Origin of the sequence: Isoptericola sp. NPDC019482 (assembly GCF_040632295.1) — a bacterium.
Classification (GTDB): domain Bacteria; phylum Actinomycetota; class Actinomycetes; order Actinomycetales; family Cellulomonadaceae; genus Isoptericola.
On sequence record NZ_JBEYBQ010000001.1, the window covers coordinates 281,347 to 339,017 of the forward strand.

The 57,671-nt window shown below is 72.7% G+C and carries 43 protein-coding genes (2 of these 43 only partly in view); 20 read left to right on the forward strand and 23 right to left on the reverse strand.

Annotated features, from left to right (window positions below; genetic code table 11):
• Both ABZ493_RS01290 and ABZ493_RS01295 read left to right on the forward strand, forming a co-directional pair.
• A protein-coding gene (locus ABZ493_RS01290) for a sensor histidine kinase (RefSeq protein ID WP_430580362.1) crosses the window boundary here: on the forward strand, positions 1-524 show its 3' end. It extends 679 nt beyond the left edge of the window; 524 of the gene's 1,203 nt are visible here — the last part of the coding sequence; its start codon lies off the left edge, out of view; it ends in the stop codon at positions 522-524.
• Entirely contained in the window at positions 521-1,156 is a 636-nt protein-coding gene (locus ABZ493_RS01295; RefSeq protein ID WP_430580363.1) for a response regulator transcription factor, read from the forward strand. The genes ABZ493_RS01290 and ABZ493_RS01295 overlap by 4 nt, the downstream gene beginning before the upstream one ends.
• A gap of 100 nt (positions 1,157-1,256) precedes the next feature.
• On the opposite strand, the gene ABZ493_RS01300 is transcribed toward ABZ493_RS01295, so the two are convergent.
• From ABZ493_RS01300 to ABZ493_RS01310, 3 genes are all read right to left on the reverse strand, one after another.
• Positions 1,257-1,436: a hypothetical protein gene (locus ABZ493_RS01300; RefSeq protein WP_430580364.1), complete on the reverse strand. Its 180-nt coding sequence runs from the start codon at positions 1,434-1,436 to the stop codon at positions 1,257-1,259.
• Between the two features lie 68 nt (positions 1,437-1,504).
• Positions 1,505-2,170: a hypothetical protein gene (locus tag ABZ493_RS01305; protein WP_430580365.1), complete on the reverse strand. Its 666-nt coding sequence runs from the start codon at positions 2,168-2,170 to the stop codon at positions 1,505-1,507.
• Between the two features lie 94 nt (positions 2,171-2,264).
• The gene (locus tag ABZ493_RS01310) at positions 2,265-2,573 is read right to left on the reverse strand and encodes a helix-turn-helix domain-containing protein (protein WP_430580366.1); all 309 of its coding nucleotides are present in this window, start codon (positions 2,571-2,573) and stop codon (positions 2,265-2,267) included.
• Positions 2,574-3,002: 429 nt separating this feature from the next.
• On the opposite strand from ABZ493_RS01310, the gene ABZ493_RS01315 reads away from it, so the two are divergent.
• Entirely contained in the window at positions 3,003-3,149 is a 147-nt protein-coding gene (locus tag ABZ493_RS01315) for a hypothetical protein (RefSeq protein WP_430580367.1), read from the forward strand.
• A 235-nt stretch (positions 3,150-3,384) separates the two neighbouring features.
• On the opposite strand, the gene ABZ493_RS01320 is transcribed toward ABZ493_RS01315, so the two are convergent.
• From ABZ493_RS01320 to ABZ493_RS01355, 8 genes are all read right to left on the reverse strand, one after another.
• Positions 3,385-4,380 carry a hypothetical protein gene (locus ABZ493_RS01320; protein WP_430580368.1) on the reverse strand — a complete coding sequence of 332 codons (996 nt, stop codon included), beginning with the start codon at positions 4,378-4,380 and terminating at the stop codon, positions 3,385-3,387.
• Positions 4,377-4,670: a hypothetical protein gene (locus tag ABZ493_RS01325; RefSeq protein WP_430580369.1), complete on the reverse strand. Its 294-nt coding sequence runs from the start codon at positions 4,668-4,670 to the stop codon at positions 4,377-4,379. Before ABZ493_RS01325 ends, ABZ493_RS01320 begins: the two co-directional genes overlap by 4 nt.
• Positions 4,667-5,017 (reverse strand): hypothetical protein, encoded by a 351-nt coding sequence (locus ABZ493_RS01330; protein ID WP_430580370.1) that lies wholly within the window; start codon positions 5,015-5,017, stop codon positions 4,667-4,669. Before ABZ493_RS01330 ends, ABZ493_RS01325 begins: the two co-directional genes overlap by 4 nt.
• Before the next feature lie 463 nt (positions 5,018-5,480).
• Positions 5,481-8,345 carry a hypothetical protein gene (locus ABZ493_RS01335; protein ID WP_430580371.1) on the reverse strand — a complete coding sequence of 955 codons (2,865 nt, stop codon included), beginning with the start codon at positions 8,343-8,345 and terminating at the stop codon, positions 5,481-5,483.
• 349 nt (positions 8,346-8,694) lie between these two features.
• Entirely contained in the window at positions 8,695-8,886 is a 192-nt protein-coding gene (locus ABZ493_RS01340) for a hypothetical protein (RefSeq protein ID WP_430580372.1), read from the reverse strand.
• Positions 8,886-9,110, reverse strand: a complete 225-nt coding sequence (locus ABZ493_RS01345; RefSeq protein ID WP_430580373.1) for a helix-turn-helix domain-containing protein — start codon at positions 9,108-9,110, stop codon at positions 8,886-8,888. The genes ABZ493_RS01340 and ABZ493_RS01345 overlap by 1 nt, the downstream gene beginning before the upstream one ends.
• 217 nt (positions 9,111-9,327) lie before the next feature.
• Complete coding sequence (locus ABZ493_RS01350) at positions 9,328-10,737, reverse strand: recombinase family protein (RefSeq protein WP_430580374.1); 1,410 nt, start codon at positions 10,735-10,737, stop codon at positions 9,328-9,330.
• Positions 10,623-11,996, reverse strand: coding sequence for a DUF222 domain-containing protein (locus ABZ493_RS01355; RefSeq protein ID WP_430580493.1), 1,374 nt, complete (start codon positions 11,994-11,996; stop codon positions 10,623-10,625). Before ABZ493_RS01355 ends, ABZ493_RS01350 begins: the two co-directional genes overlap by 115 nt.
• Positions 11,997-12,171: 175 nt before the next feature.
• Between ABZ493_RS01355 and ABZ493_RS01360 the strand changes: the two genes are divergently transcribed.
• Both ABZ493_RS01360 and ABZ493_RS01365 read left to right on the forward strand, forming a co-directional pair.
• Entirely contained in the window at positions 12,172-13,212 is a 1,041-nt protein-coding gene (locus ABZ493_RS01360; protein WP_430580375.1) for a S66 peptidase family protein, read from the forward strand.
• A 30-nt stretch (positions 13,213-13,242) separates the two neighbouring features.
• A complete protein-coding gene (locus ABZ493_RS01365; RefSeq protein ID WP_430580376.1) occupies positions 13,243-13,899 on the forward strand; it encodes a hypothetical protein in 657 nt (218 codons plus the stop codon).
• Between the two features lie 9 nt (positions 13,900-13,908).
• Here the strand turns inward: ABZ493_RS01365 and ABZ493_RS01370 are convergent, their stop codons facing one another.
• Entirely contained in the window at positions 13,909-14,715 is an 807-nt protein-coding gene (locus ABZ493_RS01370) for an isocitrate lyase/phosphoenolpyruvate mutase family protein (RefSeq protein WP_430580377.1), read from the reverse strand.
• A 99-nt stretch (positions 14,716-14,814) separates the two neighbouring features.
• Here ABZ493_RS01370 and ABZ493_RS01375 point away from each other — a divergent pair, with 99 nt between their 5' ends.
• The 3 genes from ABZ493_RS01375 to ABZ493_RS01385 are packed head-to-tail and all read left to right on the forward strand — an operon-like array spanning position 14,815 to position 16,222.
• The gene (locus ABZ493_RS01375; RefSeq protein ID WP_430580378.1) at positions 14,815-15,177 is read left to right on the forward strand and encodes a DUF202 domain-containing protein; all 363 of its coding nucleotides are present in this window, start codon (positions 14,815-14,817) and stop codon (positions 15,175-15,177) included.
• Between the two features lie 15 nt (positions 15,178-15,192).
• Positions 15,193-15,546: a DUF202 domain-containing protein gene (locus ABZ493_RS01380; RefSeq protein ID WP_430580379.1), complete on the forward strand. Its 354-nt coding sequence runs from the start codon at positions 15,193-15,195 to the stop codon at positions 15,544-15,546.
• Positions 15,547-15,583: 37 nt separating this feature from the next.
• On the forward strand, positions 15,584-16,222 hold the full coding sequence (locus ABZ493_RS01385) for a Pr6Pr family membrane protein (protein WP_430580380.1): 639 nt from the start codon (positions 15,584-15,586) through the stop codon (positions 16,220-16,222).
• Here the strand turns inward: ABZ493_RS01385 and ABZ493_RS01390 are convergent.
• The 3 genes from ABZ493_RS01390 to ABZ493_RS01400 all read right to left on the reverse strand — a co-directional run bounded on the left by ABZ493_RS01390 (position 16,212) and on the right by ABZ493_RS01400 (position 21,840).
• Positions 16,212-18,098 (reverse strand): alkyl sulfatase dimerization domain-containing protein, encoded by a 1,887-nt coding sequence (locus ABZ493_RS01390; protein ID WP_430580381.1) that lies wholly within the window; start codon positions 18,096-18,098, stop codon positions 16,212-16,214. The genes ABZ493_RS01385 and ABZ493_RS01390 overlap by 11 nt on opposite strands.
• 97 nt (positions 18,099-18,195) lie before the next feature.
• The gene (locus ABZ493_RS01395) at positions 18,196-20,082 is read right to left on the reverse strand and encodes an alkyl sulfatase dimerization domain-containing protein (protein WP_430580382.1); all 1,887 of its coding nucleotides are present in this window, start codon (positions 20,080-20,082) and stop codon (positions 18,196-18,198) included.
• A gap of 45 nt (positions 20,083-20,127) precedes the next feature.
• Positions 20,128-21,840, reverse strand: a complete 1,713-nt coding sequence (locus ABZ493_RS01400) for a solute carrier family 23 protein (protein ID WP_430580383.1) — start codon at positions 21,838-21,840, stop codon at positions 20,128-20,130.
• Between the two features lie 198 nt (positions 21,841-22,038).
• On the opposite strand from ABZ493_RS01400, the gene ABZ493_RS01405 reads away from it, so the two are divergent.
• Genes ABZ493_RS01405 through ABZ493_RS01415 form a run of 3 tightly spaced genes read left to right on the forward strand, consistent with a single transcriptional unit; the run spans position 22,039 to position 26,851 of the window.
• Positions 22,039-23,649, forward strand: a complete 1,611-nt coding sequence (locus ABZ493_RS01405; RefSeq protein WP_430580384.1) for an MFS transporter — start codon at positions 22,039-22,041, stop codon at positions 23,647-23,649.
• A 32-nt stretch (positions 23,650-23,681) separates the two neighbouring features.
• Positions 23,682-25,307, forward strand: a complete 1,626-nt coding sequence (locus ABZ493_RS01410; protein WP_430580385.1) for an amidohydrolase — start codon at positions 23,682-23,684, stop codon at positions 25,305-25,307.
• On the forward strand, positions 25,304-26,851 hold the full coding sequence (locus ABZ493_RS01415) for an MFS transporter (protein ID WP_430580386.1): 1,548 nt from the start codon (positions 25,304-25,306) through the stop codon (positions 26,849-26,851). Before ABZ493_RS01410 ends, ABZ493_RS01415 begins: the two co-directional genes overlap by 4 nt.
• Before the next feature lie 402 nt (positions 26,852-27,253).
• On the opposite strand, the gene ABZ493_RS01420 is transcribed toward ABZ493_RS01415, so the two are convergent.
• Entirely contained in the window at positions 27,254-28,528 is a 1,275-nt protein-coding gene (locus tag ABZ493_RS01420) for a DUF234 domain-containing protein (RefSeq protein ID WP_430580387.1), read from the reverse strand.
• Positions 28,529-28,673: 145 nt separating this feature from the next.
• Here ABZ493_RS01420 and ABZ493_RS01425 point away from each other — a divergent pair, with 145 nt between their 5' ends.
• Positions 28,674-29,927 carry a DUF4143 domain-containing protein gene (locus ABZ493_RS01425; protein ID WP_430580388.1) on the forward strand — a complete coding sequence of 418 codons (1,254 nt, stop codon included), beginning with the start codon at positions 28,674-28,676 and terminating at the stop codon, positions 29,925-29,927.
• Positions 29,928-29,942: 15 nt separating this feature from the next.
• Here ABZ493_RS01425 and ABZ493_RS01430 read toward each other — a convergent pair whose 3' ends face one another.
• Positions 29,943-30,350: a hypothetical protein gene (locus ABZ493_RS01430; protein WP_430580389.1), complete on the reverse strand. Its 408-nt coding sequence runs from the start codon at positions 30,348-30,350 to the stop codon at positions 29,943-29,945.
• A gap of 343 nt (positions 30,351-30,693) precedes the next feature.
• Between ABZ493_RS01430 and ABZ493_RS01435 the strand changes: the two genes are divergently transcribed.
• Both ABZ493_RS01435 and ABZ493_RS01440 read left to right on the forward strand, forming a co-directional pair.
• Positions 30,694-39,264 carry a DUF5979 domain-containing protein gene (locus tag ABZ493_RS01435; RefSeq protein ID WP_430580390.1) on the forward strand — a complete coding sequence of 2,857 codons (8,571 nt, stop codon included), beginning with the start codon at positions 30,694-30,696 and terminating at the stop codon, positions 39,262-39,264.
• Positions 39,265-39,406: 142 nt separating this feature from the next.
• Entirely contained in the window at positions 39,407-39,682 is a 276-nt protein-coding gene (locus ABZ493_RS01440) for a GlsB/YeaQ/YmgE family stress response membrane protein (RefSeq protein WP_430580391.1), read from the forward strand.
• Positions 39,683-39,689: 7 nt separating this feature from the next.
• Here ABZ493_RS01440 and ABZ493_RS01445 read toward each other — a convergent pair whose 3' ends face one another.
• Together ABZ493_RS01445 and ABZ493_RS01450 are read right to left on the reverse strand one after the other, a co-directional pair.
• Positions 39,690-40,760, reverse strand: a complete 1,071-nt coding sequence (locus tag ABZ493_RS01445) for an AI-2E family transporter (RefSeq protein WP_430580392.1) — start codon at positions 40,758-40,760, stop codon at positions 39,690-39,692.
• A gap of 75 nt (positions 40,761-40,835) precedes the next feature.
• The gene (locus ABZ493_RS01450; RefSeq protein ID WP_430580393.1) at positions 40,836-41,255 is read right to left on the reverse strand and encodes a transferase; all 420 of its coding nucleotides are present in this window, start codon (positions 41,253-41,255) and stop codon (positions 40,836-40,838) included.
• A gap of 136 nt (positions 41,256-41,391) precedes the next feature.
• On the opposite strand from ABZ493_RS01450, the gene ABZ493_RS01455 reads away from it, so the two are divergent.
• The 4 genes from ABZ493_RS01455 to ABZ493_RS01470 all read left to right on the forward strand — a co-directional run bounded on the left by ABZ493_RS01455 (position 41,392) and on the right by ABZ493_RS01470 (position 49,083).
• Complete coding sequence (locus ABZ493_RS01455; RefSeq protein WP_430580394.1) at positions 41,392-42,084, forward strand: TetR/AcrR family transcriptional regulator; 693 nt, start codon at positions 41,392-41,394, stop codon at positions 42,082-42,084.
• Positions 42,077-44,731, forward strand: coding sequence for an MMPL family transporter (locus ABZ493_RS01460; RefSeq protein ID WP_430580395.1), 2,655 nt, complete (start codon positions 42,077-42,079; stop codon positions 44,729-44,731). The genes ABZ493_RS01455 and ABZ493_RS01460 overlap by 8 nt, the downstream gene beginning before the upstream one ends.
• 204 nt (positions 44,732-44,935) lie before the next feature.
• Positions 44,936-45,943 carry a LacI family DNA-binding transcriptional regulator gene (locus ABZ493_RS01465; protein ID WP_430580396.1) on the forward strand — a complete coding sequence of 336 codons (1,008 nt, stop codon included), beginning with the start codon at positions 44,936-44,938 and terminating at the stop codon, positions 45,941-45,943.
• Positions 45,944-46,092: 149 nt separating this feature from the next.
• Positions 46,093-49,083: a fibronectin type III domain-containing protein gene (locus ABZ493_RS01470; protein ID WP_430580397.1), complete on the forward strand. Its 2,991-nt coding sequence runs from the start codon at positions 46,093-46,095 to the stop codon at positions 49,081-49,083.
• Positions 49,084-49,113: 30 nt separating this feature from the next.
• On the opposite strand, the gene ABZ493_RS01475 is transcribed toward ABZ493_RS01470, so the two are convergent.
• From ABZ493_RS01475 to ABZ493_RS01485, 3 genes are read right to left on the reverse strand one after another with little or no spacing between them, the layout of a single operon-like run.
• Complete coding sequence (locus ABZ493_RS01475) at positions 49,114-51,267, reverse strand: hypothetical protein (protein ID WP_430580398.1); 2,154 nt, start codon at positions 51,265-51,267, stop codon at positions 49,114-49,116.
• 11 nt (positions 51,268-51,278) lie between these two features.
• Positions 51,279-53,282 carry a DUF6807 family protein gene (locus ABZ493_RS01480; protein WP_430580399.1) on the reverse strand — a complete coding sequence of 668 codons (2,004 nt, stop codon included), beginning with the start codon at positions 53,280-53,282 and terminating at the stop codon, positions 51,279-51,281.
• Positions 53,279-54,574, reverse strand: a complete 1,296-nt coding sequence (locus ABZ493_RS01485; protein ID WP_430580400.1) for a sugar ABC transporter substrate-binding protein — start codon at positions 54,572-54,574, stop codon at positions 53,279-53,281. Before ABZ493_RS01485 ends, ABZ493_RS01480 begins: the two co-directional genes overlap by 4 nt.
• Positions 54,575-54,781: 207 nt before the next feature.
• Here ABZ493_RS01485 and ABZ493_RS01490 point away from each other — a divergent pair, with 207 nt between their 5' ends.
• Both ABZ493_RS01490 and ABZ493_RS01495 read left to right on the forward strand, forming a co-directional pair.
• Positions 54,782-55,726, forward strand: coding sequence for a sugar ABC transporter permease (locus ABZ493_RS01490; protein WP_430580401.1), 945 nt, complete (start codon positions 54,782-54,784; stop codon positions 55,724-55,726).
• Positions 55,719-56,630, forward strand: coding sequence for a carbohydrate ABC transporter permease (locus ABZ493_RS01495; protein WP_430580402.1), 912 nt, complete (start codon positions 55,719-55,721; stop codon positions 56,628-56,630). Before ABZ493_RS01490 ends, ABZ493_RS01495 begins: the two co-directional genes overlap by 8 nt.
• On the opposite strand, the gene ABZ493_RS01500 is transcribed toward ABZ493_RS01495, so the two are convergent.
• Positions 56,623-57,671, reverse strand: the 3' portion of a protein-coding gene (locus tag ABZ493_RS01500; protein ID WP_430580403.1) for a helix-turn-helix domain-containing protein. It continues 142 nt past the right edge of the window; 1,049 of the gene's 1,191 nt are visible here — the last part of the coding sequence; its start codon lies off the right edge, out of view — the gene reads right to left on this strand; it ends in the stop codon at positions 56,623-56,625. The genes ABZ493_RS01495 and ABZ493_RS01500 overlap by 8 nt on opposite strands.

Sequence of the window (57,671 nt, forward strand, 5' to 3'; positions counted from 1 at the left end):
ACGCCGTCGGCACCGACGACGAGAAGGCCCGCGACCTCGTCGGCCAGGCGCGCGGCGCCGCCCGCGACAGCCTCGCCGAGGCGCGTCGCGTCGTGCAGGACCTCACGCCCCCGGACCTCGACCGCACCACCCTCGTCGCGGCGCTGCGCCGTGTGGCCGAACGGCAGCCGCTGGACGTGGCGGTGCACACCGCCGGCGACGTGCGGCCCCTGCCCGTGCCCGTCGAGACCGCGCTGCTGCGCGTCGCGCAGTCGGCGCTCGCCAACGTGGCGGAGCACTCGGGCGCCGACCATGCCCGGCTGACGCTCACCTACGAGCGGGACACCGTCACCCTCGACGTCGTCGACGACGGGCACGGGTTCGACCCCGCGGTCGTCGGGGCCGCCGCGCGGGCGTCCGGGCGCGGCTTCGGGCTGCCGTCCGTCCGGTCGCGCGCGGCCGAGCTGGGTGGCACCGTCGCGCTCGAGACGTCGCCGGGTGCGGGCACCGCGCTGGCGGTGACGCTGCCGGTGGAGGAGCCATGATCGACGTCGTGCTCGCCGACGACCACCCCGTCGTGCGCGCCGGGCTGCGGGCCGTGGTCGACGGGCAGCCGGACATGCGGGTCGTGCACGAGACCGGCACCGCCGAGGACCTGCTCGCCTGGCTCGACGACGGCGGCCGCGCCGACGTCGTGCTGCTCGACCTGCGGTTCGGCGGCGCCGGCCGGGGACGACCCCGGCTCGGGGGCGCCGAGGCGACCGGCACCGTGGTGCACCGGCACGCGACGCCGGTGCTCGTCGTCACCACCTACGGCACGGACGCCGACATCCTCGCCGCCGTGGAGGCGGGGGCCACCGGCTACCTGCTCAAGGACGCGCCCACGGAGGAGCTGGCCCGCGCCATCCGCTCCGCCGCCGCTGGCGAGGTCACCCTCGGGGCCGACGTGCAGCGTCGGCTCCTCGGCCGCATGCGGTCGCCGGGGGAGACGCTCAGCGCCCGCGAGCTCGAGGTGCTGCGCCTCGTCACGGCCGGTCGGTCCAACGATGCCATCGCGCGCGAGCTCTTCGTCTCCGTCGCCACCGTGAAGTCCCACCTGGCGCACATCAACACCAAGCTGGGCACCCAGTCGCGCACCGAGGCCGCCGCCGTCGCCCGCGAGCGCGGGATGCTCTAGCGGGCACCCGAGCATGCGGCGAGAGGTCTCGACGCGTCCCGGGGCTCGGCATCCAGGGGCTCAGCATCCAGGGGCTGGGCCGGGCACTGCGGGATGCGGCTCAGAAGGGTGGATCGCCGGGGTCGGGCACCGGATCCGGCGGATCCGGTGGGACGAGGTCGCGACCGGTGAGGTCGACGGCGTCGGCGACGGGGTCGCGGGACACCCGGCCGGTGGGTGACGTCCACACGAGGGTGCCGTCAGCCTCCTGCGCTGCCGACCACCCCGTCTCGTGCTTCATCACGTGATGCGGCGTGCGCGTCTTATAGCACTAGTGCGCGTGGGGTCCGTCACGGTGTCCGCGTGGGCTCAGGACTGTGAGGCTGCCGGTTCGTCCTTCTCGGCTGTGTCGTCTGTGGTGTAGCCCGGCCAGTCGTCCGGGTCGCCGTTGTCGAACGTGTCGTTCAGACGCTCTGTCTCGGTCGGGTAGCCCTGCTCATCGAGCACCCACAACACCCCATCAGCGTCGCGCACTGAGAGCCGGAAGTTCCGCAGCGGGTACACGTCTACGGGGTTGGACAAGAACACTCGTTCCTGTCCCTTGCCCAGCGCCCCAGACCCCTGTGAGGGCACTTGAAGCCAGGTCTTCGGAAACGGGTGGTGCGCGTACGCCCGGCCATGCAGGTAGACGTTGCGTAGCGGTGCGTCGGAATCGTTGCGGGCGACCCACGTCCGCGTGTTGTCCAGCCGGTCGGGGGTGTCCCAGGTGGTTTCGCGCCAACTGATGCCCCTGATCTGGGAGCGGCGTCGTTCGGCCTTCAGTTCGGCCTCGGCCCTCAGTCGGGCGCGACGGTCAACGGCCCAGAACGCCAGCGGGACGAGGGCGCCGAGCCCAGCGACCCACTCGCCCACCGTCCCCCAGCGCACGGCATCCCAGGGCACGACGAGGAACAAGATCGCGGCCACGGTGACGGCGGCGGCGTCCACGATGGCCCCGACGATCAACCACGTTCGCCGGGGCTTGGCGAGCCTCATACGGACAGACCGTAGACGCCACACCACCCGCTTGGTTGCCCGGGAGTCGGAGTTCACCCCACCCCGGCCCTGATCCGTGGCCATCGGCCTGGGCTCAGGCGGGCGCGCTACAGACTCGGTGGACCGTGCCAACCGAGCACCCCACCTCGGTGGCAATGGCGCGCATCGATAGCCCCTCGTCTCGGAGTTCTCGGATGCGCTGGTCACGCGCCGTCGTGTCGAATCTCCGCGATGGCCGCACCTTGCCGTCCAGCCCCATGACGCGCCCGACGGCAATGCGCCCTTCGGCATCAGGCTGGTAGCCGGGCAGGCTGGCCAGGTCTCGGTGCGCGGTGCTGGGGCTGACCCCCGTGACCGCCGCAATCGCTCGGACACTCATTGCCGTTCCCTCGTCGCGCCCCATGCGTTCAACTGTACGAATCTGGACAGTTGAACGCTCGGAGGTCGCCCTGGCGCGCCGCGCTGTTCAACTGCACCAACCCAGACAGTTGCAGCGCTCTGGCCCGGCTCCGATCCTTGGCCATCGGCCTGCCCCTGGGCGCCCCGGCCGGGCTCGGCCCGAACGCTTGACTCTTCAACCTTTGCACACAGAAGTTTCGTGGCACGGGGCTGCCCGACCGGCCGCGCTCAAAAAATGTGGGGGGCTGACCTGCGGAAACGTTCGGCTCGGCGCGTCGGCGCGGTTCACGAACGCTGACGATTGCGACGACGACGCTTCACGGCCGCTGCATCGGCTTCACGATGGTTCAGCGCGTCCACGCTTGTGGTCGTGACCACCTCATGGTCGTGACCACCTCGTGCTCGGCCTCGTGCTCGGCGCTGCGGCTGAGCCATGAGCCTCGGTCTCGCTGGGCCTGGTGGCTCGGCCCTCGTGGTGCGGCTGGTCGTGCTGCTGCTCATCCCCGACCACGACGTGCACGCGCGCGTCTGTGCGGGCCTGGAGGTCTGGCCCCGCTACCCCTGGGCCTGGAGGGGCTGAGGGGGCGCCACAGGGGCCGGGGCGTACCGCAGGCGGGGGCCTGTGGGCCAGGGGGTCCCTTGCTCAGGGGTGGGGGGTGTCTGCTGCCAGGCAGGGGGGTGCCCTCGTGGCCGAGGTGGGGGTGGTGCTCATGACGAGGGGTGGGGCACGGCGTCCCCGCCAAGCCCACCACCTGGCCCGAGCGCTGGGATGGGTGCGGTGTGCAGGCGGGGACGCCGTGGTCTGTGGGGCGGGGCTACTCCAGCCCGCGCCGGGACGCCTCGGCCATGGCCTCGGTGTAGCGGCACCAGGCGGACAGGTCCCGCCCGGCCGTCATCTGGTAGACCTCCAGCGCCTGGCGCTGGCGGGCCAGCACCTCGTGGTCGGTCACCCCGTCCCAGGGGCCGACGACGACGGGCGACGAGGGTGGGGGCGGCGGGCTGAGCCTGGCGGCCATGCGGTCGGTGGGCTCGAACGCGGCGGCCTCGGCAAGCACCTGGCGGCGGCGCTCGGCGGCGCGGTCGGCCAGGGCTTGCTGGTGCTCGGCGTGGGCGTCGTGGGCGAACCGCTGACGGCTGCCCACGGGGCCTCGGATGGCTTCCTCGGCCTCGGCCAGCACCTGGGCGCGCCTGGCCCTCAGGGCGGCCTGGGCGGGGTCCTCATCGCTCAGCCGCAGCACGCGCGCCCCGTCCAGCGCGGCGCGGTTGACCAGGCTCACCTCCCGCAGCGGGACGCCCACGCGCCGCACCGAGGCCAGGGTGTTGCGCGTCCCGGTCGGGGGCGGGCTCCACTCGTCGTCCTCGGAGCCGATGAAGCCCACCGACACCTCTTGAGTGAGCCCGTCAGCCACGTAGGCGCGCACCCGTTCCTTGTCCTGCCTGGAGCCGGACAACTTGCCGTAGGCGTACAGGCCATCGGGCCGGGACTCCCAGCGGGTCAGCACCCCTGCCAGGTGGGTGACGTCGTGGTGCAGCGCCAGCCGTAGCGGCCTCGTGGGCACGCGCACGCTGCGGTCGTCCCAGACCTCCCGGAAGACCGTGACGGCCCCGTCCGGCCCCCGGTCCGCCACGGTGAACGTGCCCCAGGGCACGGCCAGCAGTTCCACGTAGTCGCCGGACGTCTCGACGCGCCGGGCCGAGGCGTCCGTGGTGACCGTGGTGGGGCGGGGGGTGGCCTTGGCCGTCGTCGCGGGCGCGGCGGCCAGCACGGTGCGCCGCTGCGGGGGCTGGCCAGCGTCAGGTGCGCCGCTCATCGGTCGATCTTCCGCACGTCCACCTGGCCGCGCACCGTGCCCGGCATCAGGCGCCCTACGACCTCGGTGCGCACCAGCCCGGCGGCGGTGCGCTCGCGCACGGCTGGAAACGGCTCATCGGTGCGGCTGGACCGGATGGCTTCCCCATGGGCGGCGCGGCGGGCTCGGGCGCGCACCTTGTGGTCGGGCTCGTCGGCCCGCAGTCGATAGGCGGCCTCGGCCTCGGTGAGCGGGCCGTCGTCGGGCTCAGGGGTCGTTGCCCTCGTGCGGGGCTTCCTCGTGGTGGTCACGGTGTCACCTCCAGTTCGGGGTGCTCGGCTGCGAGCACCACGGGACAGGTGGGGTCGGTGTGGTGGTGCTCCAGGGCCTCCACGCGCCCGGACGGGCGCCGCAGCACCAACAGGGCCGACTCAGGGCAGGTGCAGATGCTGAGCACGGCACCGAACGCTCGGTGTGCGGCACGCTCGGCGCCGTCGTCGTCCGGCAGGGGCGCATGAGCAACGTGGACCGTCACGGCCCGCACGGCCAGCGCCTCGGCTTCCTCGGGACTGAGGCCGAACGCCTCGCCAGGATGGCCTGGGTGATGGCCTGGCCGCTCGTGGTGCTCGTCGTGGTGGTGCTTGTCGGCGGTGCTCACGGTGCGGCCTCCCTGGCGGTGACCCGGCCCCCGTCGTCGGGGCGGGCGGTGTCCTGGTGTTCTCCCCATTCTCGCGTTACCCGAGCGGAATTGGAAGGAATCCGGGCGGCCTTGTCGGCGCGGGTAATTCGACCCCCCGAGGGGACTAATTGCTCAGCCGTCGGCCGTCCTCTCGGCCGAGGCCGACGTGGCCGACGACGGCGACGGCGACGAGGCCTGTGCCGACGTGCTCGGGGTGTGCGGAGAGAATCCGGGCGGGGTCGGCCGTCGGTGCGCTGTAGGGGTGGACAGGGGTGGACGTGTCCACCCCTAGGGTGTCTCGCACGCGCTCAGAGGGGGGCAAGAACCATTGAAATATCAATAAAAAATCACTCGCAGGTGCGGCCACAGGTACACCTAGGGGTGGACGCCCACCCGTCGGCGTCCACCCCTGTCCACCCCTAGACCGTTTCGGGGCCGAGCGTCAGGTGGCGGTCAGCCACTCGGTGGAGCGGCCCTGTCCCTCGCGTTCCTCGGAGCGCACCAGCCCGGCGTGGATCAGCCTCGGCAACACGACGTCGAACACCTCGCGGTCGCTGCTGCGGAACCGCTTGCGCAGGGCGCCCCTGGCCATGCCCTGGGCGCCTGCCGCGCGCAGCAACTCCAACGCCTTGCCCGACACGCGGGCCTCGTCCACGTTGGCGGCGGCCTCAGCGGCGACGGCCAGGCGCTCGCCCTCGGCCTCGCCGCGCGCCACGTTGGCCGCGCGGGCGTTGGTCGCCAGCACGCCCAGCAGCCACCCGCGCGTGGCATCCGAGACGGCCATGACGTGGCCCGCCAGGTCCCACGCCTCCAGCGTGACCGCCTCGGCCTCGGGGTCCTCCAGCAGCGTCAGCACGGCGGCGACCTTCTCCCGCAGGAACACCCGGTGCCCGTCAATCTCCGCGACGGCCCCGGCCGCCTTGGCTTCCTCGTGGGCATCGACCGCCTCCACCACCTCGGGCGGCACCGCCAGCACCCGCCGCCGAGCCTCGGGCACGATCCAACTGATCGGGGGTGGCAGGTCCGGCCGGTCAGCCGGTGCGGGGCGCTGGGCGTCCGTCGTGGGGACCCACAGGAACCGCCCCGGTAGCCCGCCCGCCGTGAGCGCGGTCAACCACCCGGCGAGGGACGGTTGCACGCCCATGAGGAACGCCAGCCGGTAGGCGTGGCCCTCCACGGGCACGAACCGCGAGGGGTCCACGGTTGCGTGCCCCAGATGCTCGCCCATGAACGCCTTGCACAGTTCGGCGGCCAGGGTCCCCCCGCCCGTGCGCGAGAGGATCGCCGCCATGCTCTCCGACTCGCGCGCGTCCAACAGCACCGAGTCGGCACGCCGCACGACGCGCGACGGATCGCCCTTCTTGGGCTTGTCCCGGTAGGCGAACAGGTGCGCGATGCCCTCGCCGCTGCCCGGCTGCACGGTGGCGAACGTGTCGCTCGTGCCGGTGCTGGTGCAGATGCGCAGCACGTCCCGCCCGGCGTTGCCCGCCGCACCCTTGCCACCCGAGGTCTGGCCGACCAGGGCCACGAACAAGTTGAGCGAGCCCTCCCCGCCGACGAGGGGCGGCAGCACGGTGCCGTAGTCGGTGCCCGCCGCCACCCGTGCGAGCACGACGCCTAGCGTTGCCCACGGCGAGGCCCGGCGCGCCTGGGCGAACTGCCGCACGCGGGCGAGGCTGCCATGGCTCCAGAACCACGCTTCCCGCTCGGCGTCCACCAGCACACCCGGCGCCACGGTTACCAGTGCCCCGTCACCCCCGCCCGTGGGAGCGTTGTCGGCCATCAGCTTGGCCATCAACGCCTCGTCCTCCGGGTCAGGGGCGTGGGGCAGGTGCTTGCCCAGTTCCCCGGCCGCCTCGTCCTCGGTCTTCTCCGAGGCTTTGCGCACGGCGTAGTCGGCCGCCCCGGCCACCTCCCCGAGCGCCGGGGCGCGCCGGGGCTCGGTGTTCGCCAGCAGCCACTCGAACCGGGCGACCAGGGCGCGCTGGGCCTCGGCCCAGGTGTCGTCGTTCAGGCACCCTTGGCGCCGGGCACAGGCCAGCCGGACCATCTGCGACACCAGCCACGGGTGCCGTCCGTCTGGGGTGTCGGTCTGCCAGCCGTCGACCATGCGGGCGACATAGCGGCACGGCTCGGCCAGCCCCTCAGGCCACTTGTCCGGCGCGGCGACCACCTCGCGCTCGGCCTCGTAGTCCTCGGCCACGACGCGCACCCCGGCGTCGTTCAGGTAGCCCTCCAGGTCGTCCAGGCTCAGGACGTCCAACTCGTCGGGCTCAGCGGCGTCCAGCAGCATGACGGCCATCGGCTCGCCCTTGCCGACGTTCCACGTCCCAGGGACGCGCATGACGCGCGCGGCGTCCGAGACGGTATCGACCGTGCCGCCGTGCCGCTCGGCCACCCCGGCCACGAGACGGGCGAACGCGCTGCCCAGGGCTCGGGCTCGCGCGACGTCGCCCCCGTCGTCCACGCGCCAGCGGGGCTGGAGCCCGTGTCCGCTAAACACCAAGGCGGCGGGCTGAGCGCCGCCGAGGCGCCCGGACACCTCATCGATGACGGCACGGGCCGCGTTCCAGGTCGGCAGGTGCTTGCCCGTCCCGCCCACGTCCAGGTCGGCCGGGAGCGCGATCATGCGCGCCACGTCGGCCGACGTGCCCCGCCCCGAGGTCACGCCCTCGCGGACGGGGTTGATGCTCAGCCAGACGTTCTCGCCGCTGGGCAGGTCCCGAGCCAGCAGTTCGGCGGGCGTCACCCAGGTGGGGACGAACTTCCCGCCGGGGGGCTGAGTGCACAGGGCCAGCCGGTCGCCGTCCCGGTAGCCACAGGCCCGGAGGAAGCGGGCCAGGTCGCTCGGCTGGGCGTCGGGCTCGGGGTCGGGCTCCACCTCGGGGTCGGGCTCCACCTCGGGGTGGGGCTGGTGGTGGGGATCGGGGACCACGGCCAGCACGGCCGCGCGCCACTGCTCGAACCGCTCGGCATGGTCGTCGGTCAGGTTGTGGACGAACGCCCCGCGCGGACCGTCCTCGCGGTGCACGACGAGAGCGGCGATGAGTTCCCCCAGGACGCCCAGCAGCCAGGCACGCTTGCCCTGCACGTTGTCCGTGATGCCCTTGCCACTCGTCGCCGGGCTGGTCCTCAGGAACTCCACCAGGCGCTGGCCCGCCTCGCCCTTGCGCATGGCCAGGGCGGCCGACTCGCACCGCCCGTGGTAGGCCTTGCCGAACTTCACCACGAGGGGGTCCAGCACCTCGCCGCAGACGACGCACAGCGGCGCCGTCGCAGTCGTCGCCGCTGTCTCGGTCGTGGTCATCACCGACCACCCCCGACCCGGCGCGGGTCGCGCCGCCCGTAGGTGTCCCCACGCGGCGGCGCGAGGGGGCACGTCCTCTCGTGGCTGTAGTAGCCCGTCGGGTCTGCGATGCCCTGGCGGACGGCCAGACGGCGCGCGGCACGGTTCGGAATCTGCTCGGGCGCACCACAGTCGGGGCACCGCCCCCCAGCGCCTGGGCGCCCCACGATGGCCGCCTCTAGGGCCGACCTGGGGGCTGTGCGGGGCGCGTCCGCCTGGTTAGCCTGGACACGGACAAGCCCGGTGCCCTGGCGGTCGCTGCTCTCGTCCTTGGCCCCCGGGATTCGCCCCCCGGGGGCCGCTTCACGCCTCACGAGACGTCGCCGTTCGTGGGGGCCGACGTCGTGGCGGGGCGCGTCGTGGCGGGGCGGGCAGCCACGACGGACTGGCCGCTGAACATCGCCTTGATGACGGCCTGCTGGTGCGGCGTCAGGGGTGGGGCTTCGTCGGCCTTGCGCACGGCGGCCTCGTGGATGCGGGCCAGGGTCTGGGCGTCCAGCATCAGGCCGCACCCCCGTTGGTGCGGGCGCCGATGCTCACGGCGCGGTCCAGGTCGGCCACGTCGATACGGACCAGGGGACCGACGCGCCGGACGGCCAGGCGGCCGTCCTCGATCATGCGTTCCACGGTCCGCTCGTTGACGCTGAGCAGAGCGGCGGCCTTGGCCTTGGTGATGAGCGAGGGGCCGTCAGGGTCCAGCGGGCGGCTGGGGGTCAGGACAGGCATGGGAGTGCTCCAGGTGTGGAGTGCTTCCCCGCCGCCTACGCCTCGCCGGTCCGTCTCACGGCTTCGTAGTGCTGGGGTCTGGGGCTCAGGTTCCCGTGCTTCCTTGGTGCCAGTCCTGACGAGGGCGCGGACCCATCCCTCTTGCGTCGGTAGGCGTCTGGGTCCGACCGTGCCCGTTGGCGGCGGCGCGTGTCAAGAATCTGACGCTCGGAGTGCGTTATGCGTCCTCGCCGTCGCGCCAGACCAGCGTGATGGTCTCGGGCTGGAACGTGCGGCGGTTGCCCGGCCCGGTGGGGTTGATCGTGACGTGCAGCAGCCGCGCGACGATGGCCCGCTGGCGGTCGACGTCCAGCGCGTCCCAGGCTGCGCGCACGTCGGGGGCGCCGACCAGGCCCGCCAGCACGTTGCCGCCCGTCAGGGTCACCTGCTGGGCCTCCAGGGCGGTCAACTTCTCGCGCGCGGTGTTGCTGGCCGCCTTGAACTGGGCCGGGGTCATGTCCCCGTCACCGAACAGGACGGCGATTTCGTCCAGCCGGGCGCGCACCACGGCGGCCTGGCCGCGCACCTCGCGCAGCCGCTCCACCCGCTCGGTGTCCTCCACGAGGGCCACGGCGTCGGGGCGGCTCAGGCGCTCCACGATGGTCTCCACCACGAGGGCGTCGATGGGGGCGCGGCCCCGTGCCAGGTGGGGATGGGTGGGGCACCGATAGGTGGGTGTGTTGCGGTTGTTGCGGCCCGCCACCACGGTCACGTCCTCGCCTACGGCCTCGCACCGCCCGCAGCGGGCTAGCCCGGTCAGCAGCGACGCCACGGTCTTGCCGGTGCGCGGGCCGGTGCGGCGCTTGTCCGTGACCGCCATGAACGCCCGCCACTCGTCCTCGGTGAAGATCGCTTCCCAGTCGCCCTTGACCCCGGTCAACTGGCGCCGGTAGGTGCCCATGCCCGCGTACACCGGATTGCTCAGCACCTGGCGCACGCGCTGGGCGTTCCACTGTCCGCCGCGTTCCGTGCGCGCCCCGATCCGGGTCCACTCGCGGGCCACGCCGGACTGGGAGCCGCCGTTCATGATGGCGTCGTAGGCCTCGCGGATCAGGCGGGCCTCGGTCTCGTCCAACTTCTTGTTGCCGTGCTGGTAGCCGAACCGGCGGCCCCGGTAGATGGGCTGCCCGCGCTCGGCCATCTGCTCGTTGGCGCGGCGCTGGCGCTCGCCCTTGCGGCGCACCTCGAATCGGGCGATGCCCGCCAGCATCGTGGCGCGGAACTCGCCGTCGGCCGTGCTCAGGTCAATCTCCCCGTCCACCGTGACCGCCATCAGCCCGGCGTCGATCAGGGTGTTCAGGTCGCGGGTGGACCGCAGCAGCCGGTCCAGGTCCACGGCCACCACGAGGTCTACGCGCCCCGCCTCGGCGTCGGCCAGCATGGCCGCCCAGCGGGTGCCCTTCCCGCGCGGCTTGGACGCGCTGGTGTCGTCGTCCACGTAGGTGTCCACAAGGGTCCACCCGCGCGCTTCGATCAGCGCCGTGCAGCGCCGCACCTGACGGTCGATGCCGTCCGCGTTGTCCTTGCTCTGCCGCCCGTAGACCGCCGCCCGGCGGGGCTGCTGCGACCCCGAATCCATGTATGCCATAAGACAACTTTACGGTGGCGGCGGCACACGTGGGCCAGGTTGTCCGCGGTCGTCCGTCCGCCGTCGGCCCACGCGACGGTGTGGTCGAGGTCGCAGCGTGGTGCCGGGCGGGTGCAGCCGGGGAAACGGCAGGTGCTGTCACGCGCCTCGAGGTACGTGCGCAGCGCTGCCGGGACGGCGTACGTGCCGGGGTCGGCGGACAGCAGCTCGCCCGACACCGGGTCGACCAGCAGGCGACGCAGCGACGGCGCCCGGGCGGTGAGGAGTGTCGCGACGTCGGGGTCGATCGCGCCGTGGCCCGTCAGCTCGGCGGGGTCGTCCGAGCGGCCGAGCAGTGTCATGACGGGCACGGTGATCTGGACGCGAGGGACGATCCTGCGGGCATGGTCGGCGAGGTTCGGCACGTGGCCGTCCGCCGGTTCTGTCGTCGTGACCGGGTCGAGGTCGCTCGTGGGCTCGGCGCCGGACAGCAGGAGGGCGGTGTACGCGTCGGCGCGGAGCTGGGACAGCGTGCGTGGATCTCCGGCGTCGCGGGCGGTGCGGGCGGCGGTGGTCAGCCGGTCGTGGGCCGCGTGGGCGGTCGTGGCGGGCAGGTAGGCGCTGAGCCAGGCCATGCCGTCGGAGGCGGGGTCGACGAACACGCCGCGCTTCGCCGCCGCCCTCGCGTGCCGCAGCGTGAAGGGTTCGGGGTGGGCGCGGTCGCGGGCGCGGCGCAGGAACGACCGGAACTGGGCCGGTGTCGTCGTCGCGGCCCGGGGGAGCGCCTCGGCCTGGACGGCGGCCTGGGCCTGGGCGTCGGGGAGGTCGGCGAGCGTGTCGGCCATCGCCGTGGCGTGGCGGGCTCCGATGCGGCCGTGGCAGAGCTCGGCGAGCGTGGCGGAGCCTGCCGAGGTCAGGGTTCGCGCGGTCTCGAGGAGGTGGTCGGCCTGCCGTTCGGAGACGCGCAGCGTGGTCGCGACGTCTGCGACGAACGCGCGCCGGGCCAGCTCGTGCTGCCGGGAGGTACCGGCGTTTAGCACGCGCAGCTGCTCGCCCGCCAGCAGGTCGGGCTCGCACCGGACCACCGCGCGGCGCGCCCGCTCGACGGCCAGGAGCTTCTCGCCCTCCAGCGCGTTGATCCGTGACTGGAGCCGCTCCACGTCGTCGAGCGCGGCCGAGACGTCGTGCACCGTCGTGGGGCCGGCCGGTGAGAGCACGTCGTCCCACGGCGTGGTGACGACCGGTAGGTCGTCGATCGCGACGTCCAGCTCCGCGGCCATCGTCGTCACCTCCTCACCGTCGAGCGAGAGCCTGTGCTCGAGCCGTTGCTCGAACACGTGTTCGACCCTAGCGGAGCGGCGTGGCCCCACACCAGGGCCGAGGTGCGCCTGTGGAAAACCGGCAGGCCACCGGAAACGCGTTGCCGGCGGCCTCGGCGTCGGGCACAGTCCGGCCATGACGATCCGCTACCCGCGCCCCCTTCGTCCCGGCGACACGATCGGCGTCACCGCGCCGTCGTCGGGCGTCGAGCCGCCGCTCCATCGACGCCTGCTCCACGCGGCCGACGTCGTGCGGGCGAAGGGCTACGACGTGCGGGTCGGCGAGACGCCCACGCGCGGCGGCATCGTCAGCGCGCCGGCGGACGTGCGGGCCGCCGAGCTCAGCGCGATGCTCACGGACCCGGGGGTGCGCGCCGTCGTGCCGCCGTGGGGCGGCGAGCTCGCCACGGACCTGCTGGGCCGGCTCGACTGGGAGGCGTTCGCCGCCGACCCGACGTGGCTGGTCGGTTTCTCGGACACCTCCACGCTCCAGCTGCCGCTGACCCTGCGCACGGGCGTCGCGACCCTGCACGGTCAGAACCTCATGGACACCCCGTACGACGTGCCTGCCGGTGTCCTGGGCTGGTGGGACGTCGCCGCCTCGGCCCAGCCGGGCGAGGCGCTGGTGCAGCGCTCGCCGCGACGGTTCCGGTCCCACGGTTGGGACGACTACGAGAACGAGCCCGAGGTGTCGACGTGGACGCTCGACGCCGAGGGCTCGTGGCTGCGCCTCGACGGCGTGGACCCGGCCGCCCCGGTGGACGTCCAGGGCCGGCTGGTCGGCGGCTGCCTGGAGACCGTCTCGCTGCTGGCGGGCACGCCGTTCGGCGACGTGCGGGCGTTCGCCGCGGAGCATGCGCCGGAGGGCCTGGTCGTCTACCTCGACGTCCTCGAGTGGGAGGCGCTCGAGGTCGGCCGGGCCCTGTGGGCGATGCGCCACGCGGGCTGGTTCGACGCCGCGAGCGCGGTGCTGGTGAGCCGCACGCACGCCCCGGACTCGGACGGCTTCACCCAGCACGACGCCGTCCGCGACGCGCTCGGCGACCTCGACATCCCCCTGCTGGCCGAGGTCGAGTGCGGGCACCTGCCGCCGTACCTGGCCCTGGTGAACGGCGCGCTCGCGCGCGTGCAGCACGGGCCCGAGGAGTCGGTGATCACCCAGCGACTCGTGCCCTGACCACGGGCCGGCGGGCGCTACGGTGTCGCCGTGACCCTCGCGCTGCTCGGCGACCACCGTGACCACACCAGCCACCGCGAGCTCGACGCCCTCGTCCCGCGGCTCGCGGACGAGCTCGGCGTGGAGGCGGTGTGGGTGCCGACCGACGCGCCGTTCGACGTCGCGGACCACGACGGCGTGTGGCTCGTGCCCGGCTCGCCCTACGCCGACGAGGCGGCCGTGCTGCGCGCGATCACCGCGGCCCGCGAGGGCGGCGTCCCGTTCCTCGGCACGTGCGCGGGGATGCAGTACGCGGTCGTGGAGCTGGTGCGCCACGTGCTCGGCGCCTCGGCGAGCCACGCGGAGTCCGACGGCGAGGCGGACGACAACGTCGTGGCGCCGCTCGCGTGCTCGTTGTACGGCGAGGAGCGGCTCGTGACGCCGGTGGCGGGCACGCGGTTCGCCTCGTGGGTGGGCGAGCCGTTCCCCGGGATGCACTTCTGCGGGTACGCGCCCACGCCGGAGGCGGTCCGGGCGCTGGAGGCGGCGGGCGTCGTCGTGGGGGCGGTCGCGGACGACGCCGGGGCCGAGGTGCTCGAGCTCGTCGACCACCCGTTCTTCGTGGTCAGCCTCTTCCAGCCGCACATCGGCGCGTCGGCCGGGGAGCCGATCCACCCGCTGGTGCGGGCGTTCGCCGCCGCGCTCTGAGCCGCGCCGTCAGCCCTGGAACGCGCGCGGCATGACGTCGCGCGCCGGGCCGGTGCGGTCGAGGAACCCGACCCCGCCGGCCTGGAGCTCGCGGGCGGCGTCGACGAGGGCGGACAGGGCGTTCCACGCGAACGTGCCGCCGACGGAGATCCGTGCCACCCCGGCGTCGGCCAGCTCCTGCGGCGTGGGGCCGCCGGCGACGAGCAGAGCGTTGACGGGGCGGTCCACCTCGCGGCAGACGGTCGCGATCGCGGCGGCGTCGCGCAGGCCCGGCGCGTACAGCACGTCGGCGCCGGCCTCCTGGTAGGCCTGCAGCCGCGCGATCGTGTCGGCGAGGTCGTCGCGGCCGTACAGGTGGTTCTCGCAGCGGGCGGTGAGCACCAGGTCGCCCGCCGCCTCGGCCGCGGCGGCCACGCGCTCGACGGCGAGGCCCCGGTCGTACATCGGCTCGTCGTCCCGGCCGGTGGCGTCCTCCACGGAGGCGCCGGCCACACCGGTGCGGCGGGTGTCGGCGACGGTGCGGGCGACGTCGGCGGGGGAGTCCGCGAAGCCGTTCTCCAGGTCGGCGCTCACGGGGACGTCGACGGCGGCCACGAGCACCGCGGCGTGCGCGAGCGTCTCGTCCCGCGTCGCGCCGCCGTCGGGCCGCCCGAGCGTCGCGGCGAACCCGCTGCTCGTCGTCGCGACGGCGGCGAAGCCGAGCGCGGCGAGGATCCGCGCAGACCCGGCGTCCCACGCGTTCGGCAGCAGCAGCGGGTCGCCCGGGCGGTGCAGGGTGAGGAACGCGGCACGGGCGTCGGGCGCGGCGGTGGTCATGGGCCGACGCTAGCGACGGCCACCGACGACCACCCGACGGCGCGGCGCTCGGGGTCCCGCCCGCGCCCGACGGCCTCGTCCTGGCTAGGCTCGGGCCTCGTGAGCCGCGAACGCTTCCCCCGGTGGGTGTACGAGAGGGGCACGGAGCCCGACCCGCGGTTCTCCCTGGCCAACGAACGCACCATCCTCGCGTGGCTCCGCACCGCGCTGGGACTCATCGCGGGCGGCACGGCGCTCGAGGCGCTGGACCTGCCGATGGAGCCGCACCTGCGCCTCGCGTCCGCGATCGTGCTGCTCGTGGCGGGCGCCGTCGTCCCGGTCGCGGCGGCGGTCGAGTGGGCCCGCTCCGAGCGGGCGATGCGCGAGCACGGCCCGCTCCCCGGCGCGATCACCGGGTTCGTGCTGGTCCTGACCATCACCGTCGTGGGCATCCTCGTGCTGCTCGCCCTGCTGCTGTACTGACCTGACGGCGCCGACATGACCGACCGAACCGACCCGCCCCTCGTCGGCCCCGAGCGCGACCGCGGCCTTCAGGTCGAGCGCACCGCGCTGGCCTGGCGCCGCACGCTCCTGTCGTTCACCGCGGCGTGCGCGGTGGCCTGGCAGACGCTGCCCGGCGTCGACGGCGAGACGTCGTTCCTGCTGGCGGCAGCGGTCGGGCTGGTGCTCACGCCCCCGCTGTGGTGGTTCGCCAAGCGGCACGCGCGCCACACGCACCGGCACCTCGACACGGCCGAGCCCCGCCTGCGGCACGGGCGCCGGATCGTGGTGATGTGCGCGGGCACGGCCCTGCTCGGGCTGGCCGGGCTGGTCGCGGTCGTCGTCTTCTGACGGCGGGCGAGCGCGCGGAGTCTGGTTCACTACCGCCATGTTCGTGATCGTGGGCCTGTTCCGGCTCCTCGTCGTCGCGCTCGGGCTCGTCGGCACGCGCGCCATCTGGCGCGACGGCGACGTCGACGGGTTCGTCTACTTCACCAACCTCACCAGCTTTCTCGCGGTGGCGGTGTTCGGCTGGGCCGCGGTCACGACGCTGCTGCGCCGGGAGCCGCCGCCGGTGTGGGCGAAGGGGCTGGTGACGCTCGCCGCGGCCATCACCGGCCTGGTCGCGTGGCTGGTCCTCGCGCCGGAGTCGCCGGACGCGCCGGCCGTGTTCCTCGGGCTCACCGACGGTCAGGTGGAGCACCGCGCGCTGCCGATCGCCGTCGTGCTCGACTTCCTCCTGCTCGACCCGCACCGCCGCGCCCGCCTGCGGGACGCGGGGCTGTGGATGCTCTTCCCCGTGCTGTACTTCGGCGCGATCCTGCTGCGCGGGCAGCTCAGCCCGGGCAGCGCGTACCCCTACGGGTTCATCGACCTGGACGCCCTCGGGTGGGGCGGGCTGGGGCTCAACCTGGTGCTGTACGGCGGCGCGTTCTACGTCCTGGGCCTGCTCATCGTCGCCGTCGACCGGGTGCTCCCCGCCCGCCCCCTCCTGGGGAGGGTCGGAGCCCCTCAGCTCACGGCGTGACGATGTCGAAGTCCGGGTCGCCCGGGTCGAGGATGCCGTGCACCTTCGCCAGCGCGTCCGTGTCGCCGCCGACCTCGATGCCGGCGGCGGCGAGGCGGGCCGGGTCCAGGCCGCCCGCCAGCGCGGGCAGGTTCGCGCGCGACGTCGTGATGGTCACGTCGGCGTCGTCTCGCTGGGGCCTGGCGCTGTACGTGAGGGCGCCGTTGGCGAGCCGCAACCGGTAGCGGGCGTCCGCGTCCGTGAGCACGACGTCGGCGGTGACCCGGTGGTCCCAGGCCTTCGGGCCGTCGATCTGGATCGCGAGTGCGTCGAACAGCATCTCGGGGGAGAGGTGCGCGACGATGTCCGCCGACGCCGTCTGCGTGGGGGTGCCGAAGTTCCCCTCCCGCAGCTCGGTCGCGCCGGAGAGGTACACCGACCGCCAGGTGCCGTTCTCCGCGCCGTACCCGAGCTGCTCGAACGTGTCGGCGAGCAGCTCCTTCGCGCCGGCGTGGTCGGGCTGGGCGAACACGACGTGGCTCAGCACCTCGGCCACCCAGCGGAAGTCGCCGGCGTCGTACGACGCGCGCGCCTTCTCCACCACGGCGTCTGCGCCGCCCATGAACTCCACGTACCGCTTGCCCTGCTCGACGGGCGGGTGCTGCCACAGGTGCGCGGGGTTGCCGTCGTACCAGCCCATGTACCGCTGGTAGATCGCCTTGATGTTGTGGCTGACCGAGCCGTAGTACCCGCGGGCGTGCCAGGCGTTCTCCAGCGCCGGGGGCAGCGGCAGCTGCTCGGCGATCTCGGAGCCGACGAAGCCCTTGTTCAGCAGGCGCAGCGTCTGGTCGTGCAGGTAGGCGTACAGGTCCCGCTGCGTGCCCAGGTACTCGACGATCCGCGCGTTGCCCCAGGTGGGCCAGTGGTGCGAGGCGAACACGGTCTCGACGTCGGCGCCGAACAGGTCGATCGTCTCGGTGAGGTAGTTCGCCCAGGCGTGCGGGTCGCGCACGACGGCGCCGCGCAGGGTGAGCAGGTTGTGCAGCGTGTGCGTCGCGTCCTCGGCCGTGCACAGCGCCCGGTGGTCCGGGAACCAGATGAGCATCTCCGCCGGGGCCTCGGTGCCGGGCGCCATCTGGAAGACCATGCGCACGTCGTCGACGGTCTCCTCCTGCCCGGTGTGCGTGATGTCGAGGGTCGGGGAGATGAGCGTGACGGTGCCGGTGGACGTCGTCTGGCCGAGGCCGGCGCCGACCTGTCCCTGCGGGCCGCGGGCGAGCGCCGCGCCGTACATGTAGCCGGCGCGGCGGCTCATGGCGGTGCCGGCATAGACGTTCTCGGCCACGGCCGGCTCGGTGAACCCGGCCGGGGCGACCACGGGCACGCGGCCGGCGTCGACGTCCTCCTGCGTGGTGACGCCCTTGACGCCGCCGAAGTGGTCCACGTGGCAGTGGGTGTAGATGATCCCCGTGACCGGCCGGTCGCCGCGGTGCTCGCGGTACAGGGCGAGCGCGGCGGCGGCGGTCTCGGTGGAGATGAGCGGGTCGAGCACGATGACGCCCGTCGTGCCCTCGATGAACGTCACGTTCGACAGGTCGAAGCCGCGCACCTGGTAGATGCCCTCGACCACCTCGAACAGGCCCTGCTCCGCGACCAGCTTCGACTGCCGCCACAGGCTCGGGTTGACGGTGTCCGGGGCGTCGCCGGCGAGGAAGCCGTAGGTGTCGTTGTCCCAGACGACCGTGCCGTCGGGCTTCGTGACGGCGTTCGGCGTGCGCCGCCCGAGGAGGCCCCGGGCCGCGTCGTCGAAGTCCTGGGTGTCGGAGAAGGGGAGCGTGCCGAGGAGCTCCGCCTGCTGCTCTGCGATGGCCGGGGTGGCTGGCTTCGGAGAAGACATACCCGCAGGCTGCCAGCAGGGCATCGTCAGCGCACGGCGAACGGACGGGCCCGGTCGAGGGTTCCGGGACGTGCCCGGAACCCTCGACCGGTGGTGCTCAGGGCGTGACGATCGAGAAGTTCTTGTCGCCCGGGTCGAGGACGGCGGTGAGGCGGCCGAGCGCGGTGGCGTCGCCCGTCACCTCGATGCCTGCGGCGGCCAGCGCCTCGGGGTTCCCTGCCGCCAGCGCCGGCAGGGCCGCGCGCCGCGACGTGATGGTCGCGTCCGCATCACCCTGCTGGGGGGCGGCGCTGTAGGACAGGACGCCGTTCGTGAGCCACACGCGGTAGCGCTGGTCCGTGTCGGAGACCACGACGTCGATGGCGACCGTGACGTCCCACGCGGCCGGGCCGTTCACCTGGATCGCGAGGGCGTCGAACAGCATCTCGGGGGAGAGGTTGGCGATGACGTCCGGGGCGTTCGTCTCCGTCGGCGTCCCGAACTGGCCGTCGCGCAGCTCGGTGGCGCCGGACAGGTAGAAGTCGCGCCAGGTGCCGTTCTCGGAGCCGTAGCCGAGCTGCTCGTACGTGTCGGCCAGCAGCTCGCGGGCGGCGGCGTGGTCCGGCTCGGCGAAGACCGCGTGGTTCGCGGCCTCCGCGGCCCAACGGAAGTCGCCCGCGTCGAACGCCTCGCGGGCGTTCGTGACGAGCGCGTCGACGCCGCCGGCGAGCTTCGCGTAGCGCTTCGCCCGCTCGACCGGGGTGTGCTCCCACAGGTGCGCCGGGTTGCCGTCGAACCAGCCCAGGTACCGCTGGTAGATCGCCTTGACGTTGTGGCTGACGGAGCCGTAGTAGCCGCGCGCGTTCCACGCGTTCTCGAGCGCCGGCGGGAGGGTGATCTCCTCGGCGATCTCCGGGCCCGTGAGGCCCTTGTTGAGCAGGCGCAACGTCTGGTCGTGCAGGTAGGCGTAGATGTCGCGCTGGTTCTGCAGGAACGTCACGACCCGCTCGCGGCCCCACGTGGGCCAGTGGTGCGAGGCGAACACGACCTCGACGTCGCCGCCGAACAGGTCGATCGTCTCCGTGAGGTAGTGCGCCCACGCGTGCGGGTCGCGCACGACGGCGCCGCGGAGGGTCAGCAGGTTGTGCAGCGTGTGGGTGGCGTCCTCGGCGGCGCACAGGGCGTGGAAGTCGGGCAGGTAGATGAGCATCTCGGCCGGCGCCTCGGTGCCGGGCGCCATCTGGAAGACCAGCCGGACGCCGTCGACGACCTCCTCGTGCCCCGTCGTCGAGACGAGGTCGGTCGGCTCGATGAGCGACACCTCGCCGGTCGAGATCGTCTGCCCGAGCCCGGCACCCACCTGCCCCTGCGGGCCGCGGGCGAGCGCGGCCCCGTACATGTAGGCCGCGCGGCGGTTCATCGCGACGCCCGCGTACACGTTCTCCGACACGGCGTGCTCGAGGAAGCCCTCGGGCGCGAAGATCCGCACCCTCCCGGAGTCCACGTCCTCCTGGGAGACGAACCCCTTGGTGCCGCCGAAGTGGTCGGCGTGCGAGTGCGTGTAGATGATCGCGCTGACCGGCCGGTCGCCGCGGTGCTCACGGTAGAGCGCGAGGGCGGCGGCACCCGTCTCGTTGGACAGCAGGGTGTCGATGACGATCACGCCCGTGTCGCCCTCGATGATCGTGGTGTTCGACAGGTCCATGCCGCGCACCTGGTAGATGCCGGGCACCACCTCGAACAGGCCCTCGACCGCGCTCAGCTGCGACTGCCGCCACAGGCTCGGGTTCACGGTGTCCGGGGCCTCGCCGTCGAGGAAGGCGTAGGTGTCGTTGTCCCACACGACGTCGCCGGCGGCGTTCGGCACCGCGTTCGGCGTGCGCCGGGCGACCAGCCCGCGCGTCGCGTCCTCGAAGTCCTGCCGGTCGGAGAACGGGAGGGTGTCGCGGACCGCCTGCTGCTGGGCGGCGATGGTGGGCGTGGCTGGCTTCGGTGCGGTAGGCATGGCGCCACGATGGCACCGCGGGTCCGGTCGCGCGCGGCGAGGGGGTCAGCCCTCGGCGGACGCCCCGCGCCGGGCCCGACGCCGCTCGGCGATCTCGTAGGCCTCGCGCACGGACCCCAGCAGCGTGTCGCCGCTCGGGACGACGGAGTCGTGCAGCCGCCCGCTCACTCCGCCGGTCTCGAACCGCTTCCGCAGGTCGTCGGGCACCCCGCACACGACGACGTCGACGCCGTGGTCGTGCCAGCGGTCCAGCAGCCGGTCCAGGGACTTGAGGAACGTGGTCGACGGGATGCCCGCGGAGCCGCGCAGCGAGATCACCAGGGCGGCGTCGTGGGTGTGCGCGGTGTGCGGCCACTCCTCCTCGAGGCGGTTCACCTCGGCGAAGAACCCGGTGCCCACGTAGTGCAGCACCGTGGTGCGGCCGCTGGGCAGGTCGGCGGGGGCGTCCTCGACCCGGAAGTCGCGGTCGCCGGTCGGGACGAGCTGCACCAGGCGGCCCCGCTTGGCGGCCTGCACCGCGAACAGCACGATGGACAGCGCGGCGCCGAGGAAGATCGCCTGCTGCAGCGGCAGCTGCGTGGTGGCCGCGAACGTCACGACGAGCGCCGCCGCGGACAGCCACGACGTGCGGAAGACGAGCACGATGTCGGCCCACCGCCCGACGATGAGCTCGCCGCCGATGACGAGCAGCAGGCCCCCGATGACCGCCATGGGGATCTCGCCGGCCAGCGGGCCCAGCAGCAGCACCAGCACGATGAGCCACACGCCCGCGAAGATGCCGGCCCAGCGCGTCTGCGCGCCGCCGCTCGTCGCGACGCCCGTGCGCGAGAGGGACCCGCCGGTGGGCAGCGCGCCGAAGAACCCGCCCGCCACGTTCGCGAGGCCCTGCGCCGTGAAGTCCTTGGAGACGTCCGTGCGCGAGCCGTCCGGGTTCGGCACCGCCGCGCCGATCCCCGCCGCCTGCGCGAGCGCGATGAGCGCGATGGCGAGCCCGCCGGACACGAGCTCCGGCATCGCGCCGGCGTCCGGCAGGGTGAACGGCGGCAGGGAGCGCGGGATGGCGGCGATGTCGCTCACGCGCTCCACGTCGGTGCCCAGCAGCGCGACGACGACGGTGACGACGACGAGCGAGACGAGCGTCGCCGTCTTGCGCAGCGGCTTCACGAGCTGGAGCCCCGCCCACACGGCCACCGTCGCGGCCGCGACGAGGACGGTCGCGCCGTCCCACTCCCCGACGTGCAGCAGGCCCTCGACCAGCTTGCCCACCGTGTTGTGCGCCTCGGGCGTGTAGCCGGTGGCGTCCTTGACCACGCCGGCCACGATCTGCACGGCGATGCCCGCCGTGAACCCGGTCATCACCGCCGTCGAGACGAACGACATCACCGAGCCGAGCTTGAGCACCCCCAGCAGCAGCATCCACAGCCCGACCATCACGGTCAGCGCGGCGACGGAGCCCAGGTCGCCCGGGTCCAGGCCGGCGCCGACGAGGATGCTCTGCGCCGACAGCGCGATCGCGCTCGTGAGCGTGGTGACCATGAGGACCGTGCGGCTGAAGATCGAGCCGATCACCGTGGGTACGGCGCCCGACCACAGGCCCATCGGCGCGGAGAACCCGCCGACCGTCGCGTACGCCATGCCCTCGGGGATGGAGAACAGGCCCGTCACGAAGCCGGAGACGACGTCGCGGGGAGTGGGCGTGGCCAGCTTCCGGGTCTTCCCGGCCCGGGGGGCCGCCGTCGCGTCGCTCGCCTCGCTCACTGGGTGCCCTCCTGGGGTGGCCGTCGATGCACCCAGCACCCTGCCCCACCAGGGGGGATGCCGCGACCGGACAGGGCGCAGGCCATGACGGCTGCCCGTCGCCCTCGCCGTTCGGCATGCGGTCGGGCCTCCTCGGCTCTAGCGTCCGACCTGGACGGACGGTCCGTTCCAGCGGTGCCGCGTGGCGGGAGACGGCGGATGGCAACCCAGGTCGCTGGACAGAGGAAGGGCACGACGGCGGCGCTGGTCGCGTTGACCGCGGCGTCGTGCCTGCAGGTCGTCGACCCGACGGCCAACAACATCGCGATCGTCGGTGCGAGCGTCGACCTCGGGATGACGAGCTCGGGCCGCGCGTTCGCGGCCAGCGTCGGGACCTTGGCGCTGGCGGCGTTCATCCTCACCACGGGTGCGCTGGGCGACCGGCTCGGGCGGCGACGGATCATGCTGCTGGGCCTGCTCACCGCCATCGCGGGCGGCGTCATCACGGCGATCGCGCCGACGACGGCGATCTTCATGCTCGGCCGGGGCGTCACCGGAATCGGTATCGCCGCGAGCTTCGGCCTCAGCTTCGCCCTGCTCCGCGAGGTGCTGCCCGACGCGATCCCGAAGGCCGTGGCGTTCTGGCTCGCCGGCCAGACGGCGGCGGCGCTCGTCCTCGGCGTCGTGGCCGGATGGATGGCCGGGTTCGGCTGGCGGCTCGGGTACCTCACCATGCCGATCGTCGCCGTCCTCGCGTTCCTCATGTGCATGCGGGGCCTGCCGGAGGCGAAGGCCGACAAGGTCGGGGCGTTCGACTACGTCGGTCTGGGGTCCGTCGCGGTCGCGCTGATCGGCCTCATCTACGGGTTGTCCAACGCCGCGAGCTACGGCTGGGGATCGGCGCAGGTCCTGGTCCCCGTGGTCATCGGTCTGGTGTTCATGGCGCTCTTCATCTGGTGGGAGAACCGCACCGCCGCGCCGGCGTTCCCGGTGAAGCTGTTCAAGGACCCTGAGCTCGCCGGGTCGGTCGCGGTCGGCTTCTCCTTCAACATGTGGCAGGCCGTGGTGATGATCCAGCTCTCCATGCTGTGGCAGTACGTGTACCAGTACACGCCGCTGCAGGTGAGCCTCGGCCAGCTGCCCATGAGCCTCGCGATGGTGGTCGGCGCGATGGTGGCCGGCCGTCTGCTCTCGAAGGGCATCCCCGCGTCCGCGAACCTCATCGTCGGGCACGTGCTGCTGATCGGCACGATGGTGATGTTCGGGTTCTCGACGACGACGTCGCCCTACATCTTCTTCGCGATCCCGATGGTCGTGGGCGGCTTCTCCCGGATGCTCAACGAGACCACGATGGGCCAGTTCTTCGTGGCCAAGCCGCCGCCCGCGCTCACGGGGGCGATGGCGTCGTCGAAGACCGCGATCGGCCAGACGAGCTTCGCCCTCGGCACCGCGCTGTCGTCCACGTTCCTGTTCGGCCAGTACGGCAACGGCATCGCCCAGGCCCTCGCCGACGCGAACGTGGAGCCGTCTCAGCAGGGGTACTACACCGGCATGATCCAGCAGTACGTCTCCGGCGGGGACCTGTCCGACTACGACCCCGCGTTGGTGCAGCAGGTCGTGGACAGGGCCTCCGACGTCTTCGTCAGCTCCTTCAACGGGACGATGTTCATCATCGCGGGCTTCCTCGCGTTCTTCGCGGTGATCAGCACGCTGTTCTTCATGAAGGCGAACCGTGACCGCAAGGCGGGCCGGCTCGTCGACGGACCCCTGACCCTCGACGGCACGCCGGCCGCCCTCGCCGGCAACGCCGGCACCGCCACCACCGAGTGACCTCGCCGCGACCTCGACAGGAGCACGCTGTCATGAGCACCACACCCGACCTGATCCTCACGAACGCCACCGTGGTGACCGTCGACGACGCCGACACCGTCGCCGAGGCGGTCGCCGTCACGGGCGGCGTGATCACCGCCGTCGGCTCGGCCGCGGAGGTCGGTGCGCTCGCCGGCCCCGCGACGGAGGTCGTCGACCTCGCCGGGCGCACGGTCGTGCCGGGCTTCGTCGATCCGCACAGCCACGTGTCGATGGGGGCCCCGTACGTCAAGCACGCCGCGCTGCACACGCCGCCCGTGGGTGATACCCGGACGGTGGACGACATCGTGCGCAAGCTGCACGAGAACCTCGAGAAGAACCGGACGCCCGCCGGAGGCCTGCTGCTCGGCTGGGGGTACTACCCCGACGAGATGGACGACGACGGCGCCGTGACGGCGGACCTGCTCGACCGGGAGTTCCCTGACCACCGGGTCTGCGTCGTGCACGTCTCCGGGCACGGCGGGGTGGCCAACACCCGCGTCCTCGAGGCCCACGGCTACGTCGACGGCTGTGACGACCCCGAGGGCGGCACCGTCGTGCGCTACCCGGGCACGCGCAAGCCCAACGGCGTGCTCTGGGAGAACGCCTGGATGCCGCTCATGTTCACGATGATGGACACCGACGACGACGCGCTCCTGGCGATGATGCGCGAGTACGCGCGCTGGGGCGTGACCACGGTGCAGGACGGCGCGGCGACCGTGGAGCAGATCGCGACGATCCGCGCGCTCGCCGACGGACCCGGCATCCCGGTGGACGTGCGTTCCCTCGTGCTGTTCAGCGAGCTGGACGAGGCGCTGGAGCAGGGCTGGTTCGCGCCCGACAAGGTCGACTCGAACGGGCACACCGTGCAGGGCGTCAAGCTGATCCTGGACGGCTCGCCGCAGGGCAAGACGGCGAACGTGACACAGGAGTACCTCACCGGCGGGCCGGGCGGGGAACCCCACTGGCACGGGATCCAGAACATCCCGCAGGCCGACGCCGACGCGATCGTGACGACGGCCTACCGGCACGGCGTCCAGGTGTTCGCCCACTGCAACGGGGACGCGGCCATCGACGAGCTGCTCGCCTCGCACCGGGCGGCGAAGGCGGCGGGTGCCACCCCGCCCGGACGCACGATCCCGATCCACTCGCAGGTGATGCGGCTCGACCAGCTCGACGAGTACGTGACCGAGGGGTTCGAGCCCTCGATGTTCACCATCCACTGCCTGATCTTCGGCGACACGCACGTCCGCAACTTCGGGCAGGAGCGGGCGTTCGGGATCTCGCCCATGCGGTCGGCGGTCGACAAGGGCCTGCGGCCCACCAACCACTCGGACTACCCCATCACGCCCATCAACCCGCTCCAGCTCCTCTGGACGTCGGTGGTGCGCCGCTCCACGGGCGGCACGGTGCTCGGCCCGCACGAGCGGCTCACGCCGCTCGAGGGGCTGCGCTCGCTGACCATCGACGCCGCCTACGAGCACCGCACCGAGGGCGACCGCGGCTCGATCGAGGTGGGCAAGCTCGGCGACCTGGTCGTGCTGGACGCGAACCCGCTCGACGTCGACGTGGAGGCCATCAAGGACATCGCCGTGCTGCGCACGATCAAGCGCGGCGTCACCGTGTATCCGGCGTCATGAGCGGCTCCTCGTCGGGGGCCTTGCCCGACGGCGTCGCCCGACGGCCCGGCCTGGCGATCCTGGCGCTCACCGTCGCGGGGGTCGCGCAGGCGGCCGACGTGTCGCTGCACAACACGGCGCTCGCCTCGGCGGCGGCGGAGTTCGGGATGTCGGCCACCCAGCGGTCGATCGCGGCGTCGGCGGCCACGCTGGCGCTCGCGGCGTCGATCCTGACGATCGGGACGATCGGCGACCGGTTCGGCCGACGCCTGACGCTGATGTGGTGCGCGCTCGCGCTCGTCGTCGGGGGCGTGATCACGGCGACCGCGCCGGTCTACGGGGTCTACCTCACCGGGCGGGTGATCACCGGCGTCGGTCTGGCCGGCACGCTCGCGCTCTCCATGGCCCTCATCCGCACGGTCGCGCCCGACCACATCCCGAGCGCGATGTCGCTCTACTTCACGGGTCAGGTCGGCTTCACGCTGCCGCTGACGATCCTGGGCGGCTGGCTCATCGGGTCGAGCTGGCGGCTGGGGTACCTCGTGGTCCCGGTGGTGGGTGCGGTGGCATTCGTGCTGAACAAGATCTTCGTGCCGCCGTCGAGGGCCGTGCACCGCCGCAAGTCCGACCCCGTCGGGCTCGTCCTCGTGGCGCTCGCGCTCGTCGGCATCATCTGGGGCGTCAGCGACGCCTCCCACGGGTGGCTGACGGTGCGGGTCCTCGTGCCCGTGCTGGTGGGTGTCGCCGCGCTGGTGGGCTTCCTGTGGTGGGAGCAGCACCACGACGAGCCGGCGCTGCCCGTGCACCTGTTCAAGGACCGCAACCTCGCCGGCGCGCTGACGGCCGACGTCTCGTTCAACATGTGGCAGGCCGTGATGGTGCTGCAGCTGTCGCTCCTGTGGCAGTACGTGTACGCCTACAGCCCGCTGGACGTCACGCTGGGCCAGCTGCCCGCGTCCCTCGCGATGGTGCTCGGCGCGTTCGCCGCGGGCCGCCTCGCCGCCCGCGGGCGGCGACCGCAGACGCTCGTGCTCCTCGGGCTGACCGGTGTCGCGCTGTCGATGTACCTGTTCGTGCTCGGCGGCGCGTCGACCCCGTACTGGGTGTTCGGCGTCTCCCTCGTGCTGGGCGGGTTCTCCCGCATGCTCACGGAGACGGCCGCGGGCGAGTTCTTCGTCGAGGTGCCACCACCGGACCTGGTCGGGGCCACCGTGGCGAGCAAGCCTGCGATCGGGCAGGCCTCGTTCGCGCTGGCGTCCGCGCTGAGCTCCACGATCCTGTACGGCGGGCTCGGTCGTGACCTCGGCGACAGGCTCGCCGACCTCGGCCTCACCCCGTCGCAGCAGGGGCAGGTCGTGGGGTGGTTCTCGTCCGGCGACATCCCCGAGTGGGCGCGGGAGAACGACCTGTTCGACCAGGTCGTCGCCGCCGGACAGGACGCCTACGTCGACGCCTACCGCACCACGATGCTCGTCTTCGCCGTGGCCTTCACCCTGCTCCTGGGCCTCGCGTGGCGGTTCCTGCGCCGCGCGGGCGAGGACGCCGCGCCGACCACCGCAGCGTGAGTGTGCGCAGGCGTCCTCCCGACCGGTCGTGAGGATGAGGTCCGGGCACACCCTGGCGCGGACGTCGGGCGGGGCTCCGTTCGGGTGGCTTGGCCTCCTGCCTGCCCCTACGTTGGCCGGTCGACCGGGTCCTGCATGAACGGGTCGAGGAGACGCACGGATGCGCGGCACGAGGAAGACGAAGTCCACGTCGGTGGAGCGACGCCGTCGTCGCCGACGCCACGCCGGAGGGCACGCCCACGGCCAGCGCCGGCCGACGGCGGGGGCGGGTTCCTGCCGCTGACCGGTGCCGGCCTGCTCGGGCTCTGGGCCGGCCTGGCGGCAGTGCTGATCCTCGGCGGAGGCCTGCTGTACCGGTTCGGGGTGCGTCGTCGGGTGGGATGACGGCTGACGTGGGGGCGCTCACGGCCGGAGGTCGGCCGAGAGCGTCTCGACGTCGACCAGCCGCACGTCCGACCGCCCCCGCGCGGCGTCGACGAGCCCGGGGGTGAACCCCGACCGTGAGGCGAGGACGACGTGCGTGTCGCCGACGTCGTGGCCGGCCTGCGCCATGGCGGGCAGCTTGTACGTGAACAGGTCGTGCAGCACGTCGACGCCCATCGGGGCGGTGGTCCACTTCGCCTCGGCGGCGACGGCGACGGCACGACCCCGCATCGCGACGCAGTCGATCTCCTCGGTGAAGCGCTGCTTGGTTCGACGGAGCGGGTGCAACGCCGGGCCCCACCAGGCGCCGACACCGGGCGCCTCGGCACCGTGGAAGGCACGGACCCAGTCCTCGAGGATGCGCTCGAAGGTCGGCGCGGCGTGGTCGCCCAGGTGCGGCGCGACCTGGGCCCCGACGAACGCCCGCGGATCGATGCCTGACTCCAGTGCACCCCTGTGCGGGTGCACGAACCGGAACCAGAACCGGACGAAGTCGTCGTCGCACCGCCACTGGGTGCTGCGGGTGGGGCGGTCCGTCCCGGCGGGCCGGTGCCGCGAGACGAGGTGCAGCGACTCGAGGGTGTGGAGATAGCCCGTCAGCTCCTGGGTCGGAGCGTGCACCGTGGCGCCGACGTCGGCCGCGGTCTGGGGTCGCCTCGCCAGGGCCGCCAGGATCGAGAAGTACACCGTGGGCTCGCGGAGCTCGGCGGCCAGCAGGGTCGACGGCTCGTTGAAGAGCGGCGCGTACGGGTCCACGATCTGGGCGGTCACGGCGTCGAGGAGACTGCCGTCGGCCAGGGCGGAGAGGTATCGCGGCATCCCTCCGGCGACGGAGAAGCGTGCGATCCGGACGACCGGTGACGTGTCGTGGAGGAACTCCTGGGCGTGGCGGTAATTGAGCGGGCGGACGGGCATCGGGAGGAGCCGGCCGTGCATCGGGTTGTGCTCCGCCTGCAGCGACTCCATCACGGCCACCGTGGAACCGGTGAGGACGAGCTTGAGGCGGGAGTGCTCGCGCTCCTCCTCCATGACCGCCTGGATCGCCGTGAGGGTGCGTTGCTGCTCCGCGGCGGTGGTGCCGAGCAGGTAGGGGAACTCGTCGATGACGGCCAGGACCTTCTCGTCCCGGGCGAGCCGATAGAGGGTCCGGACGAGGTCGGCGGCGGCGTTCCGGCGGGGTACGACGCCCAGCACCGCACCGAGCTGCGCGGCCAGCCGATCGAGCTGCATCCCTGGCGCCACGCGGTCGGCCACCAGTACGCAAACACGGTAATCGTCTACACGCTGTCAACAGGATGTCGCGCCCCGTGGTGCCTTGGGGCTGGCCGGCTCTGCAGAGTGTCGCCCTGGGGCCCTGCAAACTGTAGCCTGAAAGTTCTGCACAGTGTAGTTTTCCCTGGTGAGATACATCGACCGGATCGCCGACGAGATGGTGGCGCAGCGGCTGCGTTCGGCCGGAGCGGTGCTGATCGAGGGGCCTCGGGCGTGCGGCAAGACGTCCACGGCTCGGCAGCACGCGGCGAGCGCCGTCTACCTTCAGAACGATGACGCCGCCCGCCAGGCACTCGAGATCGATCCTGCGCTGATCCTGGCCGGTGATACCCCGCGCCTGATCGACGAGTGGCAGCTCGACGCCACCCGGGTCTGGAACGGGGTCCGGGCCGTGGTCGACGATCGCGGCGTACCAGGCCAGTTCCTCCTGACCGGGTCGGCGGTCCCCGACGACGACGCGAGGCGACACACGGGCGTCGGTCGGTACGCCAGGATCGCGATGCGCCCGATGTCGCTCGCCGAGTCCGGGGAGTCGAGCGGCGAGGTGTCGTTGGGGAACCTGATGGACGGCGGAGCCGTGACGCCAGGACGTTCGGGCCTGACGGTCCCGGATCTTGCGCGCCTCGTGGTCCGTGGCGGATGGCCCCTGCACCTGGGGATGGACGAGCGCGACGCTGCCCGCGCGTCGTCGGACTACCTGACCTCGGTCGCCACGGACGATCTTGGTCGGCTGGACTCGGCGCGGCGGGATCCAGCCCGCGCCGAGAGGCTGCTGCACGGTCTCGCCCGGAACACCGCGATGGAGCTGGTCGTCGATCGGTTGACGCGCGAGGTCGATGGTCCGGACGGTGCCTTGGCGCGCACCACCGTCTACGACTACCTGGTCGACCTGCGTCGGCTCCTGGTCCTCGAGGAACAACCCGCCTGGACGCCGCACCTGCGATCACGGGCACGGCTGCGCTCCAGGCCCCGTGTGCACCTCGCGGACCCGTCCCTGGCTGCCGCCGCACTGCGCGCCGACGCGGGGAGGCTCCTGGCGGACCTCAACACGTTCGGCCTCCTCTTCGAGTCGATGGTGGTGCGTGACCTGCGGGTGTACTCGGACGTCATGGACGCGCGGGTCGCACACTACCGAGACTCCGACAACCTCGAGATCGACGCCGTCGTCCAACGCCGCGACGGCGTCTTCGGGGCCTTCGAGGTCAAGCTCGGTGCGGGCCAGGTGGACGCCGCAGCCGCTGCGCTGCTGCGGTTTGCCGCCAAGATCGACGCCGATCGGACCGGCACGCCCGTCGTGCTGGCGGTCATCACCGGAAGTGAGTACGCGTACACGCGGCCGGACGGTGTCGCCGTCGTGCCTCTGGGGATGCTGGGTCCCTGACGAGGCAGGCTGTCGTCAGCAGTCCAGGTCCTGGCCCACGGACGCCGTGGCGTCGACGACGCCCTGGGCCTCGTCCTTGAGGGAGTCGGCCGCCTCGGCGAGGGTGGCGTCGTCGTCGACCTGGCCGAACGCGGTCACGAGTGCGTCCCAGGCCTGCTCGACGTCGTCCGTCCGGTCGTCGGACACGGCGGCGAGGCTGTCGTGCAGCGTCTTCTGGGCGGCCTCGGCCTGGTCGCGGGCCGCCTGCACCTCCTCGACGGTGGCGTCCGGGCCCAGCGTGCCCGCCAGGTTCTGCAGCGCATCCGTGTACGCGGAGAGGTCCTGGCACACCTGCCCGGTGTCGTCGCCCATGGCGTCCGTGCTGGCCTCGCCGCAGCCTGCCAGCAGCAGCGCCGTCGCGCCCAGCACCGCGGTACCCAGCATCGCGTGCCCGTGTCGTGTCCTCGCCCGGCCCATGGTCGACCCCTTCGTCGCGCCCCGACGCTCTCACCTCGACTGTCGCCGTCCGGCGGCCCGCTCGCGAGCGCACCCGCGAAGGGTGGCGATCCGGGCTTTCAGGATCATCCGGAGGAACCGTCGTTCGCCGCGCCAAGTCCCCCGATGTCTGACACCTTCGTGAATGGTGTTCGCGCACAGCGTCGCGCGCGGGCGGTTTGCACCGATGTGTGGAGGGGCACTGATGGTGAACGGTCGGAAGGCTTCGGGGGAACGTCAGCGTCGCCAGGCGCGGCTGCGCGCGCGCAGGCGCGTGCGTCGTGGTGCGTCCGTGCTCGGCGCGGTCGCGCTCGCCTTCGTCGGGGTGGTCATCCCGGCGACGACGGCGTCGGCGGCGTCGTGGGGCATCAGCAAGCAGGAGACGAGCACCGGGCCCTACCAGCCCGGTGAGACCGTGACGTGGGTCGTGACCGTCTCCTGCTCCGACCCCAACGAGGACCCCTGCGTCCCGACCACCATGACGGACCCGCTGCCCGAGTACGTCGACCTCGTGAGCGCCTCGATCCAGAGCCCCGGCGCCGGCACGGTCAACCCGCAGGTCGACGCCGACACGGACACCGACACGGTGACCTACACCGCGGACAGCGTGGAGAACGGGCAGCAGTCGCAGATCCTCATCACCGGCACGATCTCCGACGACATCCCGTACAGCATGAACGGCGAGTCGATCACCAATACCGCGACCGTCGACTCGGACAACTCGGAGCCGAACACGGCGACCGACGACATCGTCCCGGAGGTGCCGCTGGTCCTCGACTCCGAGACGACGAAGTCGATCGACCCCGACGGGGCGATCGCCAGCCCCGGTACCCCGGCGACCGTCACCATCGGCGGCACCAACACGTCGAACGACCCGGTGGACTCCCTGGTGATCACCGAGCCGACGCCGGGCCTGGACCCGAACCCCTTCACCTACCTCGGCTTCACCGGCTGGGGCGCCGTCGCCTGGCCGGACGGCGCCGAGTCGGCCACCGTGACCTTCACGTGCGCCGACGGGTCGACCCCGAGCGACACGAGCACCACGCCGGACACGCTGCCCGACCCGCCGGCGGACTGCGAGGTCGAGGGCTTCACCGTGCAGTTCGACGGTGCCATCGCGATCGGTGCGTCCGCGTCCATCCCGTTCGACGTCGAGCACACCGACGCCGTGACCGAGCTGACGGACACCACGACCGTGACCGACACGACGTCGTCGAACGTCATCCACGGGGACGACGAGTCGGAGCCGACGGAGGCGAGCGACACCTACGTCATCACCCCGCCGAACAACTCCGTCACGCCGACCAAGTCGTTCGACCCCGCCGTGGTGAGCGCAGGATCCCCGACCACCGTGACCCTGGGGGCCACCAACGACGGTGACCCGACGACGTCCCTGACGATCACCGAGCCGTCGCCGGGCACGGACAGCCCGTTCGAGGGCGACGACCCGCTCACGTTCACGGGGTGGGGCACGGACGGCGAAGGTGCCGGCATGGTGTGGCCGAACGACGCCGACGCCGCGAGCGTCACGTTCACGTGCGCCGACGGGACGACGACGGACCCGATCCCCGCGGAGGCGGAGGACACCCTGCCCGACCCGCCGGCCGGCTGCGAGGTGGTCGGGTTCTCCGTCGAGTACACCGGGAACATCGTCACCGGGGCCGAGGCCACGATCCCGTTCACCGCGGACACCGATCCCGACCAGGACGAGGACAACGTCCTGCACCCGAACGAGATCACGGCCGTCATCCCCAACGACTCGGAGACGGCGGAGGACACGCTCGAGACTCTGACCGACCGGCTCGCCACGGAGACGACCAAGTCGATCACGCCGTCCACCATCCCCGCCCTGCCCGGCCAGACGGTCGTCGTGGGCCTGCCCACGCAGCTCCTGCCCTTCGGAGAGGACGGGTCCACCACCAACGCCGACCAGATCGTCGTGCAGGACCCCACCGACACCGGAGCGCCGGGCGAGTTCTGGGACAACTTCACGGCGTCGTCGGTGCGGTCGACGGAGGTGCCGGACGGGACCGAGCTGACGATCAACTACTGGAACGGTTCCGAGTGGGTGGAGGCACCCGACTGCGGCAGCCCCGTCCAGGGCGCGGCCACCGTCAACTGCAACCTGCCCGACGACGCCCAGGGCGTCCAGTTCGTCTACGACGACACCACCGGCGAGGGCATCCCGCCCGGCACCAGTGTCTCGCCGAACTTCGTCGCCGCGTACGACGGCCCGGAGGACCGCGACGACCCCATCGAGAACTGCGGTGCGTCGAGCGCGTCGAACGACGCCGTCGCGCCGACCGACCCGGCCGAGGGGTGCGACACCGTCGACCCGTTCCCGGTGCCCGTCGGGCCCGGCGACCTCGACTTCATCGAGAAGGACTTCCTCGCGCCGGAGGGCCAGACCGGTGAGCCCTACACGCTGCGCGCGCGTACCCAGGACGAGATCACGGCGCAGATCACCTGGTCGACGAACGGGTTCGAGGGCGTGGACCCGATGGTGATCAGCGACATCGCGGACCCGGTCGCGGCCGACGACGCGGCCATCTCCGGGTCGTTCTACGACGCGTTCGACCTGGTCCGGGTCGAGCCGATCAACCCGTCGGTCGACCCCCTGATGATCTACGACGCCGTCACCGGTGTGGAGCTGTTCATCGGCGGCGCGTGGGTGGAGGCCGCCGACGACCCGTGCAGTGTCGCGACGCCGTGCGACACGTCGTTCCCCGGCTACACGCTGACGGCCGACGAGCAGGCGAACGCGACCTCGGTGCGCCTCACCTACACCGAGTCCCCGACCCGTGTGGAGTTCCCCACCGACCCGGCGGTCCCGGCGGCCGGCTCGGGCGTGGCGCGCTCCACCCAGGCGGACGGCCGGCACCTCGACCTGACGTTCCGGCTCCGTGACGACCGCCGCAGCGGCGGCCCCGCGCTCGGCCGGGACCAGGGGGAGATCTACAACAACGCCGACGACCCGGGCCTCGTGACCGACACCGCGCGCGGCACCGCGACGTTCCAGGGCGTCGACCGCACCGACACCGACGCCGACGACGTGCTCATCATCGACGAGCCGATCAACGTCGGCATCGACAAGGAGTGGACCGGCGGACCGCTGTCCGTGCCGCCGGAGGGCACGCCGTACGAGGACTTCCCGACGACGAACGTGACGATCACCGGATCGAACAACTCCGTGGCGCGCGTGGACCAGCTGCTGATCGCCGAACCGTCGTACGCCAACGACGACCTCGTGGTCGAGCCGCAGGTCAGCGAGGGCACGAACCCGTTCGACGCGTTCACGCTCACGGACATCATCGACGTCGCACCGCCGGACGGGACCGAGACGACCACGGTCACGCTGACCACCGTGGACGGCACCCCGACGAACTACACGGAGGCCGAGGCGGAGGCTCTCACGGTCGACGAGCTCGCCGACGTGATCGGCGTGCAGGTCGCCTTCGACGGACGCATCGCCTCCAGCGAGTCCGGCAACAACGACGGCGTCCTGGAGATGCAGCTCAAGCTCCGCGAGTTCGACAGGTACACCGGCGAACGCATCACGGTGGACCACGACCCGAACCCGGTCCCGAACAGCGCGGGCGCCGAGGTGTCCGACCCGGGCGGCACCACCGCCCAGACCCCGCAGGCGTGGGACACCGCCGACGTGGAGCTGCGGGACGCCGAGATCACGATGGAGGAGACCAAGTCCTTCAGCCCGGCCACGATCGTCGAGCCCGGCACGGACGCCGAGGAGAACCCGACGTCGATCTTGACGATCACCGGCCAGCCGACGGGCCCGTCGCGTGCCGTCGAGATGACGCTCACCGACGTGGACGGCAGCTTCTGGAACCAGTACGACCTGCTCGGGTTCGACGGCTCGACCCTGACAGGGCCGATCGACCAGGTGCAGGTGGACGCCTACACGGGCGGGACCTACGACGAGGCGAGCGACACCTTCACCGGTGGCACGTGGACCGAGGGGGATCCGGCCGGCACGTTTGCGCTGCCCGACGGCGTCACTGCCGCGGACGTGGTCGGCCTGCGGTTCACGTTCACCCGTGCCGACGGTGCGATCTGGGAGAACCCTGCCAACCCGGTGCAGGCCGTGAACCTCGAGGTCCAGGTGCGCGACACCTTGCGCTCGGACCCGGGCACGCCGGTCCCGAGCGACCTGGAGCTCAACGACCCGGCGCCGGGGGAGGACGCGCCAGGCGTCGCCACCAACGACGTGACCGCCACGGTCACGGGCGCGGACCTCGTCTTCAACCCGGACGACCCGGAGAACCCGATCCCGGTGTCCAGCGACGCCGAGGCGTCGGGGACGATCAACTACCAGCACACCGAGAACGGCGTGAAGATCGTCAAGGACTTCGACACGGACATCACCGGCGGCACCAAGCCGCCCAACACGGTGTTCCCGATGAACATCACGGTGACGAACGTGGGCAACCGCCCGATCTACGACCCGGTGGTCATCGACGACCCGATGCCCACCGACGCCGACGGGCCGCAGCTGCGGCTGGCGGACGTCGCCGAGCCGTACAGCTACTCCCTCACCGAACCGGCGTCCCCGCCGCCCGGGCAGCCGAACGGTCCGCAGATGCCGACGGACCCGGACGACGTCATCGTCGACCAGGACGGCAACATCGGCGCCCTGACATTCACGTTCCCCGAGGGCACGGTGCTCGAGGTGGGCCAGGTGTACACGATCACCGTGCAGGTGATCTTCCGGACCACCCTGCCCGCGAACACGGTGGTGAACAACACCGCCGGCGTGACCGGCGACCGGCCGTGGGACGTCTGCCAGGCCCAGTCCGGTGAGGACGGGACCACCATTCCCGGTCGCCTCGACGAGGAGACGGGTGCGTGCGAGGCGGACTCCGACGTGACGCCGATCCCGTCCGGCGTGCTGGCCGAGTCGAAGTACGTCAAGGCGACGGACGACCAGTACCCGCTGGGGTTCATCGTCGACCCGGGCCAGCCGCCGCCCGGCGGCGTGGGCGCCGAGGACTGCGAACCGGTCGAGCCGGCCGAGGACCCGGAGTTCTACGCCTATCCGTGCACGCCCGTCATCCCGCCGGGTCACGACGAGACCTGGCGCATCCGAGTCGACAACGTCGGGAACCTGCCCCTGGACAAGGTGGTCATCTACGACCGCATGCCCACGCCGGGCGACACCGCGTCCGACCCGACCAGCAGCTCGGAACGCGGGTCGCAATGGGAGCCGATCCTCAACCCGAACTTCCCGCCCGAGGTCGTCAACGCGCCGATCGGCAGCACCACGACGTTCTACTACACCCTGGTGGACGACTACTGTGCCGACGACCTCACGGACCCGTTGGACGAGCCGGTCTGCTCCGACGACGCGTCGGCCGGCGGCTGGGCCGAGCTCACCGAGGACACCCCGGACGAGACCTACGCGCAGATCACCGCCTTCAAGGCGGTCATCACGATGGCGGACGGCAACCTGTTCCGCCCGGGCAGCTCGCTCGCGCTGGAGGGCACGACGACCACCCCGGCCGAGGTGCCGGAGGCCGGCGACCGGTCGATCGCCTTCAACTCGGCCGCCGCGTCCGGCGTCGTCGTCACGCAGGGCGGCGACCGGCTCAACTCGCTGTCTGCGGAGGGCGTCAAGGTGGGCGTCGCGACGGCGGCCGGCCCGCTCGAGGTGACCAAGCTGGTCACGGGCGACGGCGCGCAGTACGCGCCGGACTCGTTCGAGCTGAACGTGCAGTGCACCTCCGCCGTGGGCACCTGGGTGGAGGAGGAGCTCGATCCGATACCCATCACCGTGGTCCCCGGCACACCGACGGTCGTGCCGAACCTCCCGTACGGCGCCGAGTGCACCATCACGGAGGACGGTAGCCAGGGACAGTCCGAGCTGATCGTCGGAACCGTGACGATCGACAGCGAGGACCCGGGGAATCCGAGCAGCATCACGGCGATCAACCGTTACGACCTGTCGAGCATCGTGATCGACAAGGAGGTCGTCAGCGACGCGGTGGACCAGGACGGTGAGCCGATCGTGTTCGGCCCGTTCGACGGCACAGTCGAGTGCACCTTCCTCGGGGACCCCGTGTACGCGGACGGCTACGACGCGGAGAACCCGATGACGTTCGAGCTGAACGACGGCGACTCCGTCGAGTTCGACGGGCTTCCGGTCGGGTCCGAGTGCACCGTGACGGAGACGGGCGCGGGCAACGCGTCGTCCACGACCATCACGGTCCAGCACGGTCCGCTCGGCGAACCGGTCGTCACGGACGGCGTCTCGACCGACCTCACGCTCGCCGGGGACATCGTCGGGCAGCCGCGCAACGCGGTCACCCTGACCAACACGTTCGACGTCGGCTCCCTGGACCTCCTCAAGGAGGTCACGGGCGACGGCGCCGACTTCGCCACCGGGCCCTACACGTTCGACGTCGTCTGCACGTTCGACGGCGACGGCGAGGGAGGAGCGGGCCCGCAGACCGTGTACGACGGCTCGCTGAGCCTCGGGGGCGACGACCCGCTGGAGGCGACGATCGACAACCTGCCGGTCGGCGCGGAGTGTGTCGTGACGGAGACCGACGACGGCGGAGCCACGCAGACGACGATCGACCCGGAGACCGTGGTGATCGGCGGCGACGACGGGACGCAGGACCCGGTCCAGGTCACGGCGACCAACCGGTTCGACGTCGGCGCGGTCGTGGTGGACAAGGCGGTCGACGGTGACGGTGCGCAGTACGGCACCGGGCCGTTCGAGGTGACCCTCGAGTGCACCTTCCAGGGCGAGTCGATCGAGATTCCCGACGGCCCCACGCGGGAGCTCACGCCGGGCGACCCGGCCACGTTCGCCGGGCTGCCGATCGGCGCCGAGTGCACCGTGACCGAGTCGGACGACGGGGGAGCGACGTCGGTCGCGATCGACCCGGAGAGCGTCACGGTCGGCGGGGAGGACGGCACCGAGACCGAGGTCGAGGTCACCGTGACGAACACGTTCGACCTCGGGTCGCTGCAGGTCGAGAAGGACCTCGCCGGGCTGGGGGCCCTGTACGGTCCCGGGCCGTTCGACGTCGCGCTCACCTGCACCTTCGAGGGTGAGACGGTCGACATCCCCGGCGGGGCAGACCGCGAGATCGCCGGTGGGGAGACGATCACCTACGACGACCTCCCGGTCGGCGCGGAGTGCACGGTGACGGAGACGAACGACTTCGGCGCCAGCTCGGTCGCGATGGACCCGCCCGGGGACGGTGACGACGCGACCAGCGGGACGGTCGTCGTCGGCGGGGACGACGAGGACCCGGTCCTCGTCACCGTGACGAACACGTTCCTCACGTCGCCGGTGGTCGTCCGCAAGGTGGTCGACGGCGACGGGGCCGCGTTCGGCCCGCCGATGCCGGACTACGACCCGTTCCCGGGGCTCCCCGTCCCGCTGCCCAGCACGCCCGAGGAGCTCCTGGCGGCGCTCCAGGACGTCCAGGAGTGGCTGGCCCAGGTACCGTTCGGCGAGTTCCCCTACCAGGTGTCGATGGAGTGCACGACCAGCGAGGGCGAGGAGGTCCAGATCCCGGGCGGCGGCACCCGCCGGTTCGGCCCCGGGTTCCCGGGCCTGTACTTCGGCATCCCCGACGGGGCGACCTGCATCGTGACGGAGACCGACGAGGGAGGCGCCACGTCAGTGGCGGTCGCGCCCGAGTCGATCGACGTGGACGGCGACGCGCCGATCACCGAGCCGCAGGCGTTCACGGTCACGAACACCTACGACGTCGGCGAGTTCACCGTCGAGAAGGCGGTGGACGGTGATGGCGCCGAGGCCTACGGCGACGGGCCGTTCGAGGTGACCGCGCAGTGCACGTTCGAGGGCAACGAGATCGAGGTCCCGGACGGCGCCACCAGGACCGTCTCCCCGGACGAGCCGGCGGTCTACTCCGGCCTGCCGGTGGGCGCCGACTGCGTCGTCACCGAGTCCGCCGACGGCGGGGCGACGTCGTCGACGATCACGACCGCCGTCGAGGACGGCGACCCGGGCGAGGTGGTCGTGCCCGCGTCCGACGCCGAGCAGGTCTCCCTGCTGCTGACCAACACCTTCGACCTGGGCGAGCTCACGGTCGACAAGGTGGTGGACGGCGACGGCGCGGAGGCCTGGGGGACGGGTCCGTTCGAGGTCACGCTGGCCTGCACGTTCGACGGCGAGGACATCGAGATCCCGGGCGGCGCGTCGCGGACCCTGTCGGGCGGTGAGTCGGTGACCTACACCGACCTGCCGGTCGGCGCCGAGTGTGTCGTCACCGAGACGGACACCGCGGGCGCCACGTCGTCCACCGTCTCGACGGCGGTGGAGGGTGGCGAGCCGGGCCAGGTCGTGGTGCCGGCAGCGGACGCCGACGCGGCGGTGGTCACGGTGACCAACACGTTCGACGTCGGCTCGCTGGCGGTGGACAAGGTGGTCGACTTCGAGGGCGACGCGTACGACGTCGGGCCGTTCGAGGTGACCCTCGCCTGCACGTTCCAGGGCGAGGACATCGACGTCCCGGGCGGCGCGGCGCGCGAGATCGCCGCGGGCGACACGGTCACCTACGCCGGGCTCCCGATCGGCGCGGACTGCGTCGTGACGGAGACGGACGACGGGGGCGCGGCGTCGTCCACGGTCTCGACGGTGGGCGACGGCGACCCGGGCGCGGTGACGATCGCGGCCGACCCGGCGTCGGTCACGGTGACGAACACGTTCGACGCCGTCCCGCCGCCGCCGAGCGACGACGGCGACACCGGCGGGGGCGGCTGGCTCCCGACCACGGGTGCGGACATCGCCCTGTGGGTCGGCCTCGCGGTCCTGCTGATCGCGGGGGGCGTGATCCTCGTCGGGATCAGGCGCCGACAGCAGCACTGACGACGCCCGCGACGGCGCCGGCCCTGGTCACGGGGCCGGCGCCGTCGGCGTCCCGGGTGATTCCGGGGGGCGTGCAACGGGAGTCCGCCGTACGTTCGAGCTGGGCGCAACCTGCGCCGTCGTCGAGGAGGGGAGCACGACCGTGACCATCTCGGGCATCATCACCGCGATCATCATCGGCGCCATCATCGGTGCCCTGGGCCGGCTGTTCGTCCGCGGCAAGCAGAACATCTCGATCCTCGTGACGATCCTCATCGGCATCGTCGCCGCCCTGCTGGGCACGTGGATCGCCAGCCTGATCGACGTGAAGGACACGGGCGGCATCGACTGGATCGAGCTGATCTTCCAGATCGTGCTGGCCGCGATCGGCGTCTCGATCGTCGCCGGGATGGGCGGTCGCAAGCAGACGACCCCCTGACCCGACGTCAGGCCTCCGTGGCGTCCTCGGCAGCGTCCACCCGGGCGTGGCCGAGGACGTCCCGCACGATGACGGTCACGGGCGCGGACAGCATCGCCCCCAGCAGCCCGGCGAGCACGGCGCCGACGATGGTCGAGCCGAGGTTGACGATCGGGTGCAGCCGCAGCTGGTCGGAGGACAGCTTGGTGAGCATCAGCGTCTGCACCACGTTCTGCACCACGAGGATGACGGCGAGCAGGATCAGCGCCGACGTCGGGCCCTGCGAGCCCAGCGCGATGAGGACGGCGAAGGCGCCGGAGAAGATCGCCCCCAGGTACGGGATGTACGAGGTCACGAAGGTGACCAGGGCGATCGAGAAGGCCAGGGGCACGTCGAGCAGGATCGCACCGAGGCCGATGAGCACCGCGGTGACGAGGCTCGACGTCGTCAGCGCGCCGAAGTAGCGGCGCAGCGTCGCGGTGGCCTCGTCGACGACGACGCGGCCGGGCGTGCCGCGGACGGACGAGTGGCGCGCGGCGAACGCCTCGATGCGGGGCCAGTCGGCCATCACGTAGAAGAGGAAGAAGACCGCGACGAAGGTGCCGACGACGAACGCCGCCGCGCTGGAGAACACGCTGCCGAACAGGCTGGCCAGGCCGCCGGCCAGGGAGCCTGTCGTCTCGCTCAGGTCCACGCCGGACAGGTCGAGCGTCGTGCCCGCGAGCTGCTGCTGGAGGGTGTCGAGGCCGCTGCCCAGCCGGTCGGTGATCTCGGCTCCCTGGTCGACGACGCCGTCGGCCGTCACCCAGACGGCGACCCCGAGGACGGCGCCGAGGGCGACCAGGACGGCGAGCGAGCCCAGGCCGCGCCGCAGCCCGAGGGCCTCGAGCCGGTCGACCAGGGGGTGCAGCAGCACGCCGAGCACCGCGGCGACCACGAGGGGGACGGCGAGGCCGCTGATCGCCGACACGGCGGCGTAGACGACGACGGCGGCCGCGGCGATGCCGACGACCGCCCACCCGATCCGCCCGAGTCGGAGCACGCCGTCGCCGGGGTGCCGCGCGGTGTCGGCGGGGGTCGCGAGGTCGCGATCGGGCACGGCTCTCCTCGGGTCGGTCCCGAGCATCATGCCGCGCACGAGCCCCGGCCGCGCGCCCGGCAGGGAGGGGCGGCGTCAGGCCGCCGTGCCGAAGTCCTTCCGGCGGCGTTCGCCCTGCGCCGTCTCGCCGTCGGGGACGATCGCGTCGGGCGGCACGACGACGCCGGACGGGACGCGGCTGTCGGTGCCGAGGCGGGTGCCGGAGCCGACGCGGGCGTCGTCGCCGACGACGCCGCGGACGCCGACGTGCACGTTCTCGTCCACGCGGGCTCCGCGCCCGACGACGGCGTCGACGTCGACCCAGCTGAACCGGCCGACCTTGGCGTGCGCGCCCACACGGGCGCCGGCCTCGACGTACGCGCCGGGCCTGATGGTGGCGTCGGGGTGGACGCTGGCGTGGGGCGAGACGAAGCCTTCGCCGTTGTCGTGCCGGAGGTAGCGGGTGAACTTCCCCGGCTCGTGCTCGACCTCGACCTTTCGGGGGATGCGTCGCAAGAGTGCTCCTCATGGTGCGGGTGGATCTTGTGACATAACGCGCAAGCGGCCTCCGGTGTTCCCGATGGCCTGGCGGTTACGAAGATCACCAGGCGGCTCGTTGCACTCAGTGCAACGAGCCGCCTAGGGTCGTCCGGTGCCATCCCACCCGTCGGAGCCCCGCGCCGATCACCGTGCGGAGCACAAGGCCCGTACGCGGCGGGCGATCGTCGACGCCGCGGCCGCGCTGATGGACGACGGCGGGGTCGGGTTCTCCGTCGACGACCTCGCCGCGCGTGCCGGCGTCTCGCGGCGCACCGTGTTCAACCACTTCCCGTCGCTGGACGACGTGGTCGCCGCGGTGGGCGCCGAGGTGTTCGGCGCCGTGCGCGGCGCGCTCCTCGCCGTCGAGCCCCCGCCCGTCGTGGCCGCCGGCCCCGACCCGCGTCCCGCGCTCGTCGCCGACCTCGTCGGCGCCCTGCGCCGCGCCGACCTCGTCGGCCCGATGGCGTCCCTCACGCGCGGGCTCGGGCTGCAGGGCACGTCGCACGACGCGGCGACCGTCCCGGCCCCGCAGGCGATGCTCCTGCTCAAGTCGCTGTCGGAGGTCGGTGACGAGCTCACCGCCGACCTCGCCCGCCGGCACCCCGACGCGGACCCCCTCGACGTCGGCCTCGCGGTCGCCCAGGTCATGAGCAGCCTCGTCGTGCTCCACAGGACCTGGTTCGCCCGCACCGGCGCCACGACCGACGACGAGGCCCGCGCCCTCTGGGCCGCCCTGCTCGACCACCTCTACCCGGGCGCCCCCGTGCCCACGCCGTCCCACGTCCTGGAAGGACATCATGGCTGAGCTCCTCTACCGCCTCGGGCGGTTCGCGTCCCGGCGCGTCAAGACCGTCATCGCCGCCTGGGTCGTGGTCCTCGCGATCGCCGGCGTCGGCTATGCGTTCGGCGCGGGGACGCTGTCCGACAGCTTCTCCATCCCGGGCACCCCGACGCAGGAGGTGACCGACCACCTCGCGGACGAGCTCCCCGATGCCGCGGGCGGCGCCGGCACCGTCGTGCTGAGCACCGACGACGGCTCGGAGTTCACCGCCGACCAGGAGGAGGCCCTGGGCGACGTCCTCACCGGGGTCACGGGCATCGACGGCGTCGAGGACTCCGTCGACCCGTTCGCCACCGAGGCCGACCGGCAGGAGCAGGCGGACGAGCTCGCCGACGGCGCGCAGCAGATCGCGGACGGCCGGGACAAGATCGCGGACGGTCGTGAGCAGCTCGACGCCGGGCAGCAGCAGGTCGACGACGCTCGTGCCGAGCTCGAGGCCGGGCAGGAGCAGCTCGACGCCGCGCGCGACCAGGCCGAGGCGGCGGGCCAGGCCGCGTACGCGGCGCCCGGGCTGGACGTCCAGCAGGAGCAGCTCGACGCCGGGCTCGCGCAGCTCGACGACCAGCAGGACGTCCTCGACGACAAGGCCGCGGAGCTCGCCGACGGCGCCGCCGAGCTCGAGGAGCAGGCCACCCAGCTGGAGCAGGGCCAGGAGCTGCTCGAGCTGTCCTCCGGCATCCGGCTCGTGTCCGACGACGGCAGCACCGCCGTCGCCACGGTGATGTTCACCGACGACATGATGGCCGTCGACCAGGAGACCAAGGACGCCGTCATCGGCGCGATCGAGGACGGGGTCGCGGGTGTCGGCGGCGTCCACGTGGACTTCGGCTCCGACATCGCGCAGGAGACGCCGTCGGTCGTCGGGCCGGGCGAGGTCGTCGGCCTGGTCGTGGCGGCCGTCGTGCTCGTCATCATGCTCGGCACCTTCATCGGCGCCGGCCTCCCGCTGCTCACCGCGCTGATCGGTGTCGGGGTCGCCGCGATGGGCGCCCTGGCGTTCTCCGGCGTCGTCGAGATGTCGTCCGTGACGCCGGTGCTCGGCCTCATGCTCGGCCTCGCCGTCGGCATCGACTACGCGCTGTTCATCGTCAACCGGCACCGCCAGCAGCTCAAGGAGGGGTACGAGGTCCGCGAGTCCGTGGCGCTCGCCAACGGCACGTCCGGCAACGCCGTCGTGTTCGCCGGGGCGACCGTCGTCATCGCGCTGCTCGCGCTCAACGTCACCGGCATCCCGTTCCTCGGCCTCATGGGCACCGTCGGCGCCGCCTCCGTCGCCGTCGCCGTCCTGGTCGCCGTGACGCTGACGCCGGCGCTGCTGTCCGCGATCGGCCTGCGGATCCTGAGCCGCAAGGAGCGGGCTCGCCTCGCCTCCGGCGACCGTCCGGCAGACGCCGGGAGGCCGGCGAAGCCCCTGGCCCCGATGCGCACGCCCGCGGCCGTGGGGCGCGTGGTGCTCGGCGTCGCGCTGCTCGGTGTCGTCGCGATCCCTGCGCTGGACCTGCGGACGAACCTGCCCGACGGCTCGTCGGCGCCCGAGGACTCCACCTCGTACGCGGCGTACACGACGGTCGCCGACGAGTTCGGCGCCGGCGTCAACGGGCCCCTGCTCGTGGTCGCGGACGTGCCCGACGCGGTCACCCCGGACACCGAGGTCGCGACGCAGCTCGCCCTGGCGCAGCAGCTCGCCGCGCAGGACGACGTGGTCGCCGTGGCGCCCGCCGGCGTGTCGGCCGACGGCTGGACCCTCGCGTTCCAGGTGGTGCCCGTGGGCGGGCCGACGAGCGAGTCCACCGAGCAGCTCGTGCACACCCTGCGCGGCCTGTCCCCGATGCCGATCGACACGGCGTCGGTCGGCGGGGGCGTGGACGGCGCCTCGGTGAGCGGCGACGTCGAGATCGGCGTCGCGGGCGCGGCGTCCGGCAACATCGACATCTCCGAGAAGCTCGCCGACGCGCTGCCGCTCTACCTCGGCGTGGTCATCGGGCTCTCGCTGATCATCCTCGTCGTGGTGTTCCGGTCGATCCTGGTGCCGGTGATCGCGACGCTCGGGTTCGTGCTGTCGTACTTCGCGGCCCTCGGCGGCGTCGTCGCGATCTACCAGTGGGGCTGGCTGGCCGGGGTCTTCGGCGTGCACAGCCCGGGGCCGATCCTGAACTTCCTGCCCACGATCCTCGTCGGCATCCTGTTCGGCCTGGCGATGGACTACATGCTCTTCCTCGGCTCGGGGATGCGGGAGGCGTACGCGCACGGCGCCCCCGCGCGCCTCGCCGTCGTGCAGGGCTTCCGGGCCGGCCGCTCCGTGGTCACGGCGGCCGCGATCATCATGATCTCCGTGTTCGGCGGGTTCGTCTTCGCCGAGGACGCGATGATCCGGTCGATCGGGTTCGCCCTCGCGTTCGGCGTGCTCGTCGACGCGTTCGTGGTGCGCATGCTGGTGGTGCCGGCGCTCATGCACCTGCTCGGCGACGCGGCGTGGTGGCTGCCGCGCTGGCTCGACAGGATCCTGCCGAACGTCGACGTCGAGGGGGCGGCGCTGGAGCGCCGGCACCCGCATGCCGACACGGGAGCGGCGGAGCCCGGCGAGGCGCCCGTGGCGACGGGCGCGCGCTGAGCGTCCTCCCTCGTCGCGGCGGGCGCGGCCACGGCCGGCGTCCGCACCGAGGTGCGATCGCCTGAGAGCCTGGGGTTTCCCGGGCTCCGGTCCGCTGGCCGTCGTTCCGCCGCGATGTCCGCCGAGGGCCTGGACGGGTGCAGTACGGTCGGGTCCTCAGCGGGAACGCTCCCAGGTGGCGCGTCGACGAAAAGGAGCGCTGGCGTGCGCAGACATCGTGCGAGGCTGGCGGACGTCGCCGAGGCCGCGGGTGTGTCGATGTCGACAGCGTCGAAGGCCATCAACGGGCGCGGCCGGATCTCGGCCGCCACCCGGCGGCGCATCCTCGACAGCGCGCGCGAGCTCGGCTTCGTCGCCAGCAGCGGCCCGGGGCGGCAGCCGGTCACGTCCGTCGGGGTGCTCGCCGCCGACCTCGAGTCCCGGTTCTCGCTGCCCATCCTCGACGGGCTGGAGGACGGGCTGAGCTCGTCGTCCTCCTTCGTGCACCTCGTCAACGCCCGCGGCGACCGGCTGCGCGAGCGGCACCAGCTCAACGCCCTGCTGGACCGCCGGGTGGACGGGCTGATCGTCGTGGGCGGGCGCACCGAGGAGCGCGACCCGGTCGGTGAGGACCTCCCCGTCCCGGTCGTCTACGTGCACAGCCGGTCGCGGGACCCGCGGGACACCTCGCTGGTCGTGGACGACGCCCAGGGCGGCCGCCTCCAGGTCGAGCACCTCGCGGCGCTCGGCCGGACCCGCGTCGCGCACCTCAGCGGGCGGCCGCAGTACCGGGTCGCGGCCGACCGCAAGGTCGGCGTCCACGAGGCGGCGGAGGCCCTGGGCCTGCGCCTCGTCGCCGAGCTCGCCGACGGCCCGCGGACCGCGCTCTGGGGCCGCGCGGCGATGCTCCGCGTCCTCGAGGGCGTCGGCCGCGACGGCGTCGACGCCGTCGTGTGCGACTCCGACGCCATCGCGCTCGGGGTCATCGACCGGCTCCGGCGCGAGTCCCTGCGTGTGCCGGAGGACGTCGCGGTCGTCGGGTACGAGAACTTCGGCCCGCTGGTCTGGAACTCCGACCCGGCCATCACGAGCGTCGACATGCTGCTCGAGGAGATGGGGCGCGAGGCGGCGCGGCTGCTGCACGGCGCGCTCGCGGGCGGCGGCCTGGAGCCCGGGGTCGTCGCCATGCCGTGCGAGCTGGTGCCGCGCGGCTCGACGACGTCGGGCCTCTGACGTGCGGGGCCGCCCGGCCCTCCCACCTGCGTTCCTGTTGACGAGCACAACCGTCGGCGCTACATTCAGGAAACCGCATTCCCACAATGTTGCGCACGTACAGAGAGGTACGGACGATGAGGGCACGACGGTCTGGAGCACGATCCGCGGTGGCAGCCGCGGCCGGAGTGGCGGCCGCGCTGGCCGTCGCGGTCCCCGCGGCGCCGGCGTCGGCGGGCGACGACGCCCTGCCGGCGTTCCCCGGGGCGGAGGGGTTCGGGTACGCCGCGACGGGCGGCCGGGGCGGGGAGGTCTACCACGTCACGAGCAAGGAGCTCACGGGGCCGGGCACCTTCCACGACGCGCTCACCACCGCGGGCGACGCCCCGCGCACGATCGTCTTCGACGTCGCGGGGGACGTGACCATCCCGCAGATCGTGGCGCGCGACAAGCACGGCATCACGATCGCCGGCCAGACGGCGCCCGGCGACGGCGTGACGATCAAGGGCAACACGGTCCGGTTCGTCGAGAGCAGCGACATCGTCATCCGGAACATGCGCTTCCGGCTGGGCTCGGCCTCCACGGACGACGCGATGTACATCGAGGACTCGCAGGACGTCATCGTCGACCACTCGTCGTTCTCCTGGGCGGGCGACGAGGTCCTCTCGATCAAGAGCAAGGACTACGAGAACCCGCGCTCGAAGAACATCACCGTGCAGTGGTCGATCATGTCGGAGGGCCGCCTGACCCACTCCATGGGCGGGCTCGTCGAGATGAACACCATCTCGATGCACCACAACCTCTACGCCCACAACAACGACCGGAACCCGAAGACCAAGGGCGTCATGGACTTCGTGAACAACGTCGTCTACAACTGGGGCGACTTCCCCTACGTGGCCGGCGGCGAGTCCGGGACCAAGGGGTACGGCAACGTCGTGGGCAACTACTTCGTCGCCGGCGTGAACTCCGCGAACCCCACCGAGGCGGTCGTGCGGGGCAACGAGAACTACCAGGTCTTCCTCGACGACAACCGGATCGACAGCAACCGCGACGGCGTGCTGAACGGCCGCAACACGGGCTCGGGGATGATCGAGGCCGCCCGCCCCGCCGTCCGGGTGGACGAGCGGTTCGCGTACCCGCCGGTGCACACCCAGAGCCCCCGCCGCGCGCTCGACCTGACGCTCGACCACGCCGGCGCGTCGGTCGCGCGCGACGCGGTGGACGCGCGCGTCGTCGACGAGGTGCGCCACCAGACCGGCGCCATCATCGGGGACGAGTCGGACGTCGGCGGCTACCCCACGCTCGACGAGGGCACCCCGGCGACGGACGCCGACCGGGACGGCATGGCCGACGAGTGGGAGCTCGCGCGGGGGCTCGACCCCACCGACCCCGCGGACCGCAACGGCGACGACGACCGCGACCGGTACACCAACCTCGAGGAGTACCTGAACGAGCTCGCGGCGCCGGGCTTCCCGAAGGGGTACCCGATGACGCCGGTGGAGTGGTCCGGCGACGTCTTCGAGCCGCCGGCGCCCGAGGCCCCGGAGGTCGTGCCGGCGGCGCCGCTGGAGGGCGACGCGATCCGCAGCGCCGTCGTCACAGACTCGAGCAGCACCGGCGCCGCCAACGCCGCGCTGTGGTCGATCCAGCAGGACCTCCAGGTGGGCGACTTCGTCGCCGGGGACCGGATGACGGGCAGCAAGGCCTACCGGTTCACGGACGTGCCGTCGGAGATCCAGGGGCTCGAATGGGTCCGGTCGGCCGTCGCGTCGCGTGCCGCCACGAACGACGACCTGCTCTCCTTCTACCTTCCCGTGGACGCCGACGTCTGGGTCGCGCACGACACGCGCATCTCGCCGCGCCCGGCGTGGCTGACCGGCGGCTACGAGGCCACGGACCTCACCGTGGGCGACGACCACGGCGGGTCGTGGAAGCTCTTCAAGGCACGGTTCGCCGCCGGGTCGCACGTCGTGACCGGCGCCAACGCGGGCGGCACGGTGCTCAACTACTTCGTCGCCGTGGACCCGGTGCCGGGCGGGAACGAGCCCGTGGGCGCCGCCCCGGAGGACCTCGCCGCGGAGCCCTCGGGGGCCGCGGGAGACCTCGGGGTCGAGCTGTCCTGGACGGGGTCCGACGGCGCGACCGCCTACCTGGTCGCCCGGGCGTCGGCGTCCGAGCCCGCGATGCGGGTCGTCGGCAGCACCGCCGACACGTCGTTCCGGGACGCCGACGTCGAGGCCGGCGTGCCGTACCGGTACCAGGTGACGGCGGTCGGGCCGGGCGGCGCCTCGGGCGCGTCGGACGACGTGAACGCGCTGGTGACCTCGGGCACGACGACGGCGCCCGCCCCCGGCGACGCCGCCGTCACCGCCGAGCGGAGCTACTCGGTCGACCTCGGGTGGTCCGCCGTCGACGGCGCCACGGCGTACGGCGTCTACCGTGCGCCCGCGGACGGCGGCGCGTTCGAGCTGCTCGCACACGTGCCGCACCCCGGGTTCACCGACGCCGCCGTGGAGCCGTCGTCGTCGTACCGCTACGCCGTCACGACGTTCTCGCCGGGCGGGGAGTCGGAGCGCTCCGTCCCGGTCGCCGCCACGACGGGCGGACCGCTCGACCCCGTCGTGGCGCCGGGGCAGGTCCAGGCCCTGGAGACGTCGGCCACGGAGGTCACGCTGGGGTGGGCGCCCGAGCCGGGCGCCGAGACCTACCGGGTCTACCGGCGGGACGGCGGGGGCGAGTACGCCCTGGTCGGCACCACTACCGAGCCGGGGTACACCGACGACGGGATCAGCGCGTCGGTGGCGTCCTACGACTACGTCGTCACGGCGGTGAACGAGCTGGGTGAGTCGGAACGGAGCGGGTCCGTCGCCGTCGCGCTGCCCGTGCCCGCGCCGCCCACCGGCCTGCGCGTGGGGCGCCAGGGCGCCACGTTCACCGGGCTGGTGTGGACGTCGGGCGGCGGCGCGACCGAGTACCGCGTGCTGCGGTCCGAGGCGGGCGGCGAGCCGCAGGAGGTCGGCAGCGCGAAGGTGCACACCACCTACGACCGCGACCTCGAGCCCGGCACCGCGTACACGTACCGGGTGGTGGCCGTGAACGCGGCGGGCACGTCGGAGCCCTCCGCGCCGCTGCTCGCGCGCACCCTGCCGGGGGCGCCGTGAGGTGACCGGCCACGGTCTGACCGCGAGGGGTCAGACCGTGGCGGGGAACCCCTCCAGCCGGACGTCCCAGCCGGAGGGGAACCCCGCCCCGCCGTCGAGGTGGGTGCGCGCCATGAGCGCGACGGCGGCGAGCAGGCCGCCGTTGCCGGGCAGGTACAGCGGCAGCGAGTCCGTCTGGTGGTTGTGGCCGTTCGGCAGCACGACGTTCTTGCCCGCCACGTCCATGAGGGCGTCGACCGCCCAGCCGGGCTCGCCGATGCGCGTCGCGGTCATCGCCATCATGGGGTAGTCCCAGCCCCAGGTGGACGACCAGTCCCAGTCGCGCAGCACGTCCAGATAGGTGGCGCGCATGACGTCGGCGTCGATCAGCCCGACGTCGGGGACGATGCCCAGCGCCCCGAGCATCGAGGGGTGGTCGGTGCGGATGGTGAACGGCTCGACGTCGACGCCGGTGTAGACGCCGTCGCGCACGTGCGGCGCCGTCATGCCCTCGGCGACCGCGGCCCACCGCTCCTCGGGCTCCAGGCCCAGCCGCTCGCGCCACGCGTTGGCGGTGCGCAGGGCCCAGCGCCAGTAGGCCAGCTCGAACGGCGGGTTCGACAGGCGGGCCCGCTCGCCCGCGTAGCTCTCCTGCGCGGGCACGAGCGGAGGGCCGAGCGTGAACCCGTCCGGACCCGCCTGGGCGAAGTCGGCCATGAACTCCGCCGAGGCGAAGACGACCTCGGCCTGCTCGCGCAGGAACGCGTCGTCCCCGGTGACCCGGTGGACGAGCTCGGAGAGGTAGACGACGTGGGGCTGCTGCCACACGAGGTGGACGCCGATCGAGCTGGGCGTCTCGCGCAGCACGGAGCCGAGCTGCTTGGGCCAGCGCGCCCCCGCGTAGCCCTGGGCGCGCGCGGTGTCCCGGGCCAGCGGCAGGGCGTGCCGGTACCAGCCGAGGCTCGGCTCGAGCAGCTCCGGTCGTCCCCACATCGGGAAGTGCGCGGCGTGCCACCAGTGCATCTCGAGGTGGAACTTGCCGCGCCACGAGTTGCACACCAGGCCGGTCTCCTGCGGCGGGAGGGACCCCGCGCTGTTCACGGCCGTGACGTACTGCGACAGCACCACGCGCCGCTCGAGCTCCCGGGCGCGGGGGTCGTCCGTCCCGGCGAGCTCGAGGGCCGCGCCGGACTCCCAGAAGCGCTGCCAGTGCGCGGCGCTCGCCCGGTGCACCTCGCGCGCGTCGCCCGCCGTCGTCGCGGTGTCCGCGTGCCCGGCCCGGGAGGTCAGCGCCACCATGTCGCCCTGCCCGTCCGTGGTGAGCTCGACGACGACGTCCACGTCGTCCGCCGTGGGCCGCAGGACGACGCGGTGCGGCGCGACGTGCTCCAGCTCCGCGCCGGTCGCGACGACGTGCACCCGGTACGTCGAGTCGTCGAGCGTCCGCTCCACGACCCACCCGCCACCCGCGGCCGTCACGGTCGTGGTGTGGGCGCCGGGGGAGTCCCAGTCGGCGGCGTTGTGCCAGTCCGACGAGCCGTAGGGGAAGTCGACGGCGATCGCGAGCCCGGCAGCACGGGCGGACGCGACGGTGACGCCGATCCGGTCCCGCGTCGGGTGGACGGCGGTCAGCACCCGGACGGGCACGCCGCGGTGGGAGAACGCGCTGTCCACCGTCCCCGACCACAGGTCGAGCACCTGGCGGGTGTCGGCGAGGTCGCCGGGGCGCAGCGCGGCGAGCCGCCCGCCGTCGCTGTCGCCGTCGCCGTCGTCGCCGTCGTCGTCGGAGACCGCGACGAAGCCGACGCGCCCGAGGTCGAGGCGGTGCGGGTTGGCCCGGAACCACCGGTTGGCGTCGTACCCCGGGGTGCCCCGGGGGCTCTCCTCGACGTACGGCACGAGCCGGCCGTCGACCTCGTACCGCCGCGTGGTCTCCTCGAGCGAGTACTCGCGCTCGCCGGCGATCGAGTGCCAGGCCCACTGCGACTGCGTACCCAGGAGCGTGCCCGGGACGTCGCGGTCGGGCTCGTGGCCCCGCCTGTGCACCGGGTACTCGCCGGGCATCGACTGCAGTCCGGTGAGGTCGACGGTGAAACCGAGCTCGCCGTTGCCGACGGTCACGGGGCTGCGGGGGTCCAGGGTGGTCTGCTCGACGTGGTGCCGGCGCACGAGCGCGCGTCGGTCGATGGCGGGCGACGAGGGCAAGACGTGGTCCTTCAGGCGGGGAGCGGGGCGGGGCAGGGGTCGTGTGCGAGGGCGCCGGCGGCGAGCCGCGCGACGCGCTCGTCGTCGAGGACGCCGTCGGCGACCAGCATGCGGACGCGGCGGCGCAGGGGCTCGTCCACGGGCGCGGTGGTGCGGCGGTCCCACGCGAGCGCGAGCCCGACGCCGGGGTAGCCGGCGGAGCGGACGAACCAGGGGTCCGCGTCGTCGTCGTGCGCGGCGACGAAGACGAGCGTCGCGGGCCCCGCGGCGAACTCGGCCGTCCAGGCGAGCCACGGCGACGTGGAGCCGTGCACGCCCGGCTCGCCGTCGGCGTCCGCGGTCCGCACGTGGACGTCCGTGCAGGGCGCGACGCGCCAGAAGAACCCGCCGTAGCCGCCGCCGGCCCGGCCGTTGCTGCCAGGGCCGCCGAGCGAGACCGGGGAGCCGGTGGCGCTGCGGAGCTCGGTCCGCAGGTCGAGCCACCAGCCGTCGGGGGAGGGGGAAGCCTCCCACCGGCGGTGCTCCGTCAGCAGGGCGGCGCCCGCCGGGTCGCACCAGGTGAGCTCCTGCTCGGCGACGCCGCCCTCGCGCGAGTGCCGGTCGACGCGCACGTGCCCGTGGTCGTGCCGCCACACGTACTCGCGGTCCTCGACCGTGAACGTGCGGCCGCCCCAGAGGTTGGTGCCGTCCACGTCCTGGATCGCCATGCCCGCGCCGAGGTGCCAGGCGTGGTCGGCCGGCAGGTGGTCGGTCACGACCACGCCGTCGAGGGTGGAGACGGGGTGCAGGTAGGGCCGCGGCGAGAGGATCGGCGCCACGTCGCCGTCACGGAGCTCGGCGACCGGCACGCCGCCGACGTCGAGCACGTCGGCCGCGGGGAGCGCCCGGGCCCACGGCACGCCCAGCTCGGCGAGCGTCGCCTGCGCCGTGACGGCCCGCGCGAGGATCGCCTCGACGTCGTGCACGACGGGCCGGCGGTCGCGGCCGTCGCCGGTCCACGTCACGGCGTCCGCGGGGATCTGCCGGGGCGCGTCGGCCACGCGCACGGCCTCGAGCACGCGCATGTAGGCGCCGGAGTCGGCCAGCGGGCTGAGGAGCGCCGCGCCGGTCGCGCGGTGCTTGTTCAGGCGATGGTCCAGCAGGTCGTCGAGCAGGTGCGCACGGCCGGTGGTGAGGACGCGTCGCCCGCCGACGCCGTCGATGGTGAGCTCGTCGGTGGTGTAGCTCAGCTCGATCGTGCCGCGGGTGCCGCGCACGCGGATCACCGGCGCCGTCTGCTTCCGCGCGCACAGCGTCAGGCCGAGGGTCACGGCGACGCCGCTCGTCGTGCGGACGCGGACGACGGAGGTGTCGTCGGCGTCGATCGCGTGCGCGTGGTACAGGTCGGCGTCGACGTCGAGCACGTCGTCCGCGCGCCGGGCGCCCGCGAGGCGCAGCGCCGTGACGACGGCGTGCGCGAGCGGGTTGGTCGCCACGCCGTCCACGACGTCGACGCCGTCGAGCACGCGCTTGCCCGCCCACGGGGAGCGGTCGTAGTAGCCGACCGTGCGCGACCAGGTGCCGACGGCGCCCACGGCCAGGACGTCGCCGATCTCGCCGGCGCGGAGGCTCTCGTCGATGATCGCGAGCGCCTCCGAGCCGAGGCTCTGGAAGCCGACCTGCACGACGCGGCCGGACTCGCGGGCCGCCCGCTCGAGCTCGACGTACTGCGCCCAGGAGGCGACCGGCGGCTTCTCCACGTAGACGTCCGCGCCGGCCGCGATCGCCCGCAGCGCGAGCGGGGCGTGGGTGTGCGGCGGGGTCGAGACCACCACCACGTCGGGCTCGACGCCGGAGTCCAGCAGGTCGTCGAGCGAGTCGAACCAGGGGACACCGCCGGCGTCGCCCTCGGGTGGACGAGGGTCCGCGACGCCGAGCAGCCGGGCCCGGCCGGAGCGCTCGGCGCTCCGCAGGTGCTCCAGGTGGCGGGTCGCGTAGCCGTGGCCGCCGACGAGGGCGACGCCGGGGGCGGTCACTTCAGCGAGCCTTCGACCTCGGAGATGAACTGCTCGGCCGCGTCGTCCGGCGTCGTCCGCTCGAAGAGCACGTCCTGCATCAGCCGCGTGAAGATGTCCCCGGTGCTGCTGGCGCCCTCGGGGGCGGGCATGCGGGCGCCCGCGTCGGAGGCGGTGATCTCGTCGATGAGGTCGACCTCCTTCTGCTGCACCGTGGTGAGGCTCCCGCGCAGGTGGTCGCGCACCTCCTCGTTCGCCGGGACCCCGCGGTCCGTGCCGATCGCGTCGACCACGCGCGGGTCGTTGATCAGGTAGTCGAGCAGCATCGCCGCGGCCTCGGGGTGCTCGGTCTTCGAGGTGATGGCGTACTCCATCGTGGAACCGACGCGGTTGCCCCGCGCCTCGGCCTCGCCGGGCAGGTTCGCCTCGACGACGGCGTCGCCCAGCGCGTCGGCCTTGAAGTTGCTCCACGCGAAGGTGATCGCCGACTTGCCGGTGCCGAACAGCGACTGCTCGGGTACCGCCGTCGAGTCCTCCACGAAGATGCTGGCCTCGGGGGTGGCGCCGTTCTTCTGGGCGTCGAGCCAGAGCTGGAACCAGGCCGACACGGTCGCGGGGCTCACGCCCACGGTGCCGTCCTCGGCGAAGATCGCCTCGCCGTGCTGGTGCGCCCAGGCGTCGAGCAGCGAGGAGTTGGCGAACGGCACGGTGCCGTAGGTGCCCTTCGGGCCATTGTCGGAGATCTGCTGCGTGATCGCGGCGAAGTCGTCCCACGTCCACGTCGACGTGTCGGGGAGCTCGACGCCGGCCTCCTCGAAGACGGCCGGGTTGAGGAACGTCGCCAGCGCGTTGACGCCGGACGGGACGGTGTACTGCTTGCCCTCGATCTGGCCGATCTTGAGCGTGTCCGCCGGCACCTTGGAGGTGTCGAGGTAGTCGGACACGGTGCCGAGGTCCAGCAGCGCGCCGCGGCCGGCGTACTCGCTGGGGTAGGAGCCGCCCATCGTGATCAGGTCGGGGGCGTCGCCGCCCGCGACCTGCGTCGCGAGCATGTCCCAGTAGCTGCCGAAGTCGCTGCTCTGGGTCTCGACGGTGATGTTGGGGTGGTCCTCCTCGAACCCCGCGATCGCCTCCTTGGTGATCTGGTTGCGCTCCTCCCCGCCCCACCATGCGAAGGTGATCGTCACCTCCTCGTCGGGGTCGTAGGGGGCGGCGTCGGTGCCGGGCTGGTCGACGGCGCAACTGGCCGCCGTCAGCACGACGAGGCCTGCGGTGGCCGTCGCGACGGTCGTCCTGAAGTTGAGTCTCTGCATGGGGTCGTACCTCCCTGTACGAGCAGCCCATCCCCTGAAAGGCTCGCGACGGTCGGCGTCGGCGAGCGGGAAGGCGCTTCCCAGACTACGAAGAGTTCGATACTGTGGTCAACGGTTACCCCAAAAGTTGCGCGCTGGAGCGCAGCGCTCCGTGGTCGAGGAGGTCCACGCGATGAATCGTTCCAAGACGCCCACGGGCGCGTCCGGATGAGCGCGATCACCGAGCTCTCGAAGCTGAAGCGGGGCGGGCGCCCGGTGGACCCGCGCGAGCGGAAGGCGGCGCGCCGGGACAACAAGGCGGCCTTCGTCTTCCTGCTCCCGTGGCTCCTGGGCCTCGTGATCATCACGGCGGGCCCGATGATCGCGTCGTTCTACCTGTCCTTCACGGACTACAACCTGCTCGAGGACCCCAACTGGGTCGGCGCGGAGAACTACCTCCGGATGCTGAGCGACGAGCGCCTGCACCAGTCGCTCAAGGTGACCCTCACGTACGTCGTCGTGGGCGTGCCGCTCCAGCTCGCCGTCGCCCTCTTCATCGCGGTGGCGCTCAACCGGGGGATGCGCGGGCTGTCGTTCTACCGCTCGGTGTTCTACCTGCCGTCGCTGCTGGGCGGCTCGGTGGCCATCGCCATCCTGTGGCGCCAGATCTTCGGCACCACCGGCCTGGTCAACCAGGTGCTCGGGCTGTTCGGCATCGAGGGGATGGGCTGGATCTCCAGCCCGGACACGGCGCTCGGCACGATCATCCTGCTGCACGTGTGGACGTTCGGGTCGCCGATGATCATCTTCCTCGCCGGGCTGCGGCAGATCCCGACCATGTACTACGAGGCCGCCGCGGTCGACGGGGCCACCAAGGCCAAGCAGTTCTGGCGCATCACGATGCCGATGCTCACGCCGATCATCTTCTTCAACATCGTGCTGCAGACGATCGGCGCCTTCCAGTCCTTCACGCAGGCGTTCATCATCTCGGGCGGGATCGGCGGCCCGTCCGACTCGACGCTCTTCTACACGATGTACCTCTACAACACGGGGTTCAAGGACTTCGAGATGGGCTACGCGTCCGCGATGGCGTGGCTGCTCGTCCTCATCGTCGGGGCCCTCACGGCCGTCAACTTCATCGCCTCGAAGTATTGGGTCTACTACGATGACTGAGACCATCCCCCGAGAGCTCGACACGGCTCCTGCCGCACCCGAGCCAGCGCCGGTCGCGGTGCGACGGCGGCGCTCCTCGCGCCCCGTGCGGAGCGTCCTCAAGCACCTCGTGCTGATCGTCACGGGCGCCGTGATGATCTACCCACTCCTGTGGATGGTGGTCTCGTCGCTGCGGCCCGACGACCTCATCTTCAGCCAGCCCGGCCTGTGGCTCAGCGACGTCGACCTGTCGCACTACCCGGACGGGTGGAACGCGCTCAGCCACCCCTTCGGCCGCTACATGCTGAACTCGGCGGTCGTGGTGCTCGGGTCCGTGCTCGGCACGCTCGTCTCGTGCTCGATGGCGGCCTACGCGTTCGCGCGGATGCGGTTCTCGGGCAGGACGATCCTGTTCGCGGTCATGCTCATCACGATCATGCTCCCGGGGCACGTCACGCTCGTGCCGCAGTACGTGCTGTTCTCCCAGCTCGGCATGGTGAACACGTTCTGGCCGCTGGTCGGGCCGAACATGCTGGCGACCGACTCGTTCTTCATCTTCCTCATGGTCCAGTTCATCCGCGGGTTGCCCAAGGAGCTGGACGAGGCGGCCCGGATCGACGGCGCCGGCCACGCCCGGATCTTCCTGCGCATCATCCTGCCGCTGATGACGCCGGCCCTCGCGACGACGGCGATCTTCACGTTCATCGGCACCTGGAACCAGTTCTTCAGCGCCCTCATCTACCTCACCGACACGGACATGATGACCGTGCCGGTGGCCCTGCGGCTGTTCGTCGACTCGCAGGGGGAGAGCAACTGGGGAGCCATGTTCGCGATGTCGATCGTGTCCCTGCTGCCCGTGTTCTTCGTGTTCCTCTTCGGTCAGCGGTTCCTCGTGCGCGGCATCGCCACGACCGGCATCAAGTGAGGCCACCGAGCCGAGTCGCGCGGAGCGCCGCGTAGAGCTCCGCGGCCTGCGCGGGGCGGGCGACGGAGCGGCCGGTGAGCTCCTGGACGCGCCCGAGGCGGTAGCCGACGGTGTTGCGGTGGCAGTGCAGGGCCCGCGCGGCCTCGGCGGTCGAGCCGTCGGCGAGGAACCAGGCCTCCAGCGTGTCGAGCAGATGGGTCTGGTCGGGGGAGTCGGCGAGGGCGCCGAGCACCGAGGACCGCAGCTCGGCGGCCTGCTCGGGGTGCGTCACCAGCAGGACGTCGACGGGCGCGACGCCGAACGCGTGCGAGCCCGCCGTGCCGCGCGGGACGCACTCGAGCGCGACGCGCGCCTCGCGCAGCCCGCGCCGGACGTCGGCGACCGACGGCAGAGCGCCGGAGACGCCGACGCGTGCGGTCGCGGAGGCGTCGACGACGTCCGCGGCGCCGGCGAGGTCGGCCGCGGCGCGGGCCGCGACGATGCCGACGCGCTCGGCGCCCCACGTGGACCAGGAGGAGCGCACGCCCCGCTGACGGAGCCGGGCCTCGACGTCGGGGAGGGGGTCGTCGCCGGTCGGGTCGAGCTCCGCGGACACGACGAGGTAGTGGCCGTGCTCGGGGAGGCCGAGCGTCCGGAGGATCCCTGTGGCCTCGTGGAGCGGGGTGTCGGCGTCGAGCAGGGACACCAGCATGAGGCTGCGGGCGTGCTGGTTGCGACGGTCGCGCTCGTCGACGACGTCGCGGTACGCCTCGGCCGCGACGCTCGAGAAGCGGTCGATGATGCCCCAGACGTCGGACGACGCGCGCAGCAGCTCCTCCGACCGGTGGCGGGAGGCGGCGTTCGAGACCATCTCGTCCCACAGGGCCAGCCCGGCCAGACGATAGGCGTGCAGGAGGCCGGCGAGCGGGATGCCATGCTCGGCCTTGAGGCGGCCGGCGTCGCGGGCCGGCTGAAGGTCGTCCGGCTCGCCGCTCATGCTGTGCAGGAGCGCCTCGATGTTGACGGCGACGACGGCGTGCAGGGCGCCGACCGGCAGGGCGG

Bases quoted from the DNA above. Each gene is read 5' to 3' on its own strand.
- ABZ493_RS01295 (WP_430580363.1), top strand. From the start codon at position 521: ATGATCGACGTCGTGCTCGCCGACGACCACCCCGTCGTGCGCGCCGGG.
- ABZ493_RS01300 (WP_430580364.1), bottom strand. From the start codon at position 1,436: ATGAAGCACGAGACGGGGTGGTCGGCAGCGCAGGAGGCTGACGGCACC.
- ABZ493_RS01305 (WP_430580365.1), bottom strand. From the start codon at position 2,170: ATGAGGCTCGCCAAGCCCCGGCGAACGTGGTTGATCGTCGGGGCCATC.
- ABZ493_RS01310 (WP_430580366.1), bottom strand. From the start codon at position 2,573: ATGGGGCGCGACGAGGGAACGGCAATGAGTGTCCGAGCGATTGCGGCG.
- ABZ493_RS01315 (WP_430580367.1), top strand. From the start codon at position 3,003: ATGAGCCTCGGTCTCGCTGGGCCTGGTGGCTCGGCCCTCGTGGTGCGG.
- ABZ493_RS01320 (WP_430580368.1), bottom strand. From the start codon at position 4,380: ATGAGCGGCGCACCTGACGCTGGCCAGCCCCCGCAGCGGCGCACCGTG.
- ABZ493_RS01335 (WP_430580371.1), bottom strand. From the start codon at position 8,345: ATGACCACGACCGAGACAGCGGCGACGACTGCGACGGCGCCGCTGTGC.
- ABZ493_RS01340 (WP_430580372.1), bottom strand. From the start codon at position 8,886: ATGCTGGACGCCCAGACCCTGGCCCGCATCCACGAGGCCGCCGTGCGC.
- ABZ493_RS01345 (WP_430580373.1), bottom strand. From the start codon at position 9,110: ATGCCTGTCCTGACCCCCAGCCGCCCGCTGGACCCTGACGGCCCCTCG.
- ABZ493_RS01350 (WP_430580374.1), bottom strand. From the start codon at position 10,737: ATGGCATACATGGATTCGGGGTCGCAGCAGCCCCGCCGGGCGGCGGTC.
- ABZ493_RS01355 (WP_430580493.1), bottom strand. From the start codon at position 11,996: ATGGCCGCGGAGCTGGACGTCGCGATCGACGACCTACCGGTCGTCACC.
- ABZ493_RS01360 (WP_430580375.1), top strand. From the start codon at position 12,172: ATGACGATCCGCTACCCGCGCCCCCTTCGTCCCGGCGACACGATCGGC.
- ABZ493_RS01370 (WP_430580377.1), bottom strand. From the start codon at position 14,715: ATGACCACCGCCGCGCCCGACGCCCGTGCCGCGTTCCTCACCCTGCAC.
- ABZ493_RS01380 (WP_430580379.1), top strand. From the start codon at position 15,193: ATGACCGACCGAACCGACCCGCCCCTCGTCGGCCCCGAGCGCGACCGC.
- ABZ493_RS01385 (WP_430580380.1), top strand. From the start codon at position 15,584: ATGTTCGTGATCGTGGGCCTGTTCCGGCTCCTCGTCGTCGCGCTCGGG.
- ABZ493_RS01390 (WP_430580381.1), bottom strand. From the start codon at position 18,098: ATGTCTTCTCCGAAGCCAGCCACCCCGGCCATCGCAGAGCAGCAGGCG.
- ABZ493_RS01395 (WP_430580382.1), bottom strand. From the start codon at position 20,082: ATGCCTACCGCACCGAAGCCAGCCACGCCCACCATCGCCGCCCAGCAG.
- ABZ493_RS01405 (WP_430580384.1), top strand. From the start codon at position 22,039: ATGGCAACCCAGGTCGCTGGACAGAGGAAGGGCACGACGGCGGCGCTG.
- ABZ493_RS01410 (WP_430580385.1), top strand. From the start codon at position 23,682: ATGAGCACCACACCCGACCTGATCCTCACGAACGCCACCGTGGTGACC.
- ABZ493_RS01415 (WP_430580386.1), top strand. From the start codon at position 25,304: ATGAGCGGCTCCTCGTCGGGGGCCTTGCCCGACGGCGTCGCCCGACGG.
- ABZ493_RS01430 (WP_430580389.1), bottom strand. From the start codon at position 30,350: ATGCTGGGTACCGCGGTGCTGGGCGCGACGGCGCTGCTGCTGGCAGGC.
- ABZ493_RS01460 (WP_430580395.1), top strand. From the start codon at position 42,077: ATGGCTGAGCTCCTCTACCGCCTCGGGCGGTTCGCGTCCCGGCGCGTC.
- ABZ493_RS01485 (WP_430580400.1), bottom strand. From the start codon at position 54,574: ATGCAGAGACTCAACTTCAGGACGACCGTCGCGACGGCCACCGCAGGC.
- ABZ493_RS01490 (WP_430580401.1), top strand. From the start codon at position 54,782: ATGAGCGCGATCACCGAGCTCTCGAAGCTGAAGCGGGGCGGGCGCCCG.
- ABZ493_RS01495 (WP_430580402.1), top strand. From the start codon at position 55,719: ATGACTGAGACCATCCCCCGAGAGCTCGACACGGCTCCTGCCGCACCC.